General features: G+C 58.0%; 44 protein-coding genes. 4 read left to right on the forward strand and 40 right to left on the reverse strand.

The features are described from left to right. Positions 1 to 235: 235 nt before the first annotated feature. The 7 genes from F560_RS0102190 to F560_RS0102220 all read right to left on the reverse strand — a co-directional run bounded on the left by F560_RS0102190 (position 236) and on the right by F560_RS0102220 (position 9,790). The gene (locus F560_RS0102190; RefSeq protein ID WP_019004066.1) at positions 236 to 1,129 is read right to left on the reverse strand and encodes a glycoside hydrolase family 43 protein; all 894 of its coding nucleotides are present in this window, start codon (positions 1,127 to 1,129) and stop codon (positions 236 to 238) included. Between the two features lie 98 nt (positions 1,130 to 1,227). Continuing rightward, positions 1,228 to 2,877: an MGH1-like glycoside hydrolase domain-containing protein gene (locus F560_RS0102195; RefSeq protein WP_019004067.1), complete on the reverse strand. Its 1,650-nt coding sequence runs from the start codon at positions 2,875 to 2,877 to the stop codon at positions 1,228 to 1,230. 131 nt (positions 2,878 to 3,008) lie between these two features. Then, the gene (locus F560_RS0102200; protein WP_019004068.1) at positions 3,009 to 4,355 is read right to left on the reverse strand and encodes an ABC transporter substrate-binding protein; all 1,347 of its coding nucleotides are present in this window, start codon (positions 4,353 to 4,355) and stop codon (positions 3,009 to 3,011) included. Between the two features lie 215 nt (positions 4,356 to 4,570). Further along, a complete protein-coding gene (locus tag F560_RS0102205; RefSeq protein WP_019004069.1) occupies positions 4,571 to 5,407 on the reverse strand; it encodes a carbohydrate ABC transporter permease in 837 nt (278 codons plus the stop codon). A gap of 6 nt (positions 5,408 to 5,413) precedes the next feature. Continuing rightward, positions 5,414 to 6,328, reverse strand: coding sequence for a carbohydrate ABC transporter permease (locus F560_RS0102210; protein WP_026298049.1), 915 nt, complete (start codon positions 6,326 to 6,328; stop codon positions 5,414 to 5,416). A gap of 62 nt (positions 6,329 to 6,390) precedes the next feature. Further along, positions 6,391 to 7,995, reverse strand: coding sequence for a response regulator (locus F560_RS0102215; RefSeq protein ID WP_019004071.1), 1,605 nt, complete (start codon positions 7,993 to 7,995; stop codon positions 6,391 to 6,393). Next, positions 7,970 to 9,790 (reverse strand): cache domain-containing sensor histidine kinase, encoded by a 1,821-nt coding sequence (locus F560_RS0102220; protein WP_019004072.1) that lies wholly within the window; start codon positions 9,788 to 9,790, stop codon positions 7,970 to 7,972. The genes F560_RS0102215 and F560_RS0102220 overlap by 26 nt, the downstream gene beginning before the upstream one ends. Positions 9,791 to 10,025: 235 nt before the next feature. Between F560_RS0102220 and F560_RS0102225 the strand changes: the two genes are divergently transcribed. Next, positions 10,026 to 10,226: a hypothetical protein gene (locus F560_RS0102225; protein WP_019004073.1), complete on the forward strand. Its 201-nt coding sequence runs from the start codon at positions 10,026 to 10,028 to the stop codon at positions 10,224 to 10,226. Here the strand turns inward: F560_RS0102225 and F560_RS0102230 are convergent. The 19 genes from F560_RS0102230 to F560_RS24420 form a co-directional block, all read right to left on the reverse strand. Beyond that, positions 10,223 to 12,190: a heavy metal translocating P-type ATPase gene (locus F560_RS0102230; protein WP_019004074.1), complete on the reverse strand. Its 1,968-nt coding sequence runs from the start codon at positions 12,188 to 12,190 to the stop codon at positions 10,223 to 10,225. The genes F560_RS0102225 and F560_RS0102230 overlap by 4 nt on opposite strands. 186 nt (positions 12,191 to 12,376) lie before the next feature. After that, the gene (aspA, locus tag F560_RS0102235; protein WP_019004075.1) at positions 12,377 to 13,810 is read right to left on the reverse strand and encodes an aspartate ammonia-lyase; all 1,434 of its coding nucleotides are present in this window, start codon (positions 13,808 to 13,810) and stop codon (positions 12,377 to 12,379) included. Between the two features lie 326 nt (positions 13,811 to 14,136). After that, positions 14,137 to 14,337 carry a copper ion binding protein gene (locus F560_RS0102240; RefSeq protein ID WP_019004076.1) on the reverse strand — a complete coding sequence of 67 codons (201 nt, stop codon included), beginning with the start codon at positions 14,335 to 14,337 and terminating at the stop codon, positions 14,137 to 14,139. A gap of 42 nt (positions 14,338 to 14,379) precedes the next feature. Beyond that, the gene (locus tag F560_RS0102245; RefSeq protein WP_019004077.1) at positions 14,380 to 14,721 is read right to left on the reverse strand and encodes a metal-sensitive transcriptional regulator; all 342 of its coding nucleotides are present in this window, start codon (positions 14,719 to 14,721) and stop codon (positions 14,380 to 14,382) included. Positions 14,722 to 14,777: 56 nt separating this feature from the next. Next, positions 14,778 to 16,094: a deoxyguanosinetriphosphate triphosphohydrolase family protein gene (locus F560_RS0102250; protein ID WP_019004078.1), complete on the reverse strand. Its 1,317-nt coding sequence runs from the start codon at positions 16,092 to 16,094 to the stop codon at positions 14,778 to 14,780. A gap of 604 nt (positions 16,095 to 16,698) precedes the next feature. Continuing rightward, positions 16,699 to 17,418, reverse strand: coding sequence for a FadR/GntR family transcriptional regulator (locus F560_RS0102255; protein ID WP_019004079.1), 720 nt, complete (start codon positions 17,416 to 17,418; stop codon positions 16,699 to 16,701). Positions 17,419 to 17,445: 27 nt separating this feature from the next. Continuing rightward, entirely contained in the window at positions 17,446 to 18,171 is a 726-nt protein-coding gene (locus tag F560_RS0102260; protein WP_019004080.1) for a LutC/YkgG family protein, read from the reverse strand. Next, positions 18,164 to 19,684: a LutB/LldF family L-lactate oxidation iron-sulfur protein gene (locus F560_RS0102265; protein WP_019004081.1), complete on the reverse strand. Its 1,521-nt coding sequence runs from the start codon at positions 19,682 to 19,684 to the stop codon at positions 18,164 to 18,166. The genes F560_RS0102260 and F560_RS0102265 overlap by 8 nt, the downstream gene beginning before the upstream one ends. Beyond that, positions 19,681 to 20,409, reverse strand: a complete 729-nt coding sequence (locus F560_RS0102270) for a (Fe-S)-binding protein (protein WP_019004082.1) — start codon at positions 20,407 to 20,409, stop codon at positions 19,681 to 19,683. The genes F560_RS0102265 and F560_RS0102270 overlap by 4 nt, the downstream gene beginning before the upstream one ends. 171 nt (positions 20,410 to 20,580) lie before the next feature. Next, positions 20,581 to 21,378, reverse strand: coding sequence for a 5-deoxy-glucuronate isomerase (gene iolB / locus F560_RS0102275; RefSeq protein ID WP_019004083.1), 798 nt, complete (start codon positions 21,376 to 21,378; stop codon positions 20,581 to 20,583). Positions 21,379 to 21,394: 16 nt separating this feature from the next. Beyond that, the gene (locus F560_RS0102280; RefSeq protein ID WP_019004084.1) at positions 21,395 to 22,201 is read right to left on the reverse strand and encodes a sugar phosphate isomerase/epimerase family protein; all 807 of its coding nucleotides are present in this window, start codon (positions 22,199 to 22,201) and stop codon (positions 21,395 to 21,397) included. 29 nt (positions 22,202 to 22,230) lie between these two features. Beyond that, a complete protein-coding gene (locus F560_RS0102285) occupies positions 22,231 to 22,557 on the reverse strand; it encodes a hypothetical protein (protein ID WP_019004085.1) in 327 nt (108 codons plus the stop codon). Continuing rightward, complete coding sequence (locus tag F560_RS0102290) at positions 22,535 to 23,512, reverse strand: transketolase family protein (RefSeq protein WP_019004086.1); 978 nt, start codon at positions 23,510 to 23,512, stop codon at positions 22,535 to 22,537. Before F560_RS0102290 ends, F560_RS0102285 begins: the two co-directional genes overlap by 23 nt. A 42-nt stretch (positions 23,513 to 23,554) precedes the next feature. After that, positions 23,555 to 24,394, reverse strand: coding sequence for a transketolase (locus F560_RS0102295; RefSeq protein ID WP_019004087.1), 840 nt, complete (start codon positions 24,392 to 24,394; stop codon positions 23,555 to 23,557). A gap of 44 nt (positions 24,395 to 24,438) precedes the next feature. Beyond that, a complete protein-coding gene (locus F560_RS0102300) occupies positions 24,439 to 25,275 on the reverse strand; it encodes a carbohydrate ABC transporter permease (RefSeq protein ID WP_019004088.1) in 837 nt (278 codons plus the stop codon). Then, positions 25,265 to 26,194, reverse strand: coding sequence for a carbohydrate ABC transporter permease (locus tag F560_RS0102305; protein ID WP_019004089.1), 930 nt, complete (start codon positions 26,192 to 26,194; stop codon positions 25,265 to 25,267). Before F560_RS0102305 ends, F560_RS0102300 begins: the two co-directional genes overlap by 11 nt. Before the next feature lie 55 nt (positions 26,195 to 26,249). Next, entirely contained in the window at positions 26,250 to 27,554 is a 1,305-nt protein-coding gene (locus F560_RS0102310; protein ID WP_019004090.1) for an ABC transporter substrate-binding protein, read from the reverse strand. Between the two features lie 113 nt (positions 27,555 to 27,667). Then, entirely contained in the window at positions 27,668 to 28,339 is a 672-nt protein-coding gene (locus F560_RS0102315) for a FadR/GntR family transcriptional regulator (RefSeq protein WP_019004091.1), read from the reverse strand. 210 nt (positions 28,340 to 28,549) lie between these two features. Beyond that, on the reverse strand, positions 28,550 to 29,392 hold the full coding sequence (locus F560_RS24420) for an AraC family transcriptional regulator (protein WP_019004092.1): 843 nt from the start codon (positions 29,390 to 29,392) through the stop codon (positions 28,550 to 28,552). 249 nt (positions 29,393 to 29,641) lie between these two features. Between F560_RS24420 and F560_RS0102325 the strand changes: the two genes are divergently transcribed. Then, positions 29,642 to 30,223 (forward strand): LOG family protein, encoded by a 582-nt coding sequence (locus F560_RS0102325; RefSeq protein ID WP_019004093.1) that lies wholly within the window; start codon positions 29,642 to 29,644, stop codon positions 30,221 to 30,223. Positions 30,224 to 30,418: 195 nt separating this feature from the next. On the opposite strand, the gene F560_RS0102330 is transcribed toward F560_RS0102325, so the two are convergent. The 6 genes from F560_RS0102330 to F560_RS0102355 form a co-directional block, all read right to left on the reverse strand. Then, complete coding sequence (locus F560_RS0102330; RefSeq protein ID WP_019004094.1) at positions 30,419 to 31,183, reverse strand: DeoR/GlpR family DNA-binding transcription regulator; 765 nt, start codon at positions 31,181 to 31,183, stop codon at positions 30,419 to 30,421. 13 nt (positions 31,184 to 31,196) lie between these two features. Next, positions 31,197 to 32,684, reverse strand: a complete 1,488-nt coding sequence (locus tag F560_RS0102335) for a rhamnulokinase (RefSeq protein ID WP_019004095.1) — start codon at positions 32,682 to 32,684, stop codon at positions 31,197 to 31,199. Between the two features lie 31 nt (positions 32,685 to 32,715). Then, positions 32,716 to 33,972, reverse strand: coding sequence for an L-rhamnose isomerase (gene rhaA / locus F560_RS0102340; RefSeq protein WP_019004096.1), 1,257 nt, complete (start codon positions 33,970 to 33,972; stop codon positions 32,716 to 32,718). Positions 33,973 to 34,013: 41 nt separating this feature from the next. Then, positions 34,014 to 34,385, reverse strand: a complete 372-nt coding sequence (locus F560_RS0102345) for a sensory rhodopsin transducer (RefSeq protein WP_019004097.1) — start codon at positions 34,383 to 34,385, stop codon at positions 34,014 to 34,016. A gap of 48 nt (positions 34,386 to 34,433) precedes the next feature. Further along, complete coding sequence (locus F560_RS0102350; RefSeq protein ID WP_019004098.1) at positions 34,434 to 36,503, reverse strand: bifunctional rhamnulose-1-phosphate aldolase/short-chain dehydrogenase; 2,070 nt, start codon at positions 36,501 to 36,503, stop codon at positions 34,434 to 34,436. Positions 36,504 to 36,636: 133 nt separating this feature from the next. Then, positions 36,637 to 37,923: an amidohydrolase gene (locus F560_RS0102355; protein ID WP_019004099.1), complete on the reverse strand. Its 1,287-nt coding sequence runs from the start codon at positions 37,921 to 37,923 to the stop codon at positions 36,637 to 36,639. A gap of 156 nt (positions 37,924 to 38,079) precedes the next feature. Here F560_RS0102355 and F560_RS0102360 point away from each other — a divergent pair, with 156 nt between their 5' ends. Then, positions 38,080 to 39,084, forward strand: a complete 1,005-nt coding sequence (locus tag F560_RS0102360) for a MerR family transcriptional regulator (RefSeq protein WP_019004100.1) — start codon at positions 38,080 to 38,082, stop codon at positions 39,082 to 39,084. A 53-nt stretch (positions 39,085 to 39,137) separates the two neighbouring features. Here the strand turns inward: F560_RS0102360 and F560_RS0102365 are convergent, their stop codons facing one another. The 3 genes from F560_RS0102365 to F560_RS0102375 are packed head-to-tail and all read right to left on the reverse strand — an operon-like array spanning position 39,138 to position 41,937. Continuing rightward, positions 39,138 to 40,010, reverse strand: a complete 873-nt coding sequence (locus tag F560_RS0102365; RefSeq protein WP_019004101.1) for a sugar phosphate isomerase/epimerase family protein — start codon at positions 40,008 to 40,010, stop codon at positions 39,138 to 39,140. After that, positions 40,007 to 40,882: a sugar phosphate isomerase/epimerase family protein gene (locus tag F560_RS0102370; protein WP_019004102.1), complete on the reverse strand. Its 876-nt coding sequence runs from the start codon at positions 40,880 to 40,882 to the stop codon at positions 40,007 to 40,009. Before F560_RS0102370 ends, F560_RS0102365 begins: the two co-directional genes overlap by 4 nt. Continuing rightward, positions 40,879 to 41,937 (reverse strand): Gfo/Idh/MocA family protein, encoded by a 1,059-nt coding sequence (locus F560_RS0102375; protein WP_019004103.1) that lies wholly within the window; start codon positions 41,935 to 41,937, stop codon positions 40,879 to 40,881. Before F560_RS0102375 ends, F560_RS0102370 begins: the two co-directional genes overlap by 4 nt. Before the next feature lie 126 nt (positions 41,938 to 42,063). Here F560_RS0102375 and F560_RS0102380 point away from each other — a divergent pair, with 126 nt between their 5' ends. Continuing rightward, positions 42,064 to 43,017, forward strand: a complete 954-nt coding sequence (locus F560_RS0102380) for an AraC family transcriptional regulator (RefSeq protein ID WP_019004104.1) — start codon at positions 42,064 to 42,066, stop codon at positions 43,015 to 43,017. On the opposite strand, the gene F560_RS0102385 is transcribed toward F560_RS0102380, so the two are convergent. The 5 genes from F560_RS0102385 to helD all read right to left on the reverse strand — a co-directional run bounded on the left by F560_RS0102385 (position 42,948) and on the right by helD (position 48,793). Next, on the reverse strand, positions 42,948 to 43,460 hold the full coding sequence (locus F560_RS0102385; RefSeq protein ID WP_245554797.1) for a cyclase family protein: 513 nt from the start codon (positions 43,458 to 43,460) through the stop codon (positions 42,948 to 42,950). The genes F560_RS0102380 and F560_RS0102385 overlap by 70 nt on opposite strands. A 295-nt stretch (positions 43,461 to 43,755) precedes the next feature. Then, entirely contained in the window at positions 43,756 to 44,670 is a 915-nt protein-coding gene (locus F560_RS0102390; protein ID WP_019004106.1) for a MetQ/NlpA family ABC transporter substrate-binding protein, read from the reverse strand. A gap of 69 nt (positions 44,671 to 44,739) precedes the next feature. Then, positions 44,740 to 45,408 (reverse strand): methionine ABC transporter permease, encoded by a 669-nt coding sequence (locus F560_RS0102395; RefSeq protein ID WP_019004107.1) that lies wholly within the window; start codon positions 45,406 to 45,408, stop codon positions 44,740 to 44,742. Beyond that, positions 45,405 to 46,190, reverse strand: a complete 786-nt coding sequence (locus tag F560_RS0102400) for a methionine ABC transporter ATP-binding protein (protein WP_019004108.1) — start codon at positions 46,188 to 46,190, stop codon at positions 45,405 to 45,407. Before F560_RS0102400 ends, F560_RS0102395 begins: the two co-directional genes overlap by 4 nt. 260 nt (positions 46,191 to 46,450) lie before the next feature. Then, positions 46,451 to 48,793, reverse strand: coding sequence for an RNA polymerase recycling motor HelD (helD, locus tag F560_RS0102405; RefSeq protein WP_019004109.1), 2,343 nt, complete (start codon positions 48,791 to 48,793; stop codon positions 46,451 to 46,453). Between the last annotated feature and the right edge of the window lie 292 nt (positions 48,794 to 49,085).

Consider the following 49,085-nt stretch of genomic DNA (forward strand, 5'->3'; position numbering starts at 1 on the left):
ACCGTCATTCCGCTTTTTCGTCAAAAAACGGCTAAAAACCAGACGACCCGGACACGAGAGCCGTTATTCCCCCCATACAAGCGTCATTTTGGACGATCAGACGGAAATAACGGATCCTGAGTCCTCGAAAAAGCAATTTTGGCTTAAAAAAGGAATATAACGGATTCCCTGTCCATTTGACCATTCGCCGCAGCCGACGAAACGCAGCAGACGAAGCGCGACCGAAGCTTCGCGTTTATAACTGCCTACCGATCGAAATCCGGCCGCCGTCTTCCAGCACTTCGAGGAAAATGGGACGCTCGTGCGGCGTCTTGTTCGGCGTATGAATCGTCAGCATCAGCTTGCCCTGGAACGTGCGGAACACCATGCCGTGCCCGCCGTCGTTCTGATACAGCGCCTTCTCCTCGTGTTTCCACGGGCCGGTGATCCGGCCGGATTCGGACTTTGCGATGCCCAGCGCATACGTATTGTCGATAAACCCCGCCCACAGCATGTGCAGATCGCCGGACGAAGCGCGGAACACATACGGCCCGTCGGTTACGTAATTGACTTGGTCCGGATAACGCGGCGACAGATAGGGCGTCGTCCAAGGCGCCTCGGATGCGCGGAACAGCAGGACCGGTTCCGAAACGGCCCGCTTCAAATCGGCGCTAAGGCGGATGGCGCACACTTCCCCGTCCCCGACCTGCTGCCATTCGTGGCAAAAGACCATCCACGGCTGCCCTTCTTCGTCGACAAACAAGCTGCCGTCGAGCGAGCTCCAGCTTTCCGGGGTGACCGGTCCGTCGCTGTACGGCTCGAACGGCCCGAGCAGGCGGTCCGCGGCAAGGACCGCCGTACCGAGAAGGCCGTTGTCCTTTCTTCTGAACGTGGCGAACATATAATATCGGCCCTGATAGAAGTAGACTTCGGGCGCCCAGAAGTTCGTGTCCGAGAAGAAATCCTCTTTCGGGCGAAACACGGGGAAAGGGCCGTGCCAGCGCTGCAGGTCGTCGCTCACGTAGGCGTCGAACCCCGTCCCTTTGCCCCAAATATTGGAATCGGTGCTGCCAAACAAATAATACTTGCCTTCCTCCGCCACGGGGAAGACGAACGGGTCCCGAATTTGCACATCTTTACTGAAGAGCATGCCAAGCTCCCTCCTGTTCCCTTCTTTTGCTTTCCGGCATCGTGAGCTCTCCGCCGGTTTGCGGCTCCTCTCGATTTCTCCCGCATCCTCACGCTTCTCTACCGGTACGTCGGATACACGATGCCGATATCCAGCGTCCGGTCGAACGCTCCGCCGGCATAGGCCAGCCGCTCGTTGCCCTTCACGGCAAACGGAATGTCCCGGCCGCGATAATGAATCTTCCCTTCGACCGTCCGAACGCTCATGCCGACAATGCCGGCCAGCTCCCCGCGGCGGTCGGTGACGATGCGGATTCCGCTCGGAAACCGCATCCAGCGCTCTCCGTCTCGGTAAATTTCGCAGCCCTCCCGCGTATTGATCAGCTCGTAGGTTACGCCTTCCACCGTCCGGCCGTACGCCGTCTCGCCGGCGACCTCCTCCCCGTGGTCCATCGGATACGGCACAAGTCCGGTGAACCATAGCTCGCCGTCCGGCCGGGGCTGAATGCCGCACAGCCGCTCCACATAGTCCAGCAGGCAGAGAATCGAAGGCGAGTAGGCCTCGGTAAACCCTTCGTCGCCCGTCCACGGGCTGAGCGTCTGCGCGAACCGGGTCGCCTTGGCAAACGCGGAGAGGATCGGCTGCATGACCCACGTCAGCTCCACATGGCGGCCGTGATGCTCGAACGCATGCGGAGCGCGGATCAGGCTGAGAAAATTGGAAGGTCCGGCCCAACTGTTGTAGCTCGAAGACGGATCGAACCGGGGATCGTCCATGGCGATCGACGTAAACGGATATTTGGCGAAAAACTTGCTTGTGTTCAGCAAATACCGGCGCAGCATCTCATCGAAAAAGCCGCGTTCGCCCACCTCGCACGCCATGACCCGAAGCAGCACGTCGGATTGAACCCGGACGAACGCATCGTTGCGGTCCCGGTCGTAAAAGAAGAAGTCCTTCTCGTCGAAGCAGTAGCGGAACAGGCTGTCCAAGCTGCGCCGGGCCTTCTCCCGCCACTCGTCCCCCGGCAGGCCGAGCTCTTCCGCCATGCGCGCCAAATACAGCCGCTGGCAATACACGTTCGCCGTCAAATCCGGCGCCAGAAACGGCAATACCGGCGAATCCGGATCGAACTTCGCCGCATCGCTTAAATGCGGCGTATCCGGCACATGCCAGAAACGGGGCGACAAATCGTGGCCGGTGTCGTACGTGCCGAACGCTTCGACGCAGCCGGTGCCGCGCGTATCGCGGAAAGCGGCCAGCCAGCCGTCGTAGCGGGCCATCGCGTCGTACATTGTCTTCAGAAACGTTTTGTCCCGCCCGTTAAGGCGGTAATGGTTCCAGACGCTCCGGGCGAGCGGCGATACGAGCTGGATTTGCCGGTAAGCCGGACCTTGCTCCGTCACCTTGTACGGCAGCAGCCCGTCCTCCCGCTGATGGACGGCGAACGAACGGTAAGTCGCCTCCGATACGGACGGAACAAACCGGGACAGCAGCTCCGCATTGATCGTTCCGGTGCTCTCCAGCCAGCAGCCGAGATAAATCCCGCCTTCTTGCAGGATCGGTTCGCCGCTGCCGGTCGGCACGATGCAGTCCAGCAGCTTGCGAAGCGCCGCGTAATACACCTGCTCCAGCTTTCCCGCCGAAGCCGCGAACCGCACGCCGGACCGCCGCCATTCCGCCATCACCTGCGAATCCGACGCTTTTTTCAGCTCCCCGACCTTTTCGTCGACCGATAGTTCTCTAAGTCGCTTTAACAAAACATCGTTCATTTCCGCAGCCTCGCTTTTGAAGATGAAATAAGGCCCCTTGCCCCTTCAGGCGAAGGTTTCGCCCGCTGCCGACCGATATCGACCGATGCCGAAACAGGCTGCCGCCGGGCAGCCTGTTTCGGAACATGAGATTAGGAGTTGCCGTTTTGGTTGTTATTAAAGATCTTGACCGTGCCGTTGTAGAAATCTTTCACCGCGTCTTCCACGCTCTTGCGGCCGAAGCCGATTTCATACAGCGTCGTTTCCGCAAGTTTGGAATATTCGGAGAAGCCCGGCGGATTGTAGCTGACCGCGAACGGCTCTTTTTTCGCCGCTTCGGAAACCCGGCTCGTGTAGTCGTAGACGATTTTGTCGACCTCGCTCGCTTCGCTTTCCAGCAGCTTGCGGTTTTTGGACGTAACCGGCACGCCGCGGTCGTTGCCGAGAATTTTGGCCGCGTCCGGATCGTTGATGAAGAAGTTGATCAGCGTCGCCACTTCTTTCGGATGCTTCGTCTTCGCATATCCCGACAGACCTTGGCTCGACTCGAACACGACTCCCGTTCCCTTCTCGCCGCGCGGCACCTGAACCAGAATCAGTTTGTCCTGCGTCAGGTTCTGATGCGCCGCAAGCTGGTTGGACGGAATCAGCCCCATCGCCACTTTGCCCGTTACGATCAGGGATTTGCTCGTGTCGCCCGGAGGATTGGAGACCTGCAGCTCCGCCGGAACGACGCCGCCGGCTTTGGAGGTCTCATCCCAGTACCGGAACCACTTCAACGCGTCCGCTTCCTCAAAGCCGAGCGTGCCCTTCGCCATATCGTAAAGCTGCTTGCCGTTTTGCTTCAGCGCGATGTCCAGGCCGTCGACCGCAAAGTTATACGTGCCGTAGTAGCCTTTGCCCAGCTTGTCGGAAATTTCTTTGCTGATGCGCGCGTAGTCTGCCCAGTTCCAGCCGTCCTGCGGGACCGGGATGCCGGCTTTTTCGAACATCGTCTGGTTGACGACGATCCCGCGGGCGTTCGCGCCGGCGGAAATATGAACCAGCTTGCCGTTCAGCGTGCCGTAATCGATCATCGATTGATCCATATCCGACAGGTCCAGTTCTTTGCCGACGTAAGGTCCGAGATCCAGAAGGACGCCCTTAAGCGCATAGTCGACGACGTTGCCGCCGAGGAAAAAGACGTCGGGCGCCGTCCCGGACGCAAGCTGCGTGTTCAGCTTGTCGAAATAGCCGGTCGACGGGGCGAATTCGCCGACAACCTTGATATTCGGATGTTTCTGCTGGAACACTTTAAGCGCTTCGTTCGTAATGTCCGCGCGCTTTTGGTCGCCCCACCACATGATGCGCAGCTCCACCTGCTCGCCGCCGGACGAGCCGCCGCTCGGACTTTCGGAAGCGGACGAACCGCCCGCCCCGCCGCTGCCCGTTCCGCCCGAACAGGCTGTTGCGATCGCCATCAATGCCGCCAAGACCAGAATGTGCCACTTACGTTTCATGTTGATTCCCCCCGAAGGTGTCATGAAGTGAATCCGCTTACAGCTCTAATGGTACGATAACCTTGCCCAAAACGAAATTTCATTCCTTCGGATGTTCATTATTATTTTTTTTGGATCGGCTCATGCACAGGAAAAAAACTTCGCCCCCCATACTGCCGGCAAGGCAGGATGAGAGGCGAGAACAAGATTTCCCGTGAATGAAAGCCGCTCGACCTTTACTTCAGGCCGGTCGTCGCGATGCCGTCCAGGAAATAGCGCTGGAAGATCAGGAAGATCAGCGTGATCGGCACAAGCGACAGCGTCGACATGGCCAGCAGCGCGCCCCAATCGGATTGGCCCGACGGGTCGAACAGCGAGCGGATGCCCAATTGTACCGTAAAAAGCTTGATGTCGCTCAAGTAAATCATTTGGCTGAAGAAGTCGTCCCACGACCAGATGAACGTAAAGATCGCAGCCGAGATCAAAGCCGGCACAAGCAGCGGCAGGATGATGCGCCCGTAAATTTGCCGCTGGCTGCAGCCGTCGATCGTCGCGCTTTCGTCGAGCTCGCGCGGAATGCCGCGAATAAACTGCACCATCAAGAGGATAAAAAACGAATCGTGCGCCAGCCACTTGGGCAGGATCAGCGGATAATAAGTGTTGATCCACTGCAGCTTGTCGTAGATGATGTACTGCGGAATCAGCGTGACATGATACGGCAGCATGATCGTCACCAGCATGAGCGAAAACCACAATTTCCGCAGTTTAAAGTTCAGGCGGGCGAAGGCAAAGGCCGCGAGCGAGCAGGTCGCCAGATTGCCGAGCACGCTCATGACCGAAATCAGCCAGGAATTCGCAAAGAAGCGCCCGAACGAAACGTGCTGCAGGCCCCTCCAGCCGTTCGCGTAGTTGTCCAGCGTAAACGCCTTCGGCCAGAGCCCCGTGTCGGTAAAGATCATTTGATTCGGCTTAAAGGAACTGCTCACCAGCCACAGCACCGGATACAGCATGAGGATGCCGACAAGAATGATGACCGCGTGTTTGGCGGCGGCGGCAACGGATTTGGTTCGCATCGCTTCTTACCTCCCTTCCTTGCTGTCGCCGTAGAAGACCCAGAATTTCGAGGTGGCGAAAAGGACGGCGGTGAACGCCCCGATGATCAGCAGCATAATCCAGGCCAGCGCGGACGCATAGCCCATATCGAAAAACGAGAAGCCTTTCAGATAGAGATAAAGCGTATAGAACATCGTCGCGTCGAGCGGGCCGCCGCGGCCGTCGCCGATCACGTATGCGGGCGTAAACGCCTGAAACGAGTTGATGATGCTCATGACCAGGTTAAAGAAAAGCACCGGCGAGAGCATCGGCAGCGTAATGCGGAAAAACTGCCGCACTTTGCCCGCTCCGTCCACCTGTGCGGCTTCGTACAAATCGGCCGGAATCTGCTTGAGTCCCGCGAGGAAAATGACCATCGCCGAACCGAATTGCCAGACCGACAGCGAGACGATGGTATAGATGATGTAGTCGGGGTGGGAAATCCACGACGGCCCCTCGATGCCGAACAGGCCGAGAAACTTGTTGATCAGGCCCTCGCCGTCAAAAATCTGTCTCCACACGATGGCGATGGCCACGCTTCCTCCAAGCAGCGAGGGAATGTAATAAACCGTCCGGTACAGCCCGAGCGCCCGAATCCCCTTGTTCAGCATCATGGCGATGAGCAGGGCAAACGCAAGCCGGAGCGGAACGGACAGGAACACATATTGGAAAGTAAGCGAAATGGAGTTTTTAAACGTCTGGTCTTCGGTAAAAATGCTCACGAAGTTGGAAAACCCGATCCACTCGGGCGGACTGAGCAGGTTGTACCTGGTAAATGAAAAATAAAGCGACCCCAACATCGGGCCGAGCGTCAGGCAAAAAAATCCGATCAGCCACGGCAGCAAAAAGACGTAAGCCGTAAGATTGTGCTCGTTGGACAATGGCCGGCGTGACTTTCGCATCTTGCTTCCCCCTCTTGTACGGTGTATTTCCATCATAAGAGGGGGAAGAAACGTTATGAATGCTATTTTTTCGGGTTTTCGCTTTCAAATTTTACAGATGCCCGCTGCCGGTAATCCGACGGCGTCATCCCGTACATCCGCTTGAATTTCGAGCTGAAATAGCTGGCGTTGGAAAATCCGGTAAGCTCGGCGATATCCCAAAGACTGAGCGTCGTCTCCTCGAGCAGCCGGACCGCATGCTCCATTCGCACCTCGTTCACATACTGGATGAACGACTTGCCGACTTTGGATTTGAACATCTCGGAAAAATAGGACGGATTGTAGTTGAACTTCTCCGCGATCATCGTCAAATTCAGGTCGTACATGTAATTTTCGTCGATAAATTTTTGCGCCGCCTTGATCAGCGACGAATCGGCTTCGCCGGACTCGCTTTTCAGCCGATGGACGATTTTGAGCGCAAGCCGGTTCAGAAACCGTACCGCCTTCTCCACCGAATCGAAACTGAGCGCGATCTCCGGCCGAAGCCACAGCTGGTCGCCGCTTTCAAGCGGGACGCGCGCATCGTAGGCGACCGATTCGATGGCCAGATACAGTTGGAAAATGACTTTGTAGAACCTCGCTTTCGACATGCCGATCGCTTCCTGCAGCTCGCGGCGGACCGCCTGCTCGAACGCTTCCCGCTCGCCGCGCGAAAGATACCGTACGATCACCTTGACCGTCTCCTCCGGAAGAGCGGCTTGGCAGGCGGAATGCCGAAGATCCTCGGGCAGGCCGCTGCCTTGCAGGCTCCAGTCCAGAAGCGAGGCCGTATAGCCCTCCTTCCACTGCCCGAACCCGGTCACCGGACGCCCCACGCCAATGGCGAGCTCGAAGCCCAGAAACGCGTTCACGTTCCGGGACAACGCCTCCGCGAACGCCTTCCGGCGCTCTTCGTTGTCGGGCATAACAAAATGCATGAGTCCGGGGTAATTCGCATCGCGGAAAACATGGACCTCATCGTGGAATGGCTCCGCGCATTCCCGGCAGATGGCCTCAAGCGGCAGCCGAAACTTGTCCGGCGTCCGCTCCGGGGACGCGGCCGCGTCGGCCCGCTCCTGAAGGCCGACGGTCATGAAGCGGACGGTCTTGTTGTCCCACGAGTCCAGCTCGAACAGGCGCGAACGGTCCCGGTCGAGACGGAGGGAATCCGGTTCGTCTTTGACCAGACGGACGATAAACTGCTCCTTCATCTCCTTGTAATATTGCGACAGCCGCCAGCGGATGAACGCCTCCTCGTCCCGGTGGCGCCGCTGCTCGTCCAGCTCCTTTTTCACGTTGGCCAGCGCTTCCGTCAGCTCGTCCCTTGCGACCGGCTTGAGCAAGTAATTGCGCGCCTGGCTGCGGATGGCGGCCTTCGCGTATTGAAAATCCTCGTAACCGGTAATGACGATAAGACGCAGCAACGGATACTGCTCGCGGCAGGCGTCGAGAAACGAAATGCCGTCCATGACCGGCATATTCATATCGGTCAGCACGACGTCGATCGCTTCGTTGGCCAGCCGTTCCAACGCTTCCGTGCCGTTGGCGGCTTCTCCCGCAATTTCGAATCCCAGGCTTTCCCAATCTACCTTAAGCCGCAACCCTTGCCGGATTTCCGGTTCGTCATCCACGATCAAGACGCGATACATGCTGCTGTTCCTCCTGTACGGGCAAGATGAGTTCAATGGACGTGCCTTCGCCTTCGGCCGAATCGATTCTGACTTCGAACAGGGAGCCGTAATACAACCGGCATCGGGCAAGCACATTGCCGAGACCGATCCGGCTGCTGCGGCTCGACAGAATCGAATGGGGCTGCGCGGAAGCCGATTGCTCGAGCAGTTTCCGCCGCAGCTCCGGCGCAATCCCCGGGCCGTTGTCGGCCACCGTCAGGCGGACGCGCCCCCGCTCCTGCCGGACGCGTATGTTTACGCTTACGTTCGGACGATAGCCGAAGCCGTATTTGACGGCATTCTCGATCAGCGGTTGCAAAATGAACTTGACGATCTCGATCCCCTCAAGCCGCCCCTCCTCTTTCATGTCGATGCGAAGCCGGTCGCCGAAACGGATCTGCAGGATCGTCATGTAATAGCGCGCGTATTTCAGTTCCTCCTCCAATTGGACCAAGTCGTCGCTTATTTTCAGCGAAAAACGCATCATCCTCCCGAGCGATTCGATCACCTGAAGCGTATCTTCCGTCCGTTTCTGCATCGTCAGGCTGCTCATCAGCTCCAGCGTGTTGAACAGGAAATGGGGATTAATCTGCATCAGCAGCGCTTTGTACTCCGCCTGCTGCCTGAGCATCTTCAGCTCGAACTCGTTTTTGATATGGTTCCGCAGTTGAACGACCATCGTGCGGAACGTCGAAGTCGCAAAGCCGACCTCGTTGCGGATCCGATTGTCCGGAGGCAGGCGGCTCAGCGCCTGCTCGAAGTCGCCCCGCTGAACGTGCCGCATCGCCTGAACGAGCCGCGACAGCGGCTTGGCGATGCCGTGCGACAGCCAGCTCGCCAGCAACAGGGACAAAATCAGCAGCAGGGAAGCGATCAGCAGTATCGTATGCCGCAGCTTGAACAGTTGGGCGTACAAATCCTGTTCGGAGACGAACCCGACGAGCATCCAGTTCGTTTGCGGAAGCTTCTTGTATACGAGAATATCCGTTTTGCGGTTGTCGTGTTTGAGGTAGACGACGCCCTGCTTCTGGCCGCCGGCGCGAATCGCTTCCACCTGTTTCAGCATGCTTTCGTTCGGGCGGTACTCCTCCTGGGACAGCATCGGCCGGCCATGCTGATCCAGCAAATAGATGGTGCCGCTCTCGCCCAGATGAATCCGGTTAAGCGGTTCCAAAAAATCGTCCGCGCTTACGTTGACCTTCATGATGCTTCGCGTCTGCGCGGGATGGAACGAACCGATCGGCATCAGCATGCTGACGACCGGATGCGAATTGTGGTTGCGCAATTCCGCCGTATCCTGATGGGACGGCACCCAATATTCCTCGTTATGGATAAAGCGGCTGTACCAGTCGTCCTTCAAAAAGGACCGGTCGAACACGATCTGATTGCCGCTGCTGACCCACATGCCTTCCCGCCGGTAGACGGTAACGGACGTTACGCTCGAATAGCTGTTGGTCGTTTGGGTCAAAAACTGGCTTAACCGATAGTGGGCCACATATTTTTCGGCGGACGTGGCGTTCGGGTCGGAGACGACGGTGTCCCAGTCGTGCGTAATATCGCTGTTGAAGACGATGGACGCCAGGTCGTAGATTTGCGTCCGCAGCATGCCGATGTACGACCCGTATTCATCCATCTTCTCCAGCGCCGACGATTCGATATAGGAACGGATAATCGAACGGGACTGGTTAAAGAGCAGAACGGACAGCGTCCCGAAGGATAACACGAAGAGCAGCACGAAGATCGCGATCAACCGGTTTCGAAGCGAGTATAACATGGCTTGTCCCCTCTCTGTCCTTGCGGCCGACCGAATGCAAAAGGTGTGTTGTGTTGCTTCCCATTATATCGGCATCGGCCGGGTCAAACCAAGTCCTCGCGTTTCATTCGGCTTCCGCCCTTCATGCCTCGTTCCAAGCCGGGCGGCAAAATGACAATTGTATTCCGGCCCGGATGCGTTATAATAATGATAATGATTATCGTTACGCACACTACGCATGCGAGGGGTCGGTTCAATGAGTCTGCTGCTGCCGCTTACAACGGTTGCGCTTGTCGCTGCGGGAGCTTTCTGCCTCTTTATGGCGATGGAGCACGATCGGAAGACGAGGGAATCTCTTCTCAGCAAAAAATCCGACCCCGCCCTTGAGATCGGCGGAATCGGATCGCACTCCGTGTATGCAGCGTCTTCACGGCCGGCAGACTGGCGCCGCAACTAACCGGCCAGCCCGGTCCGATCCGGCGAGCGAAGCAGCCGAAGTCCGTTCAGAATAACCAGAATGGTGCTTCCTTCATGCCCGACGACGCCGAGCGGAAGCGCCAGCCCTTGGACGAAATTCGCGGCGATGAGCAGCACGATGACGCCCAGCGCGAACGCCATATTTTGCTTGACGATGTTCATCGTCCGCTTGCCCAGCGCAATGGCTCCGGCGATTTTACGCAAGTCGTTTTGGAGCAGCACGACGCCCGCCGTCTCCAGCGCCGCGTCGCTGCCGCCCGCGCCCATGGCGATCCCGACCGTCGCCGTCGCCAGCGCCGGAGCGTCGTTCACGCCGTCGCCCACCATGGTTACATAGCCGTACGTTTGCCTCAGTTCCTTGATTTTGTCCGTTTTGTCCTCGGGCAGCAGGCCCGCATAGACCCAATCGATGCCGGCCTCCCGCGCGATCGCTTCGGCCGTCCCCGGCTGATCGCCCGTCAGCATTGCGACCTTGACGCCCTGCCGTTTCAGCGCGGCGACGGCGGCTTTGGCCTCCGGACGAATCCGGTCCCGCAGCGCGATGATGCCGGCGGCGCCCCGATCGTTCTGCATGACCGTCACCGTCTTGCCTTCCCGCTCCAACCGCCGGATCGTTTCCCGCACCGTTTCCGTAGCAAACCGGCTGTCCAAATACGCGGGCTTGCCGATTTTCCACGCGTCTCCCCGCAGCTTCGCCCGAAGTCCCCAGCCCGTGTCGGCTTGAAATTCGGCCGGCCGCTCCAGCGGCAAAGCGCGTTCCCTGGCCGCTTCGACGATCGCCTTGGCCAGCGGATGCTCCGACAGGCTTTCCAGAGATGCCGCAACGCGAAGGAGCTCGTTCTCGCCCTGGTCTTGCAGCGGGATCACATCCGTCACGACCGGGCTCCCGGTGGTCAGCGTTCCCGTTTTGTCGAAAGCGACGACTTGCGTGCGTCCCAGATTTTCAAGATGGGCGCCTCCCTTGAACAGCATCCCTCTGCGGGCGCTGCTGGAAATCGCCGACAGGACGGCCGGCATGATGGACGCAACCAAGGCGCACGGCGACGCAACGACGAGGAAGACCATCGCTTTGTAAAGCGCCTGCTGCCAGGTCCAGCCCAGCGCCACCGGCGGCAGGACAATCAGCAGCAGCGAAAGGAGAATGACCGCCCTTGCGTAATAGCGTTCGAACCGCTCCATGAACAGCTGCGAAACCGGCTTCTCGCTTTCCGCCTCCTGCACAAGACGGATGATCCGCGAAAACAGCGACGCCTCCCCCGGACGCGTCACCTCGACAACCAGCGCGCCCTGGCCGTTCAGCGTGCCGGCGAACACTTCGTCGCCCGGTTCTTTATCCGCGGGAACCGATTCGCCCGTGATGGACGCCTGGTTGACGGCCGATACGCCTTCAACCACCACGCCGTCGGCGGGAATGCGCTCGCCCGGCTTGACGACGACGAGGTCGCCCGCTTCCAGCTCCCGAACGGAGACCGCCGCCTCGGCCCCGTCCCTCAGCACGACGGCCGTTTCGGGCGTAAGCTCCATCAGCGAAGAGATGTCCCGCCGGCTCCGGTCCATCGTATACGTCTCCAGCGCTCCGCTGAGCGCGAAAATGAAAATGAGCACGGCGCCTTCCGTCCAGTAGCCGATGCCGGCCGCCCCGACCGCGGCGACGATCATCAGCAGATTGACATCCAGATCCCGTTCGTAAAAAAGGGTTTGAAGGCCTTCCTTCGCCTTCGCGAAGCCGCCCACGACAAAAGCGGCGCAGTACAGCGCGATGGACCATGCCTGGGAATGGCCGCCCAGCGTCCATGCGGCGGCAATCAGCAGCCCGCTTGCAAGCGCCGCGATTCCCTCGCCGTATCGTTCGATCGGCGCCGTCCGCTCCCGCGGGCGAGCCGCCGTTTGATGAAGTTCCTTGCGATCGCTGTACCCCTTGGCAGTCGGTGTCGTCGCAAGCATCTCGATCACCTCTCGTTGAGAATGAGTTCCATTATTGCGGTCCCAAAAACGGCGCATGCTGCTCCCGACGCAACGGAGCAGCATGCAAAACAAAGCGTATTCGTTTTATTTAAAATCATTATAATCTAAGATTTAATAAAAGTAAACGGGTTTCAGGAAACGATTTCCTGGCCGAAGCTCTTGGGGTCAGCGGCCGCTTTGGCCGCGGTCGCTGTCCAGCAGCCATTCGCCGGCAATGCCCGGCGTCGTCATCTGCACCGGATCGAGGATCGCATCGATCTCTTCCTTGGTCAGCAAATGACGCTCGAGAATGATATCTTGCACCCGCATTCCCGTCTTGATCGCTTCCTTGACGATGCCGGCGGCCACCTCGTAGCCGAGATGGGGGTTGAGCGCCGTCACGATGCCGAAGCTGTCGTGCACGTACTGCGCGCACCGCTCCCGATTCGCTTCCATCCCCTCCAGCGCGAAGCGGATAAAGACGTCGACCGCGTTGCGCAATATTTTCAGCGACTGAAGCAAATTGAACGCCAGCACCGGCCCCATCACGTTTAATTCGAACTGACCCGCTTCCGAGGCGAGACAAATGGTATGGTCGTTGCCGATGATTTGAAACGCGGCCTGGTTGACGACTTCCGCCATGACCGGGTTCACTTTGCCCGGCATGATGGAAGAGCCCGGCTGCCTGGCCGGAAGCCGGATTTCGCTCAGCCCCGTTCGCGGGCCGGACGCCATCAGCCGAATGTCGTTGCAAATTTTGGACACATTGACCGCGCATACTTTCAGCGAAGCGGACAGCTCGGTGTAGGCGTCGGTGTTTTGCGTCGCGTCCATCAGATTGTCGGCCGAACGCACCGGAATATTCAAATCTTCGGCGAGCAGCCGCACCACTTCCCGTATGTATTCCGGCTTTGCGTTCAATCCCGTGCCGACCGCCGTCGCGCCCATGTTGACGGCCAGCAGCCGTTCCGCGGACCGCCCGATCCGCTCGCAATCCCGCCCGACGACGGCCGCGTAAGCGGAGAACTGCTGTCCCATCCGAATCGGAACCGCGTCCTGCAGATGGGTTCTCCCCATTTTGATCACGTCGTCGAACGCCACCGTTTTTTGGCCGAATGCCTCCTGCAGCCGATTCAGCGTCGCCAGCAAATCCTGCGTCAGCTTGTAAGCCGCGATGCGGATGGCGGTCGGGATCGTGTCGTTCGTCGACTGCGACATGTTGACGTGATTGTTCGGATTGCAATAAAAGTATTCGCCTTTGGCGCGTCCGAGATGCTCCAGCGCCCGGTTCGCCAGCACTTCGTTCATGTTCATGTTAATGGATGTCCCCGCGCCGCCCTGGATCGAATCCACGATAAACTGATCGGCGAACGCGCCCTGCGCCACTTCGTCCGCCGCCTTGACGATCGCTTCCGCGATCGGTTCCCGCAGCATCTTCGTCGCCGCGTTCGCTTTCGCCGCCGCTTTCTTCACATGCGCCAGCGCGCGGATCAGCTCCGAATGGACCGGAACGCCGGTAATCGGAAAGTTTTCCACCGCCCGCAACGTCTGAATGCCGTAATACGCCGACTGCGGAACCTTTTTCTCCCCGAGAAAATCCTTTTCGATCCGATATTCCATGCCAGCTCCTCCTCCATGGGCGTGTAAGTATTCCCTTTATTATAGTGGAATCAGGGAGACGTTTCCTATACTGGAAACCGGATCATTTTCCGGAGCGGAATATTCAACAAAAAAAGCGGGAAACCCTTTCCCGAAAAGCACCGGCTGAGACATGACCTTTACCTGCTCGCATCCGCCTCCGAACAAGCGCTGATTGCCGGGCATAAAGAGGGAAAGAAGGAGAATTCGACGAATGTTGGAAAATACCGCCGCTTCACGTGAAACAATGAAAAAAGGCCGCCGCCCGTCACACCGCCGACAGGCTGGCAGCCTCCAAAAAGGCTTGCTTATACGACGTCATAGCCTTGGTCTTCAATCGCGTTCTTGATCGCTTCGAGCGAAAGCTTGGCCTCGTCGAACTCGACCGCGACGGATTTGGAGGCCAGATCAACCTTGGCCTGAGCCCCAAGCTTCTTGACGGCTCCTTCCACCGCGTTGACGCAGTGGGAGCAGGACATGCCTTCTACTTTCAACGTTACGCTGGCCATTGTTCTTCCTCCTTCACTTTGCCGGTCCATCGGCCGGGCCGGTCATTTCATCAACTTGCGGACCGTTACCAGCAATTCGTCCACGACCTCAAGCTCCCCCGCCTGAATGCGCTCGACAACGCAGCTTCTCATATGGCCTTCCAGCAGCAGCTTGCCGACGCCGTTCAGCGCGGACTGCACGGCCGCGATCTGGTTCAGGACGTCGTCGCAGTACGTATCCTTCTCGATCAGCCCTTTGATTCCGCGTATTTGGCCCTCGATCCGGTTCAGACGGGAAATGAGGTTCGCCTTCATCCGGTCCGAATGATGGCTTTTCCTCGCGATGTCCGCCGAGCAGCCGGCCGTGTCTTTCTGTTCGTGCACGTCCCCGTGATGCTTGCTCATTGGCCGCGTCACCTCGCCTCTTTACTGTAATATACCCCCTATGGGTATGTCAAGCCTTAATCGCGTTCATAGATCGAACCCGAACGGCTGGCGAAAAACTCGGCATACACCTTTTCGGCGTACGCGTCGGTCATTCCGGCAATGTAATCCGCCGCCAGCCGTTCCCACGGCCAGCGTTCGCGGTGCTGTTCATAGCTTTGCAGCCAATCCGGCGGAATAATCAGCCGTCCGGTCTCGTATTCCTTGAAGCTGTCCCAAAGCCGCCGGATCATCACTTCGCTCCGCTTGTGCAGGCGCTGGACGCGAAAATCCTTGATCAGCGTCACCCATGCCAGCTTTTTCAAAATTTCCATCGTGCGCAGAAGTTCGAGATCCTCCTGCCCTTCGCGCACAAACGTCACGCGTTTCCACCCGGTCGCCGGATCGTCGATGATGCCGACCTGGTTGGCGAATTTGCGCACCCACCGCGCTTTCATCTCCCGGCGCGTGCGGGACGGGTCGCGGCCGACCTCGGCGTAAATTTGTTCCCACTGCAGCCAGTATTGGTTCAGCACCCGCCTGACCATATCGCTTAGATCGACCTGCTCCCAGGACATGTCCGAATTGCCCTGATCTTCGACGATTTCCTGAACGACGTTTTCCACCAGCTTGTCGTCCTCGAACAGATTGCGGTTCATCGGAATTTTGCCGGCGCGGATGCCGTCCTCCAGATCGTGCGTGGAATAGGCGATGTCGTCGCACAAGTCCATCAATTGGGCTTCAAGCGTCGCGACGCTGGGAGGCATTCCCCATAAATCGCGCAAATACCCGATGCCCTCCCACTCGGACTTGTACACCCCTTTGACGCGTCCGGGCTCGTCGATGCAGAACGGATATTTGTTGATTCCAAGCAGCACCGCGGCGGTCAAATCGAGTCCGCTGTCGCTTCCCGCCCGTTTTTCGAGGAACATCAGAATCCGGTAATTTTGCGCATTGCCCTCGTATTTCAGGCCGTGCTCCTTCATCAGAACGTCGTTCAGGATTTCTTCGCCCTTATGGCCGAACGGCGGATGGCCCAGATCGTGCGCGAGCGCGGCGCATTCGACCACCTCGGGGTCCAGCATCAGACCGGGGTGCTCCTTTTTCGCCAAAAACGGAATGCTCTTCCCGAGGCGTCTTGCGACTTCCCGCGCAATTTGCGACACCTCGAGCGAATGGGTCAACCGGGTTCGGTAGTAATCGCCGGAGCCGGCCCCGAACACCTGGGATTTGCCTTGAAGACGTCGAAAGGCGGGGGATTGGATCAATCTCGCGTAGTCTTTCTCGTATTCGTCCCGGTCGTCGCCGGAGTGGATATTCTCCGTGTCGAACAAACGCAGCTTCCGGACGTTCACGTTCGCCACCTCATCTCAAGCTGTTTGTATTATTGTATCTATTTTGACGGATGGTTGTCACGTGTCAGATTAACTTACGGAAAAAATCGGTTTCTGCGGCGGGCATACCGCTTATATGACATGGTTGCGTTTAAAAGACGTAAGCGTCGGCGCTTCCCGACCGGAACGGCGGCTTGGGTCAAATGGCGGCTTGAAGCAAACAAGCCCGCCTGCAACGGGGTGGCTTGCGCGTGAAAAGGGGCTCATGTTGCCGGGGGGGCTCATGCGGCCCTTTGAACGGACCGTGAATCCGCTATGTGACTTTTTCGGCGCAAAATCGGTTCTCTTTCTGACACACGATCCGTTATTTCTGTCCGTTTGTCAAAAATCGCCCCTGGTGGGATGGGATAGCGGAACGTATGTCCCGATTGCCTGGCTTTGGGCTGTTTTGGGAAAAAATAGCGGAACGACGGTCCGGCTAATCCAAACCGTTGCCTCGCGTTCCGCGATAGAGCAGCACAAACCCCGCCTCTAGCCGGGTCGAGGACTAAAGGCGGGGACGATTTGGCGTTTGCGTACGCCGATTCTTTCAGTTGTCCGGCTTCATATGCACGGCCGGCTTCGCTCAGACGTATTTGGTCAAGATGCTCTCGACATGCTCCAAATGAAGCCGCATCGATTCGGCGGCCAAAGCGGAATCGCGGCGGGCGACCGCTTCGTAAATGGCCGAATGCTCGCGGAACAGCCGCTCGGCGACGGAGCGGTTCGCGTACAGCTCGACGCGGCGGACGTCCCGGATCGCCTGCTCCAGCTGGCTGGTGATCGACTCGAAGAGGCGCAGCAGAATCGAATTGTGCGCCGCGCGCGCGAGCGCCAGATGAAACTGGAGATCGGTCCGCTCCCCTTCGAGATCGTCGCCGATCGCCCGCTCCATTTCGCGCACGATGCCCGCCAGATACGCGAGGTCCTCGTCCGTCCGCTTGTCCGCCGCCAGCAGCGCGTTGGAGACTTCGAGCGACTGGCGCGCCTCGATCAGCTCGAGCAGCGTCGTCCGGTTCATCCGCAGGGAATCGAGTTCGGGAAGCCGGACGTCGGCAGCGGGAGGCGCAAGCGTATTGCGAATCACCCGGCAGCCTCCGCCCTGGCGGATCTCGATCAGCCCCATCGCCTTAAGCGCGCTGAGCGCTTCGCGGGTGGTCGAGCGTCCGACGCCGAACCGTTCCGACATCTCCCGGGTGGAAGGCAGCTTGTCTCCGATCTTCAGCTTGCCCTCGAGAATTTGGTTTTTGAGCTGTTCCGTTATTTCTTCGTAGTGGTTGCGCTTCGTGAGCGGAGTGACTTCCACCGGTTGCGATCCTCCCGTTTTGCAGCGTTAGCCTACGATCAGCGCGTAGACGATGCCCGGACCGTGGACGCCGATCGTCAGGTCGTTTTCGATATCGGACGACCGGCTCGGTCCGGATATGAAATGAATGCCGGCGGGCAGATTCTCCCGCCCCGCCCGGTCGAATCCGATCAGCACTTCGCCGAGCCGCGTCCGGATCCGTTCGGCCGGAATGACGATCATGAGCACGGTCGGCAGCAGCGACACCGATCTCCCCTTGTCTTTGGACGACAGCACCGCCACCGTGCCCGTATACGCCGCCGCATAGTCGGCCATGACGATGCCGAAATCGGCTTCCGCCGAACGGGCCTTCCAGTTCGTATCGGGATCGGAATTCCATACCGACACGACCGCGTCCGGCAGCGCCTCCTCCAGCTTCAAATCCGCAAGCTCCCGCTCGTTCTGGCGGATAATGTAACGGGCGCCCATTTCGTTGGCCTTGGCGGCGATAAACGAACGGACATCCTCGTAGCCGGCGAGCCGGGCGACGTGGCCTCCCACGCTGCGCCAGTTGTCCGAAAACCGCTCGATCCGCTCTTCCGGCGTCCATTCGAACGCGTTCCAGAAATCGGGCGCGCCGCGAAACGGATGGGCGGGCGCTTCCGTTACGCGCGGCCGCTTCAGCCTTTGCGCGATTCCGTTCATAAACGCTTCCTGCTTGGCGCGCGATTGCGCCTCCAGCTTCGCAAGCCATTCCCGATCCGTTTCAGCCATGACCGTGTCCTCCTTTTCCTTGCTCGCGCTGCTTGACGATCCGCTCCATCCGGCTGCGCATTTCCGGGCTCATCTCGTTCAACCCTTGACGGATCTCTTCGTCCAAGGCCGCAAAGCGCTGGCGGAACGACGTCTTCGGCAAGCTCGGGGTTACCCGGTACGCGTTCCAGCCCTTGAGCGGTCCGAGCTTCGTGCGGATGCTGCCGCCGCGAACGACCAGCTTCTGGCCGAGCTTGCCCACCCCGAGCGCCGCGCGGTACCGCTTGGCGCTGCGCATGATGGAGGCGAACCCTTTCATGCCGGCGCTTTCGAGCTTGTTGCCGTAGCCGCTTTCCACCTTCCGCCGGCGCAAATAGATGAGCATCTCGTGCAGCGGAATCTTGACCGGACACGCTTCATAGCAGGCGCCGCACAGGCTGGAAGCGTTGGCGATATCGTCCCATTCGGCGACGTTCTTGTTCAGCGCCGGCGTCAGCACCGCGCCGATCGGACCGCTGTACGTTCCGCCGTACGCGTGGCCGCCGATGTGCCGGTATACCGGACAGGCGTTCAGGCATGCGCCGCAGCGGATGCAATTGAGCAACTCCTGGAACTCCGGGTCGCCGAGCTGCAGCGAACGTCCGTTGTCCACGATGATGATGTGCATCTCGTCGGGACCGTCCGCATCGGCTTCGCGGCGCGGCCCGGTAATGCACGACATGTACATCGTCAGCTTCTGGCCGGTCGCGGAGCGCGGCAGCAGCGTCGCCATCACTTCCAGGTCCTGAAACGACGGGATAATCCGCTCCATCCCCATGAGCGTAATTTGCGTCTTGGGCAGCGTCGTGACCATGCGGGCGTTGCCCTCGTTTTCGAACAACACCATCGAGCCCGTCTCGGCGATCGCGAAGTTGCACCCGGTCATGCCGATATCCGCCTCAAGAAAATTCTCCCGCAGCTTCTTGCGCACGAAGCCGGCCAGCACGGTCGTATCCGCCGCCAGCTTCTCCCCCGCGACTTCGGACAGGAGCTCGGCGATCTGATGGCGGTTTTTGTGAATGGCCGGAATGACGATATGCGACGGCGTCTCCCCGGCCAGCTGAATAATATATTCGCCCAGGTCCGTCTCGATCGCTTCCACGCCGATCTCCTCCAGGGCATGGTTCAGATGCAGCTCCTCGGACACCATCGACTTCGACTTGACGACGGTTTTCGCCTGCTTGTGCTTGGCGATTTCAAGCGCGATGCGGACGGCCTCGGCTCCCGTTTCGGCGAAGTGAACATGCACCCCGTTGGCGCGGGCATTGTTCACGAACATATTCAAATAGTAATCCAAATGGGCAATCGTGTGCAAACGGATCTGCCGGCCTCGCTCCCGCCATTCGTCCCAATTGCCGTGTTCGGCCGAAGCGTTCTTTTTCCCGTTGCGCAGACGCTCGGTCGTAAACTTGACCGCTTTGCGCAGAAACTCGTCGTTCAGCGCCAGCTCCGCCCTTGCCTTGACCGTATTCGGTTTCGTCAGCGTTTTGCTCATAACAGGTTCGCTCCTTCCGCGAGCAGTTCGGCCAGGTGCATCACCCGCACCGGCTCGTTGCGGTAGCGGAGATGGCCCGCAATATTCATCAGGCACGCCATGTCGAGACCGACCAGCACCTCGGCTTCCGTTTCCTTCACATGGTCCGCTTTCTCCGCCACCATCGCGCCCGAAATATCCGCCATCTTCACCGCGAACGTGCCGCCGAAGCCGCAGCAGTCCTCGGCGAACGGCAGCGGGACGAACTCCAGCCCCTTCACGTTTTTCATCAGCTCCATCGGCTCGTCCTTGACGCCGAGCAGGCGGCTGCCATGACAGGAGGGATGATAAGTCACCTTATGCGGAAATTCGGCGCCGACGTCCGTCACGCCCAGCACCTGCACGAGAAACTGGGTAAATTCGTACGACTTGCCTTGCAGCCTGCGCGAGCGTTCCAGTTGGACGGGATCGTTTTCGAACAGCTTCGGATAATGATGAATCATGCCGATGCAGGAGCCGGACGGCGCAATCACGAAATCGCTTTCCTCGAACGCGTCGAGGATCGTCCTCGCCGAAGCGCGCGCTTCCTCCCAATAGCCGCTGTTGAACGCCGGCTGCCCGCAGCACGTTTGAATTTCCGGAAAATCGAGCCGGACGCCGTACTTGGCCAGCACCCGAACCATCGCTTCCCCGACCCGCGGAAACAGAGCGTCGCTCAAACAAGTAATGAACATCGAAACCTTCATGCCAGTCGCGCTCCCTTTCGAATGTTATAGTCTTATTATCAGGTTATCAGACAAGTTTGGCAAGATAAAATCGGTAAAAAGGAAAAACAGGCTGCGCGGCGAAGGCATCCGCTTCTCCGCGACAGCCTGTATGACCGTATATCCTCTGCATTTCCAATGAGTGAAACGGGGTTACCGGGTCAACCACCGATGGTCCGGATCGTCGTAGGGCTTTAGCGTTCTGCCCGTCGGTCCGGCCATAAACCACAAGTAATAGACGCGGTATCCGCCGGCCGCCGCGACCGGATGGTACCCTTTGTCGATGGCGAAGCTGTCGCCTTGCCGGACGATGTAGGCGTCATCGATTTCCCCGTCTTTCGTATAATGAAGCTGGACGCCGAATCCTTGCTCCGGATCAACTTGATAGTAGTAAATCTCTTCAAGATCCGGCTCTTCCGGCGCATGTTCGCCGTCGTGCTTGTGCGGAGGGTAGCTCGACCAACTGCCGGGTTCGTTAAACGTCTCGCCGAGCACGATCCGGTGAACCCGTCCGTCTGCGTTGTCCGCTATGATATCGTGCACTTCCCGTTTCCACGTCTCTTTTCCCCGCCGGTGAACGACCACCTCCTCCGGGTAGACGACAAAGGGTTCAAACCGCTTCTCCGCTTTCGCTTTGCAAATTCCGACTTCAAGTTCCGTTTCCGCCTCGATGACAAAAGACGATTGACAGGGCACGTACACGGCGGTCGCTTTCCCTTCGAAAACCGTGCGCCTTCCGCCGAGGCCGTTCCACGTTTTCCCCCCGGTTGACACGGTTGCCTTCCCTTTCAAAAGGACGATGACCGCTTCGCATTGTTCCGTGTCGGCCCGATAAGTCTGTCCCGCTTCCAGCGCCGCCTTGCCGAAAGCCAAATACTTCAGCCCCTGTTCCTCGAACGTGAAGATGTCCCTGTAGCCGTTGAACCGCTCGGCCTTGCTAAACCGCCGCACCGTATTCTCCTCCTTTTTAACGGATCTGCCGAAGCTGCCGTCTTCCAAATTGTTCATGCAAAAAGTTCGCATTTTCGCGGGCAACCGACACAATTTCGCTCAACGGATAGCCGTCCGAGCCGATGATTTCCACATCGACGGGCCCGGAATACCCTCCTTGCACGAGCATATCGCACAGGGCCGCAAGGTTGATTTTGCCCCGGCCGCAAGTCTGGTCGTAAATCGTTCCGCCGTGGTTGCGATCGTTGCAGTCCCGAATGTGCACGTGCTTGACCCGGTGCAAAACTTGCGGAAGCACTTCCACCGGATCTTCGCCCGCCCGGTAAAAATGGCTGGGATCGAAATCGACGCCGAACCCGTCGGAGCCGATTTCCCGCATGGCGCGCAGCAGCGTTTGCGAATTGTAGATCGCATGTCCGGCATGGGCTTTGACGCATAACACAAGGCCGTATTCGGCCGCCTTCTCGGACCAGATATGCAACTGCTCGATCGAACGCTTCACGTCGTCTTCCACGCCCGTCTGTCCGCCGGGACCAACGTTGACAACGGGGATTCCGGCTTCTGCGCACGCTTCATAAGCGGGCAGCAGATATTCCCCGGACAAATGGGCAACTTCCATGGCCAGAATCGACAGGCCGCGATCGGAAACGATTCGCCTAAGTTCCGGGAGTTGTTCTCTCCAGCGGAACAAGTCGAGGTGCTCGCGATTGTTTTTGATCGCGTTGAGAGACAATCCGTCATAGCCCGCTTCCGAAATGTGCCGGACTGCGGCAGCAAAATCATAGGATTTAAACAACAGGGAATTGACGCCCAGTTTGATCATCCAACAAAACCTCCCCCCGCATAACTGCGTTATTCCGCATGAAATCTCTCCCCGGACCAGAGGGGCAGCATCAAGACGCGGTCCAATTGGCAATTCGGGCAATAAAAGACGGGGAGCGAAGCGTGAATCCACGTTGACCAATGCAGCAGATTCAAGTATTTTCGGGAACGGGCGCACGCCTCATAGGCGACGTTCGTCTGCTTGCACAACGGGCATCGCACCTTCGCTCCGCGCTCGAAATCGATATACAGATTCCATTGCTGCCGCCCCTCGTCCAGTTGAAGTCCGGTCAACCTCCAAGGCTTGCCGAGATTGAGCGATGTGCGGAATACGTCAAGCAAAGCTTCCTCGCACAAGCTGTTCGCCTCCGGTCTTTTTCTTCTGAATGGCCGCTTTCGCCGCTTCTGCGATCGCTTCGGGCGTCAAACCGTATTTGGCCAGCAAAGCCATCGGTTCGCCGGATTCGCCAAACGTATCCATCGTTCCCACCCGGACCAAGGGAACGGGTTCGTGCTCGGCCAGCACTTCCGCGACCGCGCCGCCCAGGCCTCCGAGCACCGAATGCTCCTCCGCCGTGACGATACAGCCGGTTTTGCGCGCTTCGCTCAAAATCGCTTCCCGATCGATCGGCTTGATCGTATGCATGTCGATGACCGACGCGGAGATGCCTTCTCTCTGCAATCGCTCGCTTGCTTCCCATGCCATGCCGACCATTATTCCGCATGCGATCAACGACACGTCCGTACCGGAGCGCAAAGTTCGCGCTTTGCCGATGACAAACGGCTGTTCGGCGCGGTCTGTTACAGCAGGAAACGGCAGGCGGCCGAGGCGCAAGTAAACAGGACCTTGAAGCTCGGCCGCCGCAAACGTGGCCAGTCTCGTTTCGTCCGCGTCGGCGGGAACGACAACCGTCATCCCCGGCATAAGACGCATGGCCGCAATATCTTCCAGCCCCTGGTGCGTGGCGCCGTCTTCTCCGGGCGTAATGCCGCCGTGGCTGACGGCAATTTTGACGTTCGCCTCGTTGTAGCACACCGCCATCCGGATTTGTTCGTTCGCCCGGTTTGCCGCGAATACGGCAAAAGTGGTCGCGAACGGGATCCATCCGGTCATGGCCAGCCCGGCGGCGGTGCCGATCATGTCCTGCTCGGCGATGCCGATTTGAAAAAAACGTTCCGGGTACTGTTCGGCAAACCAATGAACCCGAATCGCTTCCGCCAAATCGGCGGTCAACGCCACGACCTTCTCGTTTTGTTCCGCCAATTCCAACAGCGCTTTGCCAAAAGCGTCGCGTCCGCTTACAGCCGTCATCTTATTCCTCTCCCTCGAGTTTCTTATAGTCTAGCTATCCATTCAGACCGCCAGGTCGGCGAAGGCCTCGCTCGGTCCGACCGCTTCCAGCGCTTGCTTGGCTTCGTCGGCCGACGGGACCTTGCCGTGCCAGATCGCCTGATTTTCCATGAAGGGCACGCCTTTGGCCATGACGGTCCGGGCGATGATTACGTGCGGCTTGTCGATGTTGCCGGATCTGGACCGGTCGATCGCCTCGCGAATCTGATCGATGCTATGGCCGTCGATGTCCAGCACATGCCAGCCGAACGCAGCGAATTTATCCGCGACCGGGTCCAGATTTTTCACGTCCTGCACCTTGCCGTCGATTTGCAGCTCGTTCCAGTTGACGATCAGCACAAGACGGTTCAACCGATAATGAGCCGCGGTCATCGCCGCTTCCCAGAATTGTCCTTCTTGCATCTCCCCGTCGCCGACAAGGCAAAAAACGTTGGCGTCGATCTTCTTCAGCCGCAAGCCCAAGGCGACGCCGTTCGCGATGGACAAGCCTTGTCCGAGCGGTCCGGAAGCCGTTTCGATACCGGGAAGGCGGTCGTGGCGGGAAGGATGCCCTTGCAGGCGGGAGTTGATTTTACGAAACGTCAACAGCTCTTCCGCCGGAAAATAACCGGCGCGCGCCAATGCCGAATACAGCGCCGCGCAGACATGGCCGTTGCTGAGCAGAAAACGGTCGCGCTCCTCCCACTCCGGACGGTCCGGCCTATGCTTCATTTTCTCGAAATAAAGCACCGCCATCATTTCCGCGATTCCCAGTGCGCCGCCAATATGTCCGGATTTGCTGGAAGCGATCATCTGAATGACATCCCGGCGGATTCGGCGGGCGATTTGCGACAACGCATACATGGTCAAGTCCTCCCAGATTGTTCTTAGTATCTTGTTGTGCCGCTTCAGCTCTTTACGGCTCCGGATGTAAGTCCGCTGATCAGCCGCCGCTGAATGATCATGAAAAAGACGAGAATCGGAACGGCGGCCGTGACGCCTCCTCCGGTGAGCAAATCCCAACGCATGACGTAGTCGCCGATAAACGTTTTTAACCCGACCGGTACGGTATGGGTCTCGGCGCTGGAGGCAAACGTGACCGCAAACAAAAACTCGTTCCACGAATAAATCACGATATAAGCCGCCGCGGCTACAATGCCGGGTACGATAACCGGCAGCAGCACGTGCCAAATCATGCGGATTTCATTGCACCCGTCGATTTTGGCCGCTTCGTCCACTTCCTTGGGAATGTTGTCGAAAAAGCCTTTGATCAGCCAGATGGTGAACGGCGTAACGAAAGCCGTATAAACGATGACCAGTCCGAACAGATTTTGAATCAGCCCCGTGCTTTTCATGATCGGGAAAAGCGCCAGCACGAGCAGAATGGTGGGGAAAAACTGCGACGAAATAAGCAGCGACAAAATGACCGGCTTTCCGCGATAATGATGCCTCGACAAGGTAAACCCTGCGGGAACGGCCAGAAGCAAGGTCAACACCGTCGTGCACGCCGCCACGATCATGCTGTTTTTCATAAACCTCAGAAAAGGAGTGGAGCCGATCAAATCCCTGTAGGCGTCGAGCGACCATTTCGTCGGCAAGTACCGGACGGGCATCGCGAACAAATCGGAAGACGTCTTAAAGGAGGTCAGAAGCATCCAAATGTACGGCCCCAGCGCGAAGATCAGCCATCCGGTCAACAAAAGCCAAAGGACGACTCTGTTTAAGGGAACGCGTTTATTTGCCATTGTCCAACGCCCCTTTGTTCGACATTAGCCGCAAGTAAAGGACGACGACGATCAGCAACAGCAACGCCTGAATGCCGGCCATAGCCGTCGCTTCTCCATATTTCAAATCCGTGTAAGCCCTGTAGTAGGAAGCCAAAGGAATCGTCAGCGTCGAATAGGCCGGCCCCCCTTGCGTGACGACCATCATCAAATCCATATAGCTGGCCGTCCAGACGATCCTTAGTATCGTTGTAATCATGAGCGTCGGCAGCATAAGCGGAAACACGACTTTCCAGAACGCTTTCCAAGCCCCCGCTCCGTCCAGTTTCGCCGCTTCGAGCAAATCGCCCGGAATCGTCTGCATGGCCGCCAGCAGCATGACCGCAAAGTAAGGAATGCCTTGCCAGACGTCGATTAGCATCAGGGAAGCCATGGCGGTTCCCGTTTGCGAGATCCAGGGGATGGGATGGACGATCAGTCCGATTCGCATCAGGATGTCGTTCAATAAACCGTAGTTGCCGTCCAAAATCCACATCCACATCATGGCCGCCAAAACGCTGGGGGTTGCCCAGGGGATCAGCGTCAAACCCCGGATCACCCCGCGTCCCCTGAAATTTTGATTGAGCAGAACCGCTCCGAGCAATCCGAAAACAACTTGAAAAAAAACGCAGCCTACAACCCAAATAGCCGTATTTGACATTGCTTTCAAAAACGTACTGTCGCTTAAAACGCCGACGTAGTTCTTCAAGCCGACAAACGTTTTGCCGCTGTTTAACGGATTATACGCGTACAAGCTAAGGATCAAGGCCCGCACGATGGGATATCCGATGACCCCTACAATCAAAAGAGCAGCGGGAAGCAAGTACAAATATTTCGAAAGCCCGGTTCGCTTTCGCTTTTTTTCCCCTGCTTTGACATGGACGGTCAAAGGTTCGTTCACGCCGCTTGTCCTCCGTCCGACGATAGAATGATTGGCTTGTCTGTTCATCCGCTATTTACTCCAACAACGTTTTGGCGATTTGGTCCAACATCTCTTTGCTTGTGATTTTTCCGAACAAGGCGAGATCGTTGTTGTCCTTCCACGTATGGCCGGCGATCGTTCCGACGCCTTTGAACGGAGGCCAGACATGCGCAAATTTCAAGGATTCGATCGAAATTTTCCAGCCGTCGTTTTTGGAAGTGTATTCCGGTTTTGATGTAAGCGTATTCAATACGGGCAATTGGCCGTTCGTCGACTGCGACAACATATCCGTTGCTTCCGGACTCGACAACCAGGACAGGAATTCCCAGGCCGCTTCCTTATTTTTGCTGGATTGAAACATTACGTTGCCGGTCATCGTTCCCATCGTCGCCGGATGGGAAGGATCGGCCTGCGGCATTGGCACAACGCCGAGTTTGTCGCCCAACGCTTTGTGCAACGTTTCATAACTGCCGACATGGTGAGCCATCATGGCCGTCGTTCCCGCCTGAAAACCCGCCGTCAACTGCGCAAATCCGTCGGATACGGCCGTCGGCGGCGTTACTTTGTGCTTCTTGAACAAATCGATATACCATTGATTGACTTCAACGGCCTTTGCGTTATTGATGACAACGCTTCCATTTTCGTCAACCATTCGGGCTCCTCCCGCCAGCATGAACGCGTACCATTGATCCTGGCCGCCGCTGCCGCCGCGGTAAGCGAAACCGTATTGCTGTTTGGAAGGATCGGTCAGCGTTTTCGCCGCATGCAGAAATTCGTCGAAAGTCGTCGGAGGTTTGAGGTTGGCTTGCTCGAACAAGTCTTTTCGATAGTACAAGTAGAAGGTGATAAATTGATGAGGCATCATGTAAATCGGGGAATTCGGATCGGCGGTCCGGCCGGTATTCCAGAAGACGTCGTCGATATCGTTTTTGTACTCCCATTTCGAAGCGTAATCGTCCAGTTTTTCAAGCAGATGGCTTTCCGCGAACTGGCCGATCCACCAGTCTTTGAACCGGGCGACATCCGGCGGATCATTCGTGGAAACGGAGTTAATCAGCATCTGCTGATAGTCGCTGAACGGAATCATGCGGCCGACCACTTCAATATCGGCATGCGATTCGTTAAACTTCTGAATCAACTGTTCCATCGTGTTGTTTGACGCATCGTCCAGCCAGTACCAGTAGTTGACGACCGTTTTTTTCGCGTTTTCGCTCGGCCCTGCGGATGACCCCTCTTCGGTTGCCGTGCTGCATGCTGCCAACAAGGAAGCGACCGTCAGCAGCGATAATAGTGTCTTGCTCTTTCCGATGAAGCGTTTGGCGATGGTTTTGGCTTGCATTCGCATGATCCTCCTTGATTGTGATCGCCTTGCTTTACCCGAAACTTGCCAGAACACCCTTGCCGGAACACCGTGATTTAACCGTCGGCATCACCCCTTTCAATCGTTTGCGGTCAGGCCAGAGACATCGAAATGCGGAAGCGGGCATCCTCGAATTGTTGCTTCATCAAGTTAGCGGCCTGCTCCGCATTCTTTCTTACAATCGCTTCCAGCAATTGCCGGTGCACTTCGGCAATTTGGCGCAGATCCTGATGGTTCCGCGTGGCGTTCGATTCCTCATACAAATCCCAAAACGCTTTCAACAGCTGCTCAAGCAAAATATTGTCGGTTCCGGAAAACAGCAGCCGGTGAAATTCTTTGTCCTCATGCACGAAATCTTCACTTTGCTCCGATTTTCTAAGCATATCGTCAACCAGCTGCTTGAGCTTCTGGATCGTGTGAAGTTCCAGACGGTCTATGGCTCTCGGCAAAAATCCAAGCTCCAGCACCGCCCGGATCTCCAACAGTTCCAGCAGCAGTTCCGGCTTGGAGCGGATGAGGATTTTCCACCCGTCCGTAATCTGGCCGCTTACGTCGGGCATTTGAACGTACCGTCCGCTGCCCTTCTGAGCGATGACGATGCCGTTCGCCTCGAATACGCTTAGCGCTTCCCGGATCATCGTTCGGCTGACCTGGAACTCTTCGGCCATTTGCTTTTCGGTCGGAAGCTTTTCCCCTGACTGCAAGCTTCCCACAATTTTCTCCAGGATGCGTTCTTCCAGACTGCGCTCATTTTTGTCAGACATAACCAACGATTTCTCCTTATATATCAGACTTATTAACCGATTTCTTTGTTATATGTATTACTTTTTCGAGTTAATAATATGATTTGTATGACTAATTGTCAATAATTTGTTTTTTCTTGAGCGTTTTTCCCGGCCAACGCAAAGAAGCCGGCCCCCCGCATACGACGGAGAGCCGGCCGATCGGCCGATATTTCCGCTTAACAGATCCGTTCAGGACGTCCTACGCTCGGCCGAGGCGGCCATGAACGCGTCCGGACTGAAGCCGGTATGCTGCTTGAACAGCTTGACGAACAAGGCCGTATCGGCGTAGCCGACGCTTCTCGCCACTTCGCCGACGCTCCAGCCGCTGGTCGCCAGCAGCTCCTCCGCCCGCTTCATCCTTCGTTGAACGAGAAAATCGGTCGGCCTTACGCCGGCATACTGCAAAAACAGCCTGGAAAAATCTCTCGCCCTCATCCCGTGCAGATTGGCCAGTTCGCTTAACGTCAACGGCTCGCGGTACCGGTCGTGGATAAATTGAATCGCCTGCTCCATAATGCTTTTGTTTTCCCGGTTCGTCTTCATGCGGAGCCCGTCAAACATTTCGTACAAAATGCTGTAGAACAGCTCCTTGGCGCGAAACGCCGAGAAAGGTCCGGGCGTGCCGGAGACGTGGTGCAGTTTGCGCAGCAGGTCGACAAGCCGGGAGCTAACGCCGGTATCGATCCGGATCAGCGTATCCGGCGAAGCCGGGGGCATTCTCCTTTTGTCGCGGTACGTATAGTAAACCAGGCAATATTCGTAATCCATCGGACCTGTGCGAATGTCCAGGCTCTTCTCCTGCGATGCGTGCAAAACCGTCTCGGGATGCAGGTTAAATACGGCATCTCCCGAGAACAGCTCGGCATGCCCCCTTAGCGTAAACACGAAAAAAGATCCGCAGCCGGGCCGGGAACGGAGCACGTTTCCCCGGCTTTCCGCCTGCAATACGTGCTTGTATACGCCTTCGATCTCGACCGAAGCGCGGGTAAACCGTTGGGCCAGCTCGTTCAACGGGTTTAGGTCGCTCGACATGCGAATTCACCTCTTCAACCGGAATCTCATCCGACATCTCAACAATATAATAATGATAATCATTATCACTTGTCAATGCGGGAAAAACGTGCCCTTTGCCGCGCCGGCGTTTTTGTTTCCGAGAGCGCCGCTGCGAAGAAGAAGGTTTCTCATCCATTTTCATGCCGACCGTTTTACCTGAGTTAACAAATTTCCGTTATAATGGGGTAGGCTGTTCTTTTGTCCGTTCTTTTAGGAGGCGATGCAAACATGAACAAAATAGCGGTATATTGCGGATCGAGCGCAGGAGCGTCGGACGTTTACGGCGAGGGCGCCAGGGCTTTGGGACGCGAACTGGCAAGGCGCGGGATCACGCTTGTCTACGGAGGCGCGAACGTCGGCTTGATGGGAGACGTCGCCAACGCCGTCTTGGAAGCGGGAGGGCGGGTCGTCGGCGTTCTGCCGGACTTTTTGAAAAACCGGGAAATCGCTCATCCCGCCTTATCCGAACTGATTATCGTCCATTCGATGCACGAACGCAAAGCGAAAATGGCCGAGCTTGCGGACGGCTTTATCGTCTTGCCGGGCGGGGCGGGAACGCTCGACGAATTTTTTGAAATCTTCACCTGGCTGCAGCTCGGTCTCCATCATAAACCTTGCGGATTGCTGAATATCAACCGTTATTACGATCCGCTGGCCGCCCTGCTCGATCATATGGCCAAAGAACGGTTCATGCAGGAAAAGTACCGCTCGGCCGTGCTGATCGACGAGGATCCGAAGGAACTGCTGAACCGGTTTTTGACCTACGAACCCCCGGGCGTCAAAACCTACGACGTCAAGGAGCGCGCATAAGCGGATCGCACTTATTCGGTCCGTTCGTCCGTATTTCCGCGCTAGGCAACTCAAACGCAGTCCCTTCGCCAAAAGCGCGCTGCCATGCCGATAAACGGCGCTTGCAGATCGGACGCTTAAGCAAGCTCTACAAAAAGCGGCGTTCCCGCCTTCTTCGAGGAGGGAACGCCGCTTTTTTGTAACGTCCAGGCGGTCTTATACCGTCTTCACGGGGATGCCGCGCTCCGCAAGCCGTTGGTGCATGTCTTTCGGAATGCGGCGGTCGGTCACGATCGAATCGATGTCGTCGAGCTCCGCGACGTGCGCAAACGCCTGGACGCCGAATTTGCTGGAGTCCGCCAGCAGAATGACTTCGTCGGCCATGCCGATCATCTTCTGTTTCACTCTCGCCTGCAGTTCGTTCGATTCGCTGATGCCGCGCTCCAGATGGACGCCCTTGCACGAGAGGAACACTTTGCCCACGTGATAGGCGTCAAGCGAACGTTCGGCCAGAGGGCCGACATAGGACAGCGAGCCTTGCGACAGCAGGCCGCCGGTGGAAATGACGTCGATCTTCTCCTTGGAGGCAAGCTCCAGGGCGACTTTGATGGAATTGGTCAACACCGTAAGCGGAATGTCCGGAAGCCGCGAAGCCATGTACCAGGCCGTGGAGCTGGCGTCGAGCAAAATCCGGTCCTTCGGCCGGATCATCTCGATCGCCGCTTCGGCGATGCGCTTCTTTTCCTCCGCGTTCAAGATTTCCCGTTCCGTGTACGGAGTCTCCGGCTGCTGCTGCTGATCCTTGACGCTGACCGCTCCGCCATGGGTTCGGCGCAGACGACCCGCCATTTCCAGGCGGTCCAGATCCCGCCGGATCGTCTCCTCCGTCACCTGGCACAGCTCGCTCAGCTCGGCAACCCTAATGCTCCCTCTCTCGTTTACCAGCTGAACAATGTATTCGTAGCGTTCCGCGACCAGCATAGCCAACCTCTTTTCACCCCGTCGTTGATTGCGAAAGTCCTGTCACGTGCAAAAAAATTCCGTACGCGTCCTGCCACATCTCCCGCCCTTGCGGCTCGTACGCCGTTATCGGGAACGAATCGCGAACGACTTTGCGGGCTTCCCATATATCCGAGAACTGCCCCTGCGCAATCCATTGGACAGCCAAGTTGCCGATGGCGCTCCCTTCGGCGGGTCCGGCCCATACGGGCTTGCCGATGGCGTCCGCCGTCCACTGGCAAAGCAGCGTGTTCTGAATGCCGCCGCCCACCATGTGCAGGCTTTCAAACCGCTGGCCGCTGAGGCGTTCGGTCATCTCGAGGACGTACCGGTACTTCAGCGCCAGGCTTTCCAAAATGCAGCGGACGAATGCGCCCGCATCCTGCGGCGGCTTTTGGCCGGTCTTTTCGCAATAGTCGCGAATCCGTCCCGGCATGTCCCCCGGATGGAGGAAGGCGTCGTCGTCCGGATCGATGAACGCCGCGAACGCGGGCGCTTCTCCGGCCAGCCGCACGAGCTCGGGAAACGTGTACGACCGCCCCGCCCGTTCCCATTCCCGGCGCGTCTCGTTCAAAATCCACAGGCCCATGATGTTTTTGAGCAGCCTGTATGTGCCATAGACGCCGCCTTCGTTCGTGAAATTCAGCTCGCGGGATAAATCGTTGATCACCGGCTTGTCGACTTCCGTTCCCATCAGCGACCATGTGCCGCAGCTCAAATAAGCGAACGGCTTGCGAAGCGCCGGAACGGCCGCGACGGCCGAACCGGTATCGTGCTCGGCGACCGCATAGACCGGCACCGGATCGACGCCGAGTTCCTCGCACAGCGACGGAAGCAGCGATCCGACGCGCGTGCCCGGTTGGACGATCTGCCCGAACCACGCTTCCGGAAGGCCGAGCCGCGCGATCAGTTCCCGGTCCCAATCGCCCTTGTGCGGATTGTAGAGCTGAGTCGTCGTCGCGTTGGAAAACTCGTTGAAGGTCTCGCCGGTCAGGAAATACCGCAGCAAATCCGGTATCATCAAAAACCGCTTCGCTTCGCGCAAAATCGGGTTGTCCGCCCGCTTCAGCGCATACAGCTGAAAAATCGAATTGAACGTCAGAAACTGAATGCCGGTTCGGCCGAACAGGTCTTCGGGCGGAATTTCCCGGAACAGCCGCTCCATCATGCCGTCGGTGTGACGGTCCCGGTAATGGTACGGATTGCCCAGAAGCTCCCCGTTCGAGCCGATGAAGCCGAAGTCGACCGCCCAGGTGTCGATGCCCAGGCTTTGCAGATCGGCTCCCCGGTTTTTGGCTTTCAGCAACGCCTGCTTCATTTCATGGTACAACCGGAGAATGTCCCAATGCAAGCGGCCGCCCACCTGAACGGGGTCGTTCGGGAACCGGTGCAGCTCTTCCGTGACGATCCGCCGGTCCGTCAACCGGCCGAGCAGCGCCCTGCCGCTGCTCGCGCCGAGATCATACGCAAGTATGCTCGTCAACAGGCATCATCCTTGTTCTCAATGGTAACGTTTAACGCTTGAGCAAAACGTTCCGCTCGTAAGCCTTCACTTCGGCCAGCCACTCTTCGCGAACCGGCACGCCGGACTTTTCGCAATAGTAATCCCACACCGCTCCGAACGGATAAAACTTGAACTCCTCCGTCAGCGCAAGGCGCGTCGTGTAATCGCCTTCGAGCTCGGCCTTCTTCAGCGCTTCGACCGGCTCCAGCAGCGCGCGAAGCAGCGCCTTGATCGTATTGCGGGTGCCGATGACCCAGGCGGCTACGCGGTTGATGCTGGCGTCGAAAAAGTCCAGGCCGATGTGCGTCTTGCCCAGCAGATTGCCGCGGACAAGCTCTCTGGCGATATCCAGCAGCTCGTCGTCCAGCGTCACGACGTGGTCGCTGTCCCAGCGCACCGGACGGCTGACGTGAAGCAGAATGCCTTCGGCAAACAGGGACAGCGCCGACAGCTTGTTCGAGATCACTTCGGTCGGATGGAAGTGGCCGGCATCGAGGCAGATCAGCTTGTTGTTCTTCAAGGCGTACCCCATATAAAATTCATGCGAGCCGACGGTGTACGCTTCCGCGCCGATTCCGAACAGCTTGCTTTCCACCGCGTCCAGGTTGTAAGCCGGGTTGATCGGCTCCGCGAACACTTCGTCCAGCGCGTCCTTCAACCGCTGCCTCGGTGCGAGACGATCCGCCGGCGTATCCTTGTAGCCGTCCGGAATCCAGACGTTCGTGACGCAGGTTTGGCCGAGCTGCTCGCCGAAATAGGCGCCGATCCTGCGCGACGCCTTGCAGTGGTCGATCCAGAACTTGCGGATGTTCGGGTCGGGATGGCTGAGCGTGAAGCCGTCTTTGGAATATTCGTGCGAGAAGCAGGTCGGGTTGAAATCCAGTCCCAGCCCTTGTTCTTTTGCCCAGCTCACCCATTTTTCGTAATGCTTCGGCTCGATCCGGTCCAATTCGACCTTTTCGTCCGTATCCGCGTAAATCGCATGAAGATTGACCTTATGCTTGCCGGGAATGAGAGAGAACGCTTTCTCCAAATCGGCGCGAAGCTCCTCCGGCGTGCGGGCGGCTCCCGGATAGTTGCCGGTGACGGAAATGCCGCCGGTCAGTTCCTGATCGCGGTTCAGAAATCCGCGTACGTCGTCGCCCTGCCAGCAGTGCACCGAGATTTTGATGTTCGCCAGCGTCTCCAGCGCCCGGTCGACGTCGACCCCGTGTTTCGCGTACAGCTGCTTCGCTTCTTCATAGCTTTTTTCGATATTTGAAGACATAGACAAACTCCTTCCGGACCAGTCCTTAGAATCGGATTCCTTTATTTTACCGGATACGCGACGACGGACATCAGCGCGTTCTCCGCCTGCGTCGCGTCCAGACGGCTGTATTGGACGATGACCGGGATATCGCTGCGCACCTCGATGGCGTACGGAACGCCGACCGGGATCGACGCTCCGTTTTTGGCCAGGGATGAGGTGCGGATATGCTTGGTGCGCCTTGGCGGAACGACGACGGGAATATCCTCGATCGGGTCCCGGTCCTCGAAATAAATCGTGAAGAGGAGGAGCGCTTCTTCCGAGGACACGTTCAGCACGCATACGGATTCGTGGCTTTCGAGCGATCCCGAGCTTGCCGGCGGAATGTAGCCGTCGGGAATAATCCAGTGCTTTTCGCCTTTCGCTTGCGGCATGTCCGCTTGACCTCCCTTAATCGAATATCGGTATGATTGCGCGACGGATTACCGGGTGAAGGCCGCCGGCACGCCGCCGTCGATCGTCAGCATGCATCCGGTCGTTTTGGCGGACCTGGAGGAAGCGAAGAACGCCACGCCTTCCGCGATATCCTTCGGATAGATGTTGACGAGCAGCGTCGTGCGCTTGCGGTAGTATTCTTCCAGTTGGTCCGGCTCGATGCCGTAAGCGGCGGCGCGTTCGTTGCGCCAGCTGCTGTTCCAGATCGCGGAGCCCTGCAGGATGGCGTCGGGCAAAATCGTGTTGACGCGGATGCCGAATTCGCCTCCTTCGGCTGCGATGCAGCGGGCCAGATGCGCTTCCAGCGCCTTGGCGGAGCTGTAGGCCGTTGCGTTTTTGCCCGCGTAAACGGAGTTCTTGGAGCCGATGAACACCATGTTGCCGCCGATTCCCTGCGCCTTCATCAGCTTGAACGCTTCGCGGGCGACGAGGAAGTAGCCGGTGCCGAGCACGTTCATGTTCAGGTTCCATTCCTTCAGCGACGTCTCGTCGAACGGGCTGGAGGTGGCCAGTCCCGCGTTGTTGACGAGGATGTCCACGCCGCCGTAGGTCAGCGCCGTTTCGGCATAGGCCGCCTGAACCGCTTCTTCGCTGGTGACGTCCATTTGAATGGCAATGGCGCGGTTCTCGCCGTACTTGGCGTTGATTTCGGCCGCCACTTTCTGCGCGCCTTCGAGGTTCAGGTCGGCAAGCACGACATGCGCGCCTTCGGAAACGAGACGGCGGGCCGTTTCGCTGCCGATGCCGCCGGCGCCGCCCGTAATGAACGCGACCTGGCGGGAGAATTCGGCTTCCGGCGGAGCGAGCGTCAGCTTGTAAAGTTCAAGCGGCCAGTACTCGACGTTGTACGATTCGTTCTCGCTGAGGGAAACGAAGTTGCCGAGCGCCGTGGCGCCGCGCATTACCGCGATCGCGCGATGGTAAAGCGCGCCGCTGACCTTCGACATCGCCCAGCTTTTGCCGGTGTTGATCATGCCGACGCCCGGGATCAGAATGACGCGGGGCGCGGCTTCGAACATGACGTCGCCTTCGTTTTTGTTGCGCTCGAAGTAGGCTTTGTACTGCTCTTTGTATGCCGCGATGCTTTCTTTCAGAATTTGTTTCAGGCCTTCGACGTCGTCCGCATTAGGCGTCCAATCGACGAACAGCGGCACGACTTTCGTATGCACGAGATGGTCCGGGCAAGCCGCGCCGACCTGGGAAAGCTGCGGGGAATCCTTGCCGCCGACAAACGCGAGCACGTCCTCTTCGTCGTCGAACGTCAAAATCATTTTCTTCTCGTCGCTGACCGCGCCGCGTACCGTCGGCATAATTTCCGCCGCGATCTTGCGGCGGACGTCGGCGGGAAGAGGCGCGTGCTTCACGCCGCCGAACAGCTTGTCTTTGTTCACGCGGGCTTCGATGTACGCTTCCGCTTCGTTGATGATCTTGATGGTCTGTTTATACGCTTCTTCGGACGTTTCGCCCCAGGTGACAAGCCCGTGTTTCTCCATCAGCACAAGCTCCGCTTTCGGGTTGGCCAGCACGCCTTCCGCGATCATCTTGGACAGCTTGAAGCCGGGGCGCACGTAAGGAACCCAGACAAATCGGTCGCCGAAAATGTCCTTCGCGATCTCCTTGCCGTTATCGGCGCAGCAGATGCTGATAATCGCGTCCGGGTGCGTGTGGTCGACGTGCTTGAACGGCAGAAACGCATGCAGCAGCGTTTCGATCGAAGCGCGCGGATGCTTGGCATCGATCATGCAGTGCGCAAGATAAGCCACCATCTCTTCGTCGCTCATGTCGTCGCGCTCGAACAGCGGGCGAATGTCGTCCATCCTCAGCCCCGTGAAGTTGCCCGCTTTCATCGTCGCGAGATCGGAGCCGCTGCCCTTGACGAACATGACTTCGACATCGCGCCCGCGGAAGTCCTTCACGACCGTCTTGGCCGACGTGTTGCCGCCGCCCCAGTTGCAGACGCGCCGGTCCGCCCCGATCAGGTTCGAGCGATAAACGAGCTGGTCCAACGCGCTTTGAAGCTCAGCCGCTTTAGAAGAGTCCCACAAGCTTTGTACCATGTTGAGAAAACCTCCGAATGATGGTTTTGTTTTTGTTTGTTTTGATTATATCATCTTTATTTGTTTTTGAATACGAGATTTCAAACAAAAACAAAAATTCATCAACCGCTTACAACCCAAAACATCCAACACGCTAAAGGCCTTCCACGATTCGTTTCGCGCGTTTTTGCGCTTCGCGCAGCAATTCCTCCTCGTCGATCGTCAGCAGCCGCCGTTGCCGCATCAGCACCTTGCCGTTGACGATGACGGTGTCCACATCGGCGCCGGTCGCGCTGTAAGCGAGCAGCGATTCCACCTGATGCACCGGCTGCAGGTGCGGCTTGCGCAGATCGATCAGGATCAGGTCCGCTTTTTTGCCGATTTCAAGCGTTCCCACCCGATCGTCCAGGTTCAGCAGCCTGGCGCTCTCGACCGTCGCCATGCGGAGCGCCTGCCGGGCCGGGAGCTTGGTCGGATCGCCGTAATCCAGCTTTTGAAGCCAGGAGGCCGCTTTGATTTGCTCGAACATGTCCACGCTCGCCGCGCTTCCCGCTCCGTCCGTGCCCAGCCCGACGGTTACGCCCTGCCCGGTCAAGGCGCATACCGGCGCGATGCCGCAGCCGAGCTTCAGGTTGCTGACCGGGTTGTGGGCCACGCCGCCCCGCATGCCGCGCAAGAGCCGCACATCCTTCATGTTCAGATGCACGCCGTGCGCCAGCAGAACATGCGCCCGGTCGAACATGCCGGTGTCGACCAGGTATTCCGTCGGCGTCCGGTTGTAGCGTTCGCGGATTCGCACGACCTCTTCGACCGTTTCGGCCAGATGAATATGGATCGGAATGTTTCGCGCTTCCGCCAGTGCGATCACTTCCGCCAGCGGTTCCGGCGGGCACAGATACGGAGAGTGCGGCCCCAGCATCGTGGTGATTCTGCCTTCCGCTTTTCCCGTCCAGCGTTCGATGAGATCAAGCGCTTCCTTCATCCGCCTGCCCCCGTCGTCCTCGACGAACACCAGTCCTCTCGAAAGCGATGCGCGCATCCCCGTCTCCTGCACCGCCAGCGCGATTTCGTTCATATGGATGTACATGTCGGCGAAGGCGGTCGTGCCCGACTTGATCATCTCGGCCATCCCGAGCTTGGCCCCGATGTAAATGTCCTCGGGCGTCATTCTGGCTTCGGCGGGCAGCATTTTGGTCTTCAGCCATTCCATCAGCCGCAGGTCGTCCGAAAAGCCCCGCAGCAGGCTCATCGGCGTATGCTGGTGGGCGTTGATCAGCCCGGGCATCGCTGCCATTCCCTCGCCCCGGATGACCTCGTCGGCCGGTTCATCGATTGCGCTTCCGATTCTAGCCAAGGTATCCCCCTCGATCAGGATGTCTCCGACAAACGGCTCCTCCTCCCTCATCGTGACGATCGTCGCCTGCTTGATCAGCGTTCGCATCTTTTTTCACCCTCCGTCTTAAATGGTCAACGCCTTTTCAGCATGCGCCCTGCCTTTGCGTGAAGGTCAAGACGCCGCTAAAAAGGCGCTTTACTTTTCCGTTGCGTGAAGGTTTACAATGGACGATGTAGAAGAAGAAAAAAGAGGTGGGCCCGGGTGAGAATAAAGGAAGCGGCGGAAAAGCTGAACCTATCGGCAAGGGCAATCCGCTTTTACGAGGAAAAAGGGCTGATCGCGCCGGCCAAGGACCGGAACAACCGGTACCGCGAATTCGGCGAGCAGGATATCTGGCGGCTGCAAACGATCGTGGCGCTGCGCGAATCCGGCATGAGCGTGGAGGCTATCAAAGAAGTGCTGGAAGATGCGGAGAGCCGGGAGGAGGACAAACTTTCCTATTATTTGGAACTGCAGCGGTCCGCTCTGGTGTCCAAGTGGTTGGAGATCCGGCAGCTTATCGAAACGACGGACGAAATGATCGGCATCGTGCGGGAGCGGAAGACGCTGCCGCCTGAGGATATTTACAAGCTTGCGGAAGGTTCCAGACGGCTTCGGGAGCATCGCAACAGTTGGACGGACAGATGGAATTACGACCGGCTGGCGGAAGGTCACGACCAACGTGTGCTCCGCGATTCCGAACGATATCCGGATTACGAAGCGGCCCTGGATGCGGTCGTCGAATGGGTCCGTCCCGCCGCCGGAGAGCGGGGCCTTGACATCGGGACCGGAACGGGCAATCTGGCCGGCCGGCTGATGGAGCGCGGTGCCGTCATGGCCGGGGTGGACCAATCGAAGGAAATGCTCAACATTTGCCGCCGCAAGTTCCCCGGGATGGAAACGAGGCTCGGCAATTTTCTAGCCGTCCCTTACTTGGACGATCGGTTCGATTTTATCGTATCCAGCTTCGCGTTCCACCATCTGGCGGTCGGCCAGCAGATGCTTGCGGTCAACGAAATGCGCCGCGTGCTGAAGTCCCACGGGCGCATCTGCATCGCCGACCTGATGGTTTCGCAGCCGGAAAACAGGCCCAAGGCGGCAGGCGCCAAGCCCGAATCGGCCGTCTCGCTGTCCGGGCTGCTCCGCCTGCTCGCCGATGCCGGATTTAAAGTGCATTACCGGCGCCTGAACGAGTGGCTGCATGTCGTTTGCGCGGAATCTTCCTAGCCCCGCTTGTTCCGCATGGCGCGCAGACGGACCGCCCTCCTTGCCCTCCGCTTTCACGCCCGGAACTGCCGGAGAAACTGCACCGCCTTGGCGATGTCCGCCTCGGGATCGGCTCCGACTTCGCGTTCGATCGTCAGGTAGCCGGTATAGCCGATCTCCTTCAGCGCCCGCAAGTAATTCGGCCAGTCCACCGCGCCTTCGCCGAGCGGAACTTCGCGGAACGCCTCCCCTTGTTCGGCTTCTTCGGCGATTTTCGCGTGATCGAGCGGTTCGTAACCGAGCGCGCCGTACACCTCGCGCGGGTCGACCTCCCTCAGCCGGATGCCGTCCTTGGCATGCGTATGGACGATGTAATCCTTCAGCGTGTATACGCCCCGAACCGGATCGTCGCCCGTCACCATCACCATGTTGGCCGGATCGAAGTTGACCGATACCCCTTTGGAACCGAGCTTGTCGAGAAAACGCTTCAGCCGCTCCGCCGTCTCCGGTCCCGTCTCGATCGCGAAGTAGGCGTTCAGGCTCGTCGCATACTCGCTCAGCTCCCGGCACGCCGTCAGCATCGTTTCGTACACTTCGCCGTTCTCGTCTTCCGGCACGATGCCGATATGCGTCGTCACCACGTTCGTGCCGAGCTCGACGGCAAGGTCGAGAATCCGTTTCGATTTTTCGATTTTGGCCGGATTCTGCGTCTTGTCCTGAAAGCCGTGGCCGCCGAGATCCCCGACCAGCGCGGAAATTTCGAGGCCGAGCGATTCGATGTACGAACGCCATTCCTTGCGCGCGGCCGCGTTCAGATTGTCCGGGTCCATCTCCCCCGACACCGCGTAAATTTGCACGCCTTCCGCGCCGACCTGCTTCGCCTTGACGAGCCCCTCGCGAACGCCGCAGCGGAAACTGTCGACAATGACGCCGATTTTGTTGTTCATTTGGACAACGCCTCCGTTTCCTTCCACATTCTTCTTAAATTATCCAAACCGATCCGGACGCCGAGCTTGCACTCCTCCAGCCCTTCGAACTCCAGCGACAGGTATCCGTCGTAGCCGGATTTGCGGATGATCCGCAGCACGTCCGGCAGATCGATGTCCCCGTTGCCGGCGATCGCGCCCCGCAAGTAATGGCCGTGGGCCGTCCTGAACCAGCCTTCCCCGGGATTGCCGCGCGCCGCCGGGCGCCAATAGAAATCCTTGATGTGCACCATCGACGCATAGCCGATGTTTTTCTTCACCGCGACCGAGGGCGACTCGTCCGCGCACAGGAAATTGCCGACGTCCAGCGTCGTCCGGAAATTCGGCCGGTCCACCGCATGAATCAGCATCTGCACGCGGTCGCTCGCCTGCGTGAAATAGCCGTGGTTTTCCACGCTCGTCGTGATGCCGAATCGGGCGGCATAATCCGCAATCCGGCGGCAGGCCTCGGCCACCCGCGGCAGCTCGCGCAAGAAGTTGCGGATGGACAGATCGGCGGACGAAGCCGCATCGTGGCGCATGAGCGAGACGCCAAGCCGGCGGGCGACGTCCACTTCCTTTTTCACCCTCGCGATTTCCGCCTCGTATTCATCGTCCGACAAGCCGCAAAAGTTCGCGCCGACCGCATAATTGGACAGCTCGATGCCGCTCGCCTCCGCCTGCCGGCGGATTTGCCCGATCAGCTCCGGGTTGTCCGTCAGCGAGAAGCCGATCGGCACGATCTCCGCATGCTCGCCGCCGATGTCCGCGATATAGGCGATCGCCTCGGGAACGGTCAGCTCGCCCGAGCGGATGGCACCGAGCAGACTGTACGTGCTTACGCCGATTTTCATAGCCGGATTTCCTCTCTGCGCTCGGCGGATTCGTAGACGGCGTTTAAAATTTTCATCATTTCCACGCCGTCTTCGACCGGGCTGATCGGCTTGCGTCCTTCCCGCACGCACTCGACAAAATGGTCGATTTCGCTTTGGAACGCGGCTTCGAAGTGGAAGCCTCGATGGTCGGTCTGCGGCGTCACGTTCAAAATCGTATCGTGCTTCTCCGTCACGATCACGATTTCCGGATCGATTTCGAAGCCGCCTTTGTCCCCGTACAGCTTGATGGAGGCTTCGTCCTTTTGCGCATGCAGGGCGAAGCTGACGTCCACCTGCAGGCTGGCGCCGTTCTCGAAGCGGATCATCGCGCTCGCCAAATCTTCGACCGTATTCACCTTCGGGTCCCAATCGGCCGCCTTGTAATGGGACAGGTTGCGGATATTCGCGCGGTTGCCGAGCTTCCGGTACGTGTTGCCGCTTACCGTGACCGCCTTGGGTCTGCCCATCATGTACCAGCACAAATCGATCATGTGCACGCCGATATCGATCAGCGGCCCGCCGCCCGAACGCGAGCGGTCCGCGAACCAGCCGCCCGGGTTGCCGTGCCGCCGGATCGAGGACGCCTTGGCGTAATAAAGGTCGCCGAATTCCCCTTTGTCGACGAATTCCTTCAGCAGCCGGGCGTTCGGATCGTAGCGGCGCACATATCCGATCATCAGCTGCTTGCCCGTTTCCTCGACCGCCTCCTGAATCCGCAGCGCCTCCTCCACGGTCGTGCACAGCGGCTTTTCCACCAGCACGTGCTTGCCCGCCCGCAGCGCCGCGATGCTGATTTCCGCGTGCGTGTTGTTCCAGGTGCAGACGCTCACCGCGTCGATATCGGGGTCCGCCAGCAGCTCCTTGTAATCGCTGTAGCTTTTGGCCGCTCCGAACTGATCCGCTTTCTTCCGGGCGCGTTCCGCGTTCAGGTCGCATACCGCGACAAGCTCCGCGTCCGGGTGGCGGGCATAGGATTTCAAGTGGAAATCGGAAATGGAGCCCGTTCCGATTACCGCCGTCCTGATCGGTTTCATCGCTTCCAACTCTCCTCTTCTGGCATTTGGACTCTGATTTGATATTATGAGAGAAGAGCGAAGATCAGCCATGAACCGCTATGCGGTTTATTTGGACAATTGTGCTATCTTGCGAGGTGATCGAACGTGGCAAGACCGGCCGCGCTGCTGGAGCCGATGGATATGCCCGATCCCCGGTTTCCGGTTAAGGTTCATTACTGCACGTCGGCTTCAAGCGGACATTTGCTGTTTCCGAACCATTGGCACAAGCATCTCGAAATTTTACATTGCCTTTCCGGCAAAGCGCTCATCGAATGCAACTCGTCGCCGATGACGATGGAAGCCGGGGAAACCGTCATCGTCAACAGCAACGACCTCCATGCCGGCACTTGCCTGACGAACGATTTGGCCTATTACGCCCTCATCGTCGACCCGTCCTTGCTGCAGAGCCCTTCTCCCGACGCCGCGGAGACCAAATACATCGAATCCGTCGCCGACAACCGCCTGCTGTTCCGCCACAAAAGCGCAAGCAGCCGCGAGATCGGCAGCCTCATCCAGGCGATCGTCGAAGAGCTCAGGACGCGCGAGACGGGCTTCGAGCTGTCCGTCAAATCGTATCTGTACCGGATACTTACGCTGTTGATCCGGCGCGACGTCGCGCAGGTGCTGACGGCGACCGAGGACAAGCTGCGGACCAAAAATCTCGAACGGCTGACGCCGGTTCTGCAGTTCATGGAAACGAACTACGCCGAGCCGCTGCACGTCGATCGGCTTGCCGGACTGGCGGGACTTAGCCGGTATCACTTCGGGCGGCTGTTCAAGCAGGTGACCGGGCGCACGGTTACGGAATACGCGACCTGGATTCGGGTCGGAAACGCCGAGCAGTTGCTTCGCAACACGACCCACACGATCTCGGAAATCGCGGAAATGACCGGATTTCGCGATATTTACTACTTCAGCCGGATGTTCAAAAAATGGAACGGAATCTCGCCGTCCGAATGGCGCAAACGCGCCGAGCATGCGCTGCCCGGCTATTCCAGCACCGCCACCGCCCTGACCGGCGAGCCGTCTCCGCCCTCGATCGGCAGCGGAAAACCGTAAAAGGTAAAATCCGTTTCCTCCGGAATGAGATCGAGATGAACGAGCGAGGTGTAGGTCAAGATCCCGGCCCCGAGCAGCTCCCGCTCCAGCGCTTCCGTCAGTTCGCCGCCGACAAACGGCGGACGAAGCTCCTTGAGGCGGGCGAAGACTTCCATGCCGATCTCTTCTTTGAAAAACAGCCCGCGATCGCGCGGCCACTTGCCGTCCGGACGGACGACCTGCGCCTTGCCGAAAAACCGTTCCAGCGGGATGGCGTCGAGCGCCGGCGCGCCTTTGTGCATATGCGAGAAGGCGTCGACATGCGTTCCCGTATGCGTGCCGAGCGTAACGCGCCTAAGCTCCCAGCCGTGGCTCTCCACCGTGTGAACCACCTGCACTTCAACGTCCGGATCGCCGGGATAGACCGGCATTCCCGAGCGGATCGGAACCGACAGATCGATCACTTTGGCCAACAGCGTGTTCCTCCTTTTTCGGTCTTTGTCTCCATTTTAACGGTTCTTTCCGCCGCCCGACAGGAAAAACGGAAGCGCGCGCCGTCAAAAAAGAGACTGTCTTAGAGCCGGCGGGGCCGGATGCTTCTAAGCTCCCGCTTTTGATGTAAGATTGCGCAAAAGAACAAATGAACTTCCAGCCCCGCTAATACCGTGGTTTTGGAAGTTCATTTGTTCTTCTATGAAGACCGGCTTTTTGGGGAGTCCCTTTTTGGGGAGTACCCTTTTGGAACAGCCCCCTTTGCCCTTAGAACGCCGGCACAACCGCCACGCCGTACTTGTCTTCGATGAATTTCTTCACCTCGGGCGTCGTGAGCGCGGCGTCCAGCTTCTTGATGGCGTCTTTGTTTTCGTCGCCTTTGCGGACGACGATGACGTTCGCGTACGGAGAGTCGGCATCCTCGCGGAACAGCGCTTTGTTCGGATCGAGACCCGCCTCCAGAATCAGGTTCGTATTGATGACCGCCCCGTCCAAATCCGGCAGCACGCGCGGCAGCGTGGCGGCTTCGACCTCCTTGAATTTCAGCTTTTTCGGGTTGTCGGCGATGTCTTTCGGCGTCGCCTCGTAATTGGCAAGCCCTTCCTTGAGCTTGATCAGCCCCTGCTTCTCCAGCAGCACGAGCGCCCGGTATTCGTTGGACGGATTGTTCGGAATGCCGATCTCGGCCCCTTCCTTCAGCTCGTCCTTCGACTTGATCTTGTCGGAATAAAAGCCGATCGGCTCCACATGCACCTTGGTCGTCACGACGAAGTCATAGCCCTTCTCTTTTTTGACGGAATCGAGATACGGCACATGCTGGAAATAGTTCGCGTCGATCCGGCCTTCCTGAAGCGCCGGGTTGAGCTGGCCTTCATCGTCGAACACGACCACCTCCAGATTGACTCCCTGCTCCTTCAGGGCAGGCTTGATGAATTCCAAAATCTCCGAGTGAGGCACAAGCGCCGCCCCTACCTTCAGCGTTGTTTCTGCCGCAGGGGTTTCGGGCGCCGGCTGCGAAGCGGATCCGCTCGGGGAAGCCGAACCGCTTGCGGACGGAGACGCGCTTGCGGGAGCCGAGCTAGCCGGGGAGGCGTTCGAGTTCGAGTTCGAACCGCACGCGGCCGCCATCACGCCGATCAGCAACAATAAAGCCGCAACGAAAAACCGTTTTTGGTTTGCCATTTTTCTCTCTCCTGTCTTTTCTTTGTTTTATTTGGATAAAAGCGTGTAACCGGCATTGCGGTCGCCGCCTTATTCCTGCCTGAACCGGCGGCGTTCGATCGACCGCGCGGCGAAATCGCCGGACCATTGGATGATCTGCACGAGAACGACGATCAGCGCCACGGTCGCAAACAAAATGTCCTCGCGAAACCGCTGGTAGCCGAACCGGATCGCCAGGCTGCCCAGGCCGCCGGCCCCGATCGCCCCGGCGACGGCCGTAAACTCGGTAATCGCGATCACCGCGATCGTCATGCCCCTGACAAGCGCCGGCAGCGCTTCCGGAATCAGCACCCGAAAGACGATCGCGGCCGGGGAGGCGCCGACGGATTTGGCCGCCTCGATTTTTCCCGCTCCCACTTCCTTCAGCGAAGTCTCGATAATCCGGGCCAGAAACGGCGCGGCGCCGATCGAGAGCCAAACGATGGCCGCGGTCGGTCCAAGGGTGGTGCCGACCACCAGGCGGGATAACGGAAGCAGCAGAATAATCAGGATGATGAACGGCATCGAACGCACCGTATTGATTGCCGTTCCGACGATTTTGTGGAACAGCGGGGCCGGCAAAACGCCGCCCTTCTCCGCGGCGACCAGAACGATGCCGAGCAGCAGCCCGAGCGCGGTCGCGAAAAGGGAAGACCAGAACACCATGTACAACGTTTCCCGCAATCCTTCCCACAGCAAGTCCGGAAGATCGCTTCTCATGTGGCCGCCCCCTGTCCCTGCGGCAGAAAACGGTTGGCGTAAGCCATCCTTGCAATGGCTACGAAGCGCCGGGCCGTTTCGCTTTCCGGATGAGCGAACAGCTTGTCGACGGTGCCGGTCTCGACGATTTTCCCCCGCTCGATAACCGCCATCCGGTTGCAAATGTGCTGCAGTACGTCCAATTCATGCGTAATCAGAACAATCGTCAGCTTGAGCTGGCGGTTGATGTCTTTGAGCAGTTCCAAAATCGAATAGGTCGTCTCCGGATCGAGCGCCGAGGTGGCCTCGTCGCTGAGCAGCACATCGGGATCGTTCGCGAGCGCTCTCGCGATGCCGACCCGCTGCTTCTGTCCCCCGCTCAGCTGCGCCGGATACATCTTTTCCTTGTCGGACAATTGCACAAGATCGAGAATTTCCCGGACGCGGGTGCGGATTTCCGCTCTCGGCCAGCCGGCTACCGTCAGAGGAAAGGCGACGTTATCGTATACCGTTTTGGCGTCGAGCAAATTGAACTGCTGGAAAATCATCCCGATTTTCTGCCTCGCTTGCCGCAGCGCCTTGCCGCTCAGGCTCGTAATTTCCTGCCCGCCGATCGTGATGCGCCCGGAGTCCGGCTCCTCCAGACGGTTCAGACAGCGGATCAATGTCGATTTCCCCGCGCCGCTGAACCCGATGATGCCGAATATATCGCCTTTGCGGATATGCAAATCGATATTTTCCAGAGCCGTGATTCGGCCCTTCGCCGTCTTGTACGTTTTGTTCAGCCGTTCGACGGTAATCATGCCTTTGCCTCCCTTTGCTCCCCGGCATCCAAATAAAAAAACTAAGCGCAACGTCCGCCCACGGCAAACCATTTCGCTTAGTTTCCAGTCGTCTGGTCAACAAAAACGATTTAACTTACTATTCCTAGCGTTTTAATATACTTTAAATCTTTTTCCGGTGCGTGTCAATATTTTTTCTATAGGGAATCCGGCTGCAAGCAAAGGAAACCATCACAGGGGCCATCGTGGAGCGGATGCGCCGACTCCCGGCCAGTCCCGTGTCAATTCGGGATCAGAAGCAAACTCCCCGGCGCAACGTTGCGCAAAAAGGGGCTCGGTTCGCCTACACTGTAAAGCTGCAAGTGATGCATAGCCCGGGTGCAGGCGGTGTAAAACAATCTGCGCAGGCTCTCATCGCCGTACACTTGCGCCGATGCGTCATAAATGATGACGGCGTCGAATTCGATGCCTTTGGCCAAATACGCCGGTATGACGACAACGCCTTGTTCATATTCGAACGAGCCGCTCTTCACGAGCTTTATTTCTTCGACGCCGCTCAGCGCTTCGTATGCGGCGGCGCTTTCCGCAGCGGATTTGCATATAATCGCGATCGTATTGTACCCCCGGCTCCGCAATTCCGCGACTTTGGAAGCAATGCAGCGGTGCAGCGCGGCGCAATCGGACAATTGCGTCAGCACAGGCCTATCGCCGTCTCGTTCAAAAGCGTCAATCCGTTCGCCGCCGGGCACGAGTCCGCGCGTAAATTCGACGATCGGTCTTGTGGATCTGTAGCTGCGGGTCAAGGTTATCGCATCCGTTTCGTCCGGCCCGTATAAGCCGGTAAGCGTGCGGAAATCGAACGTTTCGCCGGCATGGGCGAATATCGCCTGGTTAAAGTCGCCGAGCACGGTCATTCTTGCCGAAGGAAACAAACGTTTTAAAAACTCGAATTGAAACGGAGAATAATCTTGCGCTTCGTCTACAAGCACGTGCCTGATCGAGACGTTCGTCTGAAACCCTTGAATCAGCTCTTTCAAAAATAAAAACGGAGTAGCGTCTTCGTAAAACAGCTTGCCTTCGTCCAGCATTTTCACAGTCGATAGGCAAATATCCTCCCACTCCTCGGGCGCTTCCCCCTCCATCCACAGTTTGATCCGCGTCGGATCGGCGAAAAGTTGCTTGTATATTCCCTTCATGTCGATGTAACGAAGCGCCCGGATCCGTTTGCGCAACGGCTTCAGCTTCTGGCGAACGATCAATCGGGCGAGCGCTTCGGGCTCGATATCATAATCGTCAAACGACTCACCTTTAAAGCCGCGTTTTTTCCGTAATTGGGCATAGGCCTTTTGGTAATCCTCGTTGCTCAGCAGCTCGATTTCTTTCTGTACCCACGGCTTGCTCCGTTCAAACTTCTCGGCTTCATCTATTTGCTTGTTTAGCCAATCCGTCAACTTCTCAAGTCTGTTGGGAAAGCGGAGCGAGGCGTCGCTGCCGTAAAACCTTTCCGCGATTTGTTGAGCGGTGACGATCGGTTTTCCTCTAAATAGAATATCTTTGAATAGCATGCCGGATAATTCCAGCGATTGCCTGTATGCTTTGATCGTCTCGAAAAAACGGGTCGATGCCTTGAATCGGATGCCCGCAATCCTAGTCCGGTATGATGGATCGTCCGCCGCAGTCAACACATATTCCAATTGTTCGTAAGGGCCCTCGACTTGAAATTCGTTGCTCAGCCGATGGTCCAAGTATTCCTGGAATGTGACCTGCTGCATATTCTCTTCGCCGAGTTCGGGCAACACATTGGATACGTAGCGGCTAAACATCGAATTAGGTGAAAATAGAATGATTTGATCGGCTTTCAGCCTATCCCGATACTTGTAGAGCAAGTAAGCGATCCGCTGCAGGGCGGCCGACGTCTTGCCGCTGCCAGCGGGTCCTTGAACCATGAGCAGCCGCCCGCGATCGTGCCGGATGATCCGGTTTTGTTCCCGTTGAATGGTGGCTACTATGTTGTGCATATGTTTGTCTGTGACTTTGCCAAGCACCTGCTGCAAAATCTCGTCTCCAATGGTGAGACTGGTATCGAACATCGATCGGATCACGCCGCCGCGGATGATATATTGCCACTTTTTCTCCAGCATGCCGCGGATGACGCCTCCGGGCGTCGCATATTCGGCCGGACCGGGCGGGTAATCGTAGTAGATGCTCGAGACCGGCGCCCGCCAGTCGTAGATAAGGATATTCTCTCCGCTTGAATCCATGAGCGTGGAGACGCCGATATAGATTCGTTCGGCAGCGGAAGTTCCTTCTTCAACGAAATCGATTCGGCCGAAATAAGGCACCTCCTGCATGCGGCGCAGCGCGGACAGCCTCTTGAAGGCCTGTCTGTGGGTACTTTGGCTCACGGACAGGTTCTGCGCCTGTTGTCTCAAGGCGATGATCGTCTCAAGATAATCGTCGAACGTATCCGTATTCACCTTGACGTCATCCCAAAAATGTTTGCGGAAATCAATCACTTCTTCCCGGCGCCGGGAGGTTTCGTCTTCCAGCATGCCGATTTGCTCCGCAATTGTCTCCATGATGCCGTCCAATCGTTCTTGCTCCTGCCGAAGTTCTGTATTCATCTCAATCACTCCTCGTATAGTATTTTTCGAAGGCAGTTGTGAGTCTATTTCCAGTCCCAAAGGGGACTGGAAGCCGCCTTCAAAATTTCCAGCCAGCTCCTTTGAAAATTGCAGTCAGGGACTGGACTTTCCGGCATGTCTCCGGACAATGGAACTTAGGGTCCATTCGGGGAAATTCGTCTCACTCCTGTAGCTGCGTCTACATCTGAAGTCTGTTTCTCCGGCTCTCGCTCGAACTTCTTACCCGCTGGCTGTTCCCTTCGGCAACCCATGCCCGACGGTAGCAGCGTCG

Origin of the sequence: Cohnella laeviribosi DSM 21336 (assembly GCF_000378425.1) — a bacterium.
Taxonomy (GTDB): domain Bacteria; phylum Bacillota; class Bacilli; order Paenibacillales; family Paenibacillaceae; genus Cohnella; species Cohnella laeviribosi.

Excerpts from the sequence above, each read along its gene's own strand:
- F560_RS0102225 (WP_019004073.1), top strand. The coding sequence starts at position 10,026 with ATGAGTCTGCTGCTGCCGCTTACAACGGTTGCGCTTGTCGCTGCGGGA.
- F560_RS0102365 (WP_019004101.1), bottom strand. The coding sequence starts at position 40,010 with ATGAACAACAAAATCGGCGTCATTGTCGACAGTTTCCGCTGCGGCGTT.
- F560_RS0102230 (WP_019004074.1), bottom strand. The coding sequence starts at position 12,190 with ATGCTTGCGACGACACCGACTGCCAAGGGGTACAGCGATCGCAAGGAA.
- F560_RS0102370 (WP_019004102.1), bottom strand. The coding sequence starts at position 40,882 with ATGAAAATCGGCGTAAGCACGTACAGTCTGCTCGGTGCCATCCGCTCG.
- F560_RS0102195 (WP_019004067.1), bottom strand. The coding sequence starts at position 2,877 with ATGAACGATGTTTTGTTAAAGCGACTTAGAGAACTATCGGTCGACGAA.
- F560_RS0102220 (WP_019004072.1), bottom strand. The coding sequence starts at position 9,790 with ATGTTATACTCGCTTCGAAACCGGTTGATCGCGATCTTCGTGCTGCTC.
- F560_RS0102330 (WP_019004094.1), bottom strand. The coding sequence starts at position 31,183 with ATGCTGGTCGCGGAACGCTACGAATACATTGTTCAGCTGGTAAACGAG.
- F560_RS0102205 (WP_019004069.1), bottom strand. The coding sequence starts at position 5,407 with ATGCGAACCAAATCCGTTGCCGCCGCCGCCAAACACGCGGTCATCATT.
- F560_RS0102310 (WP_019004090.1), bottom strand. The coding sequence starts at position 27,554 with ATGCAAGCCAAAACCATCGCCAAACGCTTCATCGGAAAGAGCAAGACA.
- helD (WP_019004109.1), bottom strand. The coding sequence starts at position 48,793 with ATGAATACAGAACTTCGGCAGGAGCAAGAACGATTGGACGGCATCATG.
- F560_RS0102315 (WP_019004091.1), bottom strand. The coding sequence starts at position 28,339 with ATGTCTGACAAAAATGAGCGCAGTCTGGAAGAACGCATCCTGGAGAAA.
- F560_RS0102265 (WP_019004081.1), bottom strand. The coding sequence starts at position 19,684 with ATGAGCAAAACGCTGACGAAACCGAATACGGTCAAGGCAAGGGCGGAG.
- F560_RS0102375 (WP_019004103.1), bottom strand. The coding sequence starts at position 41,937 with ATGAAACCGATCAGGACGGCGGTAATCGGAACGGGCTCCATTTCCGAT.
- rhaA (WP_019004096.1), bottom strand. The coding sequence starts at position 33,972 with ATGTCTTCAAATATCGAAAAAAGCTATGAAGAAGCGAAGCAGCTGTAC.
- F560_RS0102325 (WP_019004093.1), top strand. The coding sequence starts at position 29,642 with ATGAACAAAATAGCGGTATATTGCGGATCGAGCGCAGGAGCGTCGGAC.
- aspA (WP_019004075.1), bottom strand. The coding sequence starts at position 13,810 with ATGGAATATCGGATCGAAAAGGATTTTCTCGGGGAGAAAAAGGTTCCG.
- F560_RS0102215 (WP_019004071.1), bottom strand. The coding sequence starts at position 7,995 with ATGTATCGCGTCTTGATCGTGGATGACGAACCGGAAATCCGGCAAGGG.
- F560_RS0102350 (WP_019004098.1), bottom strand. The coding sequence starts at position 36,503 with ATGGTACAAAGCTTGTGGGACTCTTCTAAAGCGGCTGAGCTTCAAAGC.
- F560_RS0102280 (WP_019004084.1), bottom strand. The coding sequence starts at position 22,201 with ATGATCAAACTGGGCGTCAATTCCCTGTTGTTTAAATCCTATGATTTT.
- F560_RS0102345 (WP_019004097.1), bottom strand. The coding sequence starts at position 34,385 with ATGCCGCAAGCGAAAGGCGAAAAGCACTGGATTATTCCCGACGGCTAC.
- F560_RS0102355 (WP_019004099.1), bottom strand. The coding sequence starts at position 37,923 with ATGCGAACGCTGATCAAGCAGGCGACGATCGTCACGATGAGGGAGGAG.
- F560_RS0102395 (WP_019004107.1), bottom strand. The coding sequence starts at position 45,408 with ATGAGAAGCGATCTTCCGGACTTGCTGTGGGAAGGATTGCGGGAAACG.
- F560_RS0102245 (WP_019004077.1), bottom strand. The coding sequence starts at position 14,721 with ATGAGCAAGCATCACGGGGACGTGCACGAACAGAAAGACACGGCCGGC.
- F560_RS0102300 (WP_019004088.1), bottom strand. The coding sequence starts at position 25,275 with ATGGCAAATAAACGCGTTCCCTTAAACAGAGTCGTCCTTTGGCTTTTG.
- F560_RS0102200 (WP_019004068.1), bottom strand. The coding sequence starts at position 4,355 with ATGAAACGTAAGTGGCACATTCTGGTCTTGGCGGCATTGATGGCGATC.
- F560_RS0102295 (WP_019004087.1), bottom strand. The coding sequence starts at position 24,394 with ATGTATGCGTTGTCGCAAATCGCCCGCCGAATCCGCCGGGATGTCATT.
- F560_RS0102270 (WP_019004082.1), bottom strand. The coding sequence starts at position 20,409 with ATGAAGGTTTCGATGTTCATTACTTGTTTGAGCGACGCTCTGTTTCCG.
- F560_RS0102290 (WP_019004086.1), bottom strand. The coding sequence starts at position 23,512 with ATGACGGCTGTAAGCGGACGCGACGCTTTTGGCAAAGCGCTGTTGGAA.
- F560_RS0102400 (WP_019004108.1), bottom strand. The coding sequence starts at position 46,190 with ATGATTACCGTCGAACGGCTGAACAAAACGTACAAGACGGCGAAGGGC.
- F560_RS0102210 (WP_026298049.1), bottom strand. The coding sequence starts at position 6,328 with ATGCGAAAGTCACGCCGGCCATTGTCCAACGAGCACAATCTTACGGCT.
- F560_RS0102390 (WP_019004106.1), bottom strand. The coding sequence starts at position 44,670 with ATGGCAAACCAAAAACGGTTTTTCGTTGCGGCTTTATTGTTGCTGATC.
- F560_RS0102190 (WP_019004066.1), bottom strand. The coding sequence starts at position 1,129 with ATGCTCTTCAGTAAAGATGTGCAAATTCGGGACCCGTTCGTCTTCCCC.
- F560_RS0102260 (WP_019004080.1), bottom strand. The coding sequence starts at position 18,171 with ATGGCTGAAACGGATCGGGAATGGCTTGCGAAGCTGGAGGCGCAATCG.
- F560_RS24420 (WP_019004092.1), bottom strand. The coding sequence starts at position 29,392 with ATGTCGAGCGACCTAAACCCGTTGAACGAGCTGGCCCAACGGTTTACC.
- F560_RS0102240 (WP_019004076.1), bottom strand. The coding sequence starts at position 14,337 with ATGGCCAGCGTAACGTTGAAAGTAGAAGGCATGTCCTGCTCCCACTGC.